The following is a 57,671-nucleotide window of genomic DNA, read 5'->3' as shown; positions in this document are numbered from 1 at the left end:
CGGTGAGGTGGCCGATCTCATACAAGGAGATGCAGGAAGTCGAGGGGCGTACGGCTATTCAAAAGCACGTGGCTATCTGGGATTACTGATTCTTGCATTGTCCTATATCCTGGCTGCATCGACAACGAATTCCGTCGTAACCGGCCTGATCTTTTTCTTGCCACCGCTTGCAACAATAGGGACCTTTTACTTTTTCACGGATTCCTTACCTTTGCTCCTTCATAAGCTTCGCAATCGAAAAAGATTGTATTGGCATCATTTTTGGTTGCTGTCAATATCTGAAGGTGTCGTGCGGCTGCGTGAAAATGCGCGCATGTTTTTCATCGTGACAATCGTATCGACTGTAGCGTTCATGTCAGTTGGCATACTTGCATCGCTTACTTCTTTTGCTTCCCAGTACCATGAAATGCATCCGTTAGGTCTTGTTTACAAAAGTGAATCTAACAATGAACTTGAAAGAAAGCATATTACACAGCTCGTCGACGAACTGAAGGCAGAGCAGATCGATTATTCACTTGTTCGGTTCCAGGTGTTGGAACAGACGTCGACGTTCACCAAGAACCCCGTTGCGATACTGAAGCTATCCAATGTGAATATACTTGCTCAGTCGTTTGGTTATCAAGTTATTGACATGGAAAAGGGCGAAGCCGTTTTCTTACCACCTTCCGCTTCATCGTATGACCAGCTGAAGGATCGAACTGTGACAACGCTACTCAAAGAAAGTGATGTCCACGTTAAGATAGATGGGGCGTACCCTTATCATTTATTTTCTTCGTACTCGATTGCAATGAATGCGATCGTATTGAATGATGCGGATTATGAATTGGTACTCGAAAAGGGATTAACACAGGGGGATAAGTCATTTTCCTACTATGCATTCCATGTTCCCGATTGGCAAAAAACACAGGAAATTGGCTTGTCCATCGATGCCAAGGTTTCGGAATCATTTCTTGCGGGGGGATCCGATAATTTACTATATTCATTTGAAAATCCGGGCTTGAATTATTCGGTCATTCGCACGACATTTTCACTGTTATTGTTCATCGGATTACTTTTGGCGGCCGTATTTTTCCTGGCGGCAGGAAGTTTCATCTACTTCAGACTGTATACATCGCTCGAAAGTGATCGTAAACAGTTCGATGTTTTACGACGTATGGGAATCACGGATCGCGAGTTCAAGAAAATTGTCAATCGGCAATTAATCCCGCAGTTTTTCTTCCCATGGGGAGTTGCATTTGTTCATAGTTCATTTGCATTTCTGTCTTTACAAGTGATTTGGGATGCACTGGCGGAAATTTCAATTGTAAAAGAACTTGTTCTCGTTCTTGTCGGATTTACGCTAATGCAAATCTTTTATTTCTATTTAATCCGCTGGCGCTATCTTGCGCATATTAAAGCATCGGCTTGACAAGTCTGCATGATGCAAATCATACAACGGAGAGGGGTGAACTACATCCCTCTTTATTGGCGTATCCGCTTTTCGATTGTCTGGCTCCAGGCGCCAAAGGGTTCGGAGACTCACAGGATGTGAGTTACGCAACTATTGCCGCAGGACGCGGCGAACTTAGGTTGCGATCCCTAAGAGTCAGCCCAGCTATTCGGCAAAAAACGCCGTATAGCCGGTCTGCCTTATGCCTGTCGCATCTGAGCGGCGCCTTCCGCTTTTCTCGTCTTGATTTATCAGAACTTTTCTTATATAATGATTATAGTGGGAATGAATGATCATTCATTTAATCAAAAGGGGATGAACTTATGAATCTAGTTACGCGAGTACACGAAACTGCAATGACACAGCCTGAAAAAGCGGCTTATCACTTTATGGGGAAAGATACATCATATGCAGAATTCGATCAATCGGTATCCATGTTCGCATCTGCACTGCAAGACCTTGGCGTTGGCAAAGGGGATCACGTCGCATTTCTGCTAGGTAATACACCTCATTTCCTTATATCGCTTTACGCGACAATGCGAATTGGTGCAACAGCAATTCCGGTCAATCCAATTTACACGCCAGACGAAATTTCGTATATCATACATAACAGTGATGCGAAAGCAGTTATCGCGCTTGACCTTCTTTTGCCACTTGTTGAACAGGCTGCGGGCGCATTCCCAACTGTTGAGCATTATGTAATTTGCGAAACGGTTCCGGAAACACCAGAGAAAATCGCCGCACTTCCGGCTGCAGTGAAGTCGAAAGTCCGTTCATTCACACAACTCATTACTACAGGAAGACCTAATCAGGAACCCGTTGTTGTTGATGAAAATGAAACCGCTATCATTCTGTATACATCAGGCACGACGGGACAGCCAAAAGGCGCGATGCTGACACATGGTAACCTGTATTCAAACGCGCGTGATGTGGCGGATTACTTGGATTTCACGGAAGATGACCGTGTTGTAGCGACGCTGCCGGTATTCCATGTCTTCGCGCTTACAGTCGTTGTCAATGCACCACTAGTAAAAGGTGCAACGATTTTATTGCTACCGCGCTTTAGTCCAGCAGAAGTATTTAAAGTCGTGAAAGAACAGCAGGCTACTATTTTCGCGGCTGTGCCAACAATGTACAATTTCTTATACCAGTTCCCAGACGCTGATCCGAGCGATTTCAAATCTGTTCGAACTACAATTTCTGGGGGATCATCATTACCGGTCGCATTGCTGCATAATTTTGAAGAGAAATTCAATGTAAGGGTTTCTGAAGGATACGGCTTGTCTGAAGCATCACCTGTTACATGCTTTAATCCGACTGACCGCGAGCGTATTCCAGGTTCAATCGGAACGAATATCATCAATGTCGAAAATAAAGTCGTTGATGAATTGGGCAATGAAGTACCAGATGGGGAAGTCGGCGAATTAATCGTACGCGGACCGAACGTCATGAAAGGCTATTACAAAATGCCTGAAGAAACGGAGTCCGCTATCCGTAATGGCTGGTTGTACACGGGGGATATGGCGAAACGCGACGAAAATGGCTATTTCTACATCGTTGACCGTAAAAAGGATCTTGTTATCGTCGGAGGCTATAACGTTTATCCACGTGAAGTTGAAGAAGTATTATTCGCTCACCGTGACATCATTGAAGCGGCAGTCATTGGCTTACCTGATCCCGATTTCGGTGAAGAGGTCCATGCATTTGTTGTCTTAAAAGAGGGTGTCAAAGAGGACAAAGAAGCGTTGATCGCATACTGTGCGGCTCGTTTGGCGAAATATAAGGTACCAAAACAAATCGAGTTTTTAGATGAACTGCCGAAAAACACGACTGGTAAAATATTGAGACGGTCATTGAAAGACCAAGTGAAAATCTAACAAGATAGACCTCTCCGGGTTGTTGACGGGGAGGTCTTTTAGTGGTGAGTAAGGTGTGAAATAAAAAAGGGCTAGTCCCAGCAAGCCGCTCAATTGCGACTTACGGGGTAGCCCATAATCCATTTAAAATCCGAAGTTACACCCGCAAGAACGGTGCTTGCGGTGGCAATGTTGATGATTAGAATTCCTACACTGGTCACAACCAGTATCAGGTCTCCAAACACGACTTACTCCGGTATGTCTGAATGTGATTGTACACGTATTTTGCGGTTTACTTTGTGAACAGCATTGTGAATGATTGTGCTGTGGTTTGTGCGAACCACAACCACATCCGCAACCGTTCCCGTGTTTACCGGAATTTTGGTTATTATTCATTGGAAAAGAAGACATACCCTTACCTCCTTTCATCTTTATTAAGAGAAAGAAAGCGGATAACTATTCTTTATATAAGAATCATATCGCTGTTATATATACGAAAAATAAAGAACTACATTGAATTCGCTACGGCTACCCCTCCCCCTTGTAAGGTAACTTCGCTCAGTTTATATAGATATTCACATATACAGTAACTAATCTTTCCCTCACCTTAAATTATGTGGCTGTCCCACAAATGACAGGGACAAACGTTTATAGTGTAAAAATAAATAACGTTGGAATGTAGACGATAACGAAAATCCCTCTCAATAGAAAGGGGTTTTCGTTACACTTCATTTAGTTGCAAGAATTGCTATGAATGCAAGTGCTAAGGTGATTAATTAGTAGCCGCCACAGCAAGGACGCCGCTTTTGGCAAGTCTGCTGTTTTTTACAACAAGGACGTCGCTTTTCGCAAGTCTGCTGTTTTTTGCAGCAAGGACGTTGCTTTTCGCAAGTTTGCCGTTTTTTACAGCAAGTGCGTCGTTTTTCGCAAGTCTGCTGTTTTTTACAGCAAGTGCGTCGTTTTACGCAAGTACGTTTCTTGTCGCAAGTATTGTGTTTCTTCGAGCTAGAACGTTTCTTGTCGCAAGAGCGTCGCTTGTTGCTTGGAAGTATTGGACCAAAGACTGTACGTTTCTTGTCGCAAGTATTATGTTTTTTCCAACAAGAACGGCGCTTACTGCTTGTGCAATGTCTGCTGCTTGTGCGGCGCTTACTGCTTGTGCAATGTCTGCTGCTTGTGCGGCGTTTACTACTTGTGCAATGTCTGCTGCTTGTACGGCGTTTACTGCTTGTGCAATGTCTGCTGCTTGAACAACGTTTACTGCTTGTGCAATGTTTGTTACTTGACGGCTCTTGGAACATAAAGTTGTCTAACCCCAAGCTTACCACCTTATTAATCGCTTTTTGAATGTCATCGTTACTTAAAAATTGAGACACGTTAAACCTCCTTTTTTTTTTTGTAGATAAAGAATGAAGACTTGCTCATATTCCATTTACGGATTGCCTCAAATCCTTACTCTCCACTTAATGTACGTTTACGTACACTAAGTGTCCGAGACAAACGCACACACTTCGAGAAATAATTAGAAGTGGGCGGGAAGTGAGTCAATTCTTAAAAGATAAGAAAGAAAACCTTTTAAACTTAGATGAGCTTCATAAGTCAAACCAGATAAGTGGAAAAATTCATAGTTTCACTGGAACCATGCCCTGCACTATATTTAGTACTTGTTATTTCTCCTTCTATTTGGTCGCTTGCCGGAATCATGTTGATCCTTGTTAGAAATTGTTTGATTTTGAGAAGTGTTTCTATATCTGTTAGCATTGTTCTGTTTATCACGAGGATCCTGAGACATTAAGTTATCTAACCCTAAGCGATCAGTTCTTTTCTTTACTTTTTGTATTTCATTATCAAAAAATAGCGACATGTCCGCCCTCCTTTTTCGCTTATTGGGAGAAAGTACCACGCAATCCTTCCTCTCTCCTTAAAGTACGCGGTTGTACCAAGAGGGTTAGAGACAAATGCTTGCACTTGAAAAATAATTACTATTATGTTGAACAAATGAATACGGCTTATGCGCTTTACAAGGGCTTTTGGGAAGCCACTGAAAAAGTCCCAATACTTGGAATGAAATAGAAATCCTACGAATATCGCTTCGGCGCTTTGTGGATGCCTCCCGCGATAAGCCGGAAAGAAGACCCCTTGGGAGGGATTGAACTGCATCCCTCCTTAGTCTTATCGCTTCGGCTAACACGAAGTCGCGCCTTCGTTGGATGGTCTATTTGAGAAAGTGCATTTCGTTATCGGGGATGAAATCTGCAACCTGGAGTGCTATAAATCGATCGAATGTGATCAACGAATGTCCCGATGCATGAGGAATAAATTAGAACTCCTACGAATATCGCTTCGACGCTTTGTGGACGCCTCCCGCGATAAGCCAGAAAGAAGACCGCTTTCAGTCTTATCGCTCCGGCTACCACGAAGTCGCGCCTTCGCTAGATGGTCTATTTGAGAAAGCGCATTTCGTTATCGGGGATGAGATCTGCAACCTGGAGTGTGTCTTTCTTGACTATAATTAGCATCAAAAAGTAATCACATTATTATCTCGCCATATACATCTCAAAATCACAGTTCTCTCGATAATGAACACCCTAGCGCAGGCGCGGCAAAGGGGTAGCCGAAGCCGTAAGACTGGATGCGAAGCGCTAATCCAGGCTTGCGGTGAGTGGCATCCCCAAAGCGCCAAGTGTTCTACAATCCACATCCCGAATTACAACTCTTTCATTATCGAGAATCACAGCAGATTCAATGGGATTTTTTTAATTCAACATATATGGTTAGAGTAACATCGAGCATTTGAATACATACGTATAGTATAAAAGTGAAGGGATAGAATTCACGTGGATATTGGCATGGAAGTACCTGAGTATCAGCTTTTTATTCACCCTAGTTATGTAAGCGAGCTTCGGAAAGATGTTTGGATGGATGATCCAGTTTCCGCAAAGTTGACGATTAATAAAAAGAAATATGAGATTGATATTGTCTATCGTGGTTCCCATATTCGGGAGTTACGAAAGAAATCATATCAGCTCTCATTTTACAAACCGAGCATATATAGAAAGGCAAAAGAATTTCATTTGAATGCGGAATTTAAAGATCCATCATTGTTGAGAAATAAATTGTCTTTTGATTTTTTTAATGAGATCGGCTGCTTATCACCTAACTCTCGTTTCGTTTTTGTGAAACTGAACGGGAAAAACGAGGGGATATATTTAGAAATAGAATCAGTGGATGAATTTTTTCTGGCGAATCGGCAGCTACCAGAAGGACCGATCTATTATGCGGTCGATGGGGATGCAAACTTTTCATTAATGAGTAATCTTGATAAAGAAGTAAAGAAATCACTCACGTTAGGCTATGAAAAAAAGTGTGTCACTGAGCAAGGTGATAATCAGTTACAAGAAATGATAGTTAACATCAACACCGTTCCAAGAGAAGAATTTGAGCATGAAATCGTAAAGTATGTGAACGTAGATAAGTATCTACGCTGGCTCGCGGGGGTTATTTTTACCCAAAACTTCGATGGATTTGTTCATAACTATGCACTTTATCGTAATGGGGAGACGGGTTTGTTTGAAGTTATCCCATGGGATTACGATGCGACATGGGGAAGAGATGTCAATGGTGAAAGCATGCGAGAAGACTATTTGAGAATCGAAGGATTTAATACATTAACCGCAAGGATTCTTGATGTGAAAACTTTTCGGATGCAATACAAGAACCTATTAGAAGAGATATTAAACAGTAAGTTTAATGTGGAGTATATGAAACCTAAAATACAAGCAATGCATAATTTAATAAGACCCTATGTTCTAAAGGATCCTTATGAAAAAGACAATATGGCCGAATTTGATCAAGAACCGGATTTCATATTGGCCTATATTGAGGCTAGGGGAAACTATATAAGGAGCCAATTGGACACATTGGATTAGGCGGCAATACGAAAAACCCATTAAATAATGGGAAGCTCTTAGATGGCAATGCTGAACAAGTCGTGAAACGTTTTGGGGGAAGAGGCATCAAAATTCGTCGATTCAACTGTGATGGTGAAGAAAGTCCGTTGCGGCGATGAAGAGGTAATTAGTATGGTGTGCTGGGAATCAGAGAGGAATTAGAATCAGTGGAGTAAATTTGATAGCAACATAAAAACAGCGGTGTCTTTTCATATGAAAAGCTGCCGCTGTTTTTGTGTGCGAATTACGAGTAGCGGTGATAACGGGGTTGATGCCGGTGATAATCGAAGCCATGGCGGTGATAACAGGCCCGATGGCGGTGATAAATGATCCCAAGGCGGTGATAACGATTCGTTAGATATACGATACAATAAAGTTGGTTATGAATTGGCATACTGCGTGGAGGAAATGGGGTGAATTGTTCCTCATCATTTTTTGCTTGTACACGTGAAAATTTTTAGGAAGATTATAAAAACTCTATTAAATCTTCACCGAGGACATAACACCAATTGACCGGCTATATAATTAACCCTTTCCAACGCGGAGAGGGGTTGATTATTCATTATCCAAAATAATAATTAGAAATCTGATTGATAAATTCCTCTTCAAGCTCTCCTTTCTTTTTCACCAGTATATATGTTGAAACGGTCGGTAATTCGAATAGGTCAAAATGTGGCTGCATAAGTCTACCTTCAATCAGTTCACGCCGGACGATGGAATGAGGAAGGAATGAGATGCCTAATCCTTCCTGGATGAACCGTTTTGCAATGTGCGCCTGTGTGACTTTCATCGTCCGTATGCCAGGAATGCGTTTATTGAGAGTGAAAAGTAAGTCATCCCAATAGACGGGGTGATGATGCGTAAATAAGTAGTTTTTCTGTAGTTCTTCAGAAACGTCAATAGGTGGGCCGCTTTCCTCATCGTATGGATCCGTTGGTATGATGAATAAAATAGGATCTTTGTAAATCAGGATTGATTCAATGTTTTTGAACGTAGCATCGAGTGCTGAAATACCAAGATGCACATCACCATTGTCGACAAGTTGCTCAATCATTTCCGATTCTTCGATGCGAATAGATAGTTCGACTTCGGGATGATGCTCCATGAATGTCCGTAATAAATAAGGTAAGATCGTTTCGGCCATTAAGGGTGAAATTGCGATGGTCCAATTGCGGCGATAGCCTTGCGAAAACGCATGCATCCGACTCACACTCGCGTCCGCGTCTTTAGTAAGTCGAACAGCTTCAATATAAAAAAACTTCCCGGCATCGGACAAAGTGACGCGGTTGTTTAGTCTATCAAAAAGTTTGCTACCAAGTTGTTCCTCTAAAAGACGAATATGCACGGTTACGCTTGGTTGGGATAGCATCAATTTCTCGGAAGCTTTACGGAAATTTAAGGTCTCAGCGGCGACAATAAATGTTTTGAGCCATTGATAATCCATTAAGTGACCTCCTTTTGATTAATAATACTAATTGATATAATGAAAAACATTCAATTTCCATAATTATAACTTCGCATTATACTAAAGAAAAGAAGGAGGAATAATCATGTTTCAAAAAGGGTTGAAAGATGTTATTGCAGTACACACGAAAATCGCGTCGGTCGATGGAGAAAAAGGGGAATTGCGATATCGGGGTGTTTCTATAGGCGACCTCACAGCGACGCATTCATTTGAAGAAGTAGCATATTTTATGTGGACTGGCGTGTTGCCGGGAGAAAGTGAACTTTGTATATTGAATGAAAAACTGATTGCGGGAAGAGAACTCCCTCTACATGTTGTGAAGATTATTGATGCACTTCCTGCTGATATGCCACTGATGGATGCGATGCGAACGGCGATTTCCGCTTATGGACACCCTGCGTTTAAGGATGAAATAATCGAGGATCAGGCGCTTGTTTTGACAGCGGCACTTCCGGTGATTATTGCGCGTCATTATCGAAATCAACAAGGACAATCAATCGTCGAAGCGGATCCGACTTTATCGCACACAGCGAATTATTTGTGGATGCTAACAGGCGTTATCCCAAATGACGTACAAGTCGAGGCGCTCGAAACGTATTTGAAATTAACGATGGAACACGGATTGAACGCGTCGACTTTTGCAGCACGAGTCACCATTTCGACTGAATCCGATTTGACATCTGCAATCACGTCGGCAATCGGAACGATGAAAGGTCCGTTACATGGAGGCGCGCCATCGGGTGTCATCGATTTGTTGGAGGAGATGGAAACGCTTGGAAATATCCGTCCAGTCATTGAGGCTAAAATGAAACGCGGGGAACGCATCATGGGGTTCGGCCACCGAATTTATAAAACGGAAGATCCTCGGTCAGTTCTTTTGAGAGATAAATGCATCAGTATGTCGGGGGAAGATGACTGGTTGGACTTGGCGACAGCAGCTGAAAAAGAAATTATTTCTTTGCTGGAAGAGTATAAGCCGGGCCGGAAATTGTATACGAACGTCGAATATTATGCCGCAGCTATCATGCGTTCAATCGAAATGCCGCCGGAACTGTTCACACCAACGTTTAGTGCAGCAAGAATCGTCGGCTGGACAGCGCATGCGATTGAACAGTTAAGTGACAACACCATCTTCCGACCACAATCGGTGTTTGTAGGCGAAATGGTAGTTTTGGATGAGAGGTTTCATGTGGAGAGATAATTGTGTCGTGACATTTTGGTGTTGTCCTCACAGTTAGTCGACTTGCCATGACAGTTCCGCGTTGTCCTCACAGTTTCGAAGTTAGCTGTGACAGTTTGACGATTTGCCCTCACAGTTAGTCGACTTGTCATGACAGTTCGGCATTGCCCTCACAGTTTTGAAGTTAGCCGTGACAGTTTGATGACTTGCCCTTACAGTTAGTCGACTTGTCATGACAGTTCCGTGTTGACCTCACAGTTTCGAAGTTAGCCGTGACAGTTAGACGATTTGTCCTCACAGTTAGTCGACTTGCCATGACGGTTCCGTGTTGCCCTTACAGTTCGTTAGCTTGCCATCACAGTCTCACGACCAGCCCCATAGCTCGACACCAGATCTCCTTCGCCATACAAGGAGATCATTTTTTTATCCCCATGAAAAAAGGGAAACTGTTACGAATGTCGAAATAAGTAGATAGAGAAGAAATAAGGGGGAATTAGCAATGGAAAAACGTAAACTGGAAGTAGCTGACCTATTTAAATTACAGTCTGTGACGGATCCGCAATTAGCGCCGAATGGCAAGGAAGCGGTGTTTGTAAAAACGCATATTGACGAGGAAGACAATAAATATATAGCGAATTTATTTCATGTAGATCTGGAATCGAACGAAGTGACGCAGTGGACGCATGGCAAAGGGGCGATTTCATCACCTGAATGGTCTGCCGATGGGAAACAAATCGCCTTTTTATCGGACCGGGAAGAGAAGAACCAGTTGTTCATCCTACAGGCAAGAGGTGGGGAAGCGCAGAAAGTAACCGCATTTGAAAAGGGCGTTTCGGGTTTCCTTTGGTCGCCATGCGGCAAGAAAATTTGGGTGGACGCAGTCGTGAAAGAAGGCAAGACGTTTACAGATAAAGAAGAAAAGGACGAAAAGAAAAAGCCGCAGCCGTACCGTGCCACGAAAATGAAATACCAAATGGACGGGGCAGGCTTGTTGCCACAAGACACGTACAAACAAATCGGCCTAGTCGACATCGAAACGGGAGAAGTAACGCAGTTCACTGAGGGGAATTTCCAGCATGGATTGCAAGCCATATCGCATGATGGCAAGAAATTAATTATCGGCGTCAACCGAAAGGATAATTTGGATTTCGAATTCCGTCAACCGCTAATTATTGTAGACGTTGAAACGAAAGAAGAAACGGTTCTTGTCGATGAAGAGGGCTATTTCGGCGGCGCCCAATTTTCCTTTGATGATCGCTATATCGCATACGTTGGTTCAGACCGGACATTCGAAAACGCGACACATAGCAGTTTGTACGTTTATGACACGGAAGACGGTATGCGCATGAATTTGACGGAAAGCATCGACGCACCGGTTGGGGATGCAGCAGTTGCGGATCATCAGCAAGGGGCGGGTGCACCGTCAGCAGTTTGGACAAAGGACAACTATTTGTATTTCCAACTGTCGTCAATGGGCGATATCCGTCTGTACTTTGCGTCACTCGAAGGCGAGTTATATCCCGCAACACCTGAAAATGAGCATGTATACGGTTATGATATTTCAGCCGACGGCGAGTTTGCTCTCGTTGCAGTCAGCAATGCCATTAATCCGGGAGAGCTATATAAACAGACAATCGCAACAGGCGAACGACAAGCCATCACTTCATTCAACGATACGTATTTGCAGGAAGTTGAACTTGTTGAACCGGAAGCAATCGTCTATAAAGGCGCAACCAATTGGGACGTGCATGGTTGGCTAATGAAACCGGCGGGCTACGTTGAAGGGACTAACTATCCGCTAATCGTCGAAATTCACGGCGGTCCGCACGCAATGTATGCGAATACGTTTTTCCATGAGTTACAGCTATTGGCGGCGCAAGGATACGGGGTCCTCTACGTTAATCCACGCGGAAGCCATGGCTATAGCCAGGAATTCGTAGATGCAGTACGAGGAGATTACGGCGGCGGAGATTATGAAGATATTATGGCTGGACTTGACTACGTTAGTAAAGAAAACAGTTGGATCGATACGAACCGACTTGGCGTAACAGGCGGGAGCTACGGCGGTTTCATGACGAACTGGATCGTTGGCCATTCAGATCGTTTCAAAGCAGCTGTCACGCAACGTTCGATTTCGAACTGGATTAGTTTCTTTGGCGTATCCGATATCGGTTATTACTTCAGCGATTGGCAAATCGGTGCTGACATGACCGACGTTGACAAGCTGTGGGAACATTCACCGCTGAAATATGCGAAACACGTTGAGACTCCGCTGTTAATTTTACACTCGGAAAAAGATTTCCGTTGCCCGATTGAACAAGCAGAGCAGCTATACATCACCTTAAAAAGCATGGGGAAAGAAACGGAATTTGTCCGCTTCCCAGATGCAAATCATAACTTATCGCGCACGGGTACACCGAACCTGCGCATTGCAAGGTTGGACGAGATAACAGGCTGGTTCGCGAAATATCTATAATTGATTCGGAGGAATATGATTGAGTTATACAAATGAGGGCGTAACAATACGTCCGATCCAAGAACAAGATTTACACCGCATGTGGGAACTCAGTTTCAAAGATGAAAATCCTGATTGGAAAAAATGGGATGCACCTTATTATGAACATCAGCCAATGACGTACGAAGCGTTTCTGGAAAGGCGCGATAAAATCGTTGCACAGGACGATTATTGGGGCATCGAAGTGGATGGCGAATTGATCGGCATGGTTAGTTATTACTGGGAACATAAGCCGTCCCTTTGGCTGGAGATGGGGATTGTCATTTATGAACCACAGTATTGGAGCGGCGGCTACGGAACGAAAGCATTCACGATGTGGATTGATCATTTATTCAATGAAATGCCGTTGGTTCGTGTCGGCTATACGACGTGGTCAGGTAATGAGCGTATGATTAAAGTCGGCGGAAAACTGGGCATGACGATGGAAGCGCGGTTGCGGAAAGTGCGTTATTGGAACGGGACTTACTATGATTCGATTCGGATGGGTATTCTCCGCGAAGAATGGGAATCCCGACTTTCATGAGGTGGTCGAAGCTGAAACAGATGGCGGAGGGTTTGTTGTGTGAGTCACTGAAAGGTCGGGTACATTATCAGGCAATCATTCATCGAAAAAGTCATGACCAGACAAGCAGTTTTCGTGTGACATTAGATGGAAAAGAGATTGGCTGGGCATCGGATATTCCATACACGATGGAACTGAATCGACGCAGTGACGATTTACGGGACGAGCGACAATTAAATCCGTTTCCTTGGCACCTCCATTGGCGGGAATTAGAACAATCTGAAGACTATAAAGCCTATCATCGTGCATATGAGGATACTGAAAAGGAAATGATTGCAGACGAAGTTTTCCCAGCATGGGATGTGAAAGAACTATTATTCGATTACGTTCATATGCCGTTTGAAGAAGCAGTTGTGCATGAGCATCCGTTTGTCAGAGCGATTAGCTTATTCGATAGGCGGTTTGGAAAGAGAAGGCTCGCAGAAATCGACTCTGAAAAGGAAAGCGGATTGGTCAAGGCATTTTACGAAATTCGTATAGAAGCAGATTCAAAAGAATAACTAGATAAGTTGAAATAAAGAAATCCATTGAACCGCTGAGGCCCCTTATTAAGACGCCTTCGCTTAATCTATACACCGGATTCAATACTTCAATTTATACAGGTAGCCATTCCGGAAACTCGGAATGGCTGTTTGTATGTCAGGATTTAGCTAGGGATTTGGGTGTAATGTGAGGGACTTATGATCGTTTATCGAGCTATATGATTGGTTGGGGAGGGGATATGATCGTTTATCGAGCTATATGATTGGTTGGGGAGAGGTTATGATCGTTTACTGGGTTATATGTTTGGTCGGGGAGCGAGAGGGAATTATGATCGGTTACCGAGTTATATGATTGGTTGGGGAGGAGATATGATCGGTTACCGAGTTATATGATTGGTCGGGGAAGGGGATGATCGTTTATCGAGTTATATGATTGGTCGAGGAAGGATATGATCGTTAACCGAGTTATATGATCGGTCCCCAAGTCATACAATCATTCAACACAATAATGAGTGCTTACTCACTTTACAAACGCAAATCCCTCGCATACAATAAAAGTGAGTACTCACTCATTATCGCGGAAGGGGTGTTAAGGATGGAACAACCAAAGACGTGTGTATCGATTCGCCACGTATCCAAAAGCTATAAGAAACACCATGTGCTAGAGGATATTAACTTGGATATTCTCGAAGGGGAAATTTTTGGTCTGCTCGGTCCATCTGGCGCGGGGAAAACGACGTTAGTTAAACAATTAACAGGCTTGGATACACCAACTTCAGGGGAAAGTTATTTATTTCAAACGAAAATGCCTTCATTAAAATTAATTACCAGCATTGGTTACATGGCGCAATCGGATGCGCTGTATGAAGATCTTTCAGCAAAAGAAAACTTGCAATTTTTCTCGTCCTTATATGGGCTGAAAGGTGAAAAACAAACACGTAGAATAACAGAAGTGATGGAGCTTGTTCAACTTTCAGGCGACCTGAAAAAGCTAGTTTCCAACTTCTCCGGTGGCATGAAACGCCGGCTTTCATTAGCAATCGCATTACTTCATGAACCAAAAATATTAATCCTCGATGAGCCGACTGTCGGCATTGATCCCGTTCTACGAAAAAGCATTTGGGAAGCCTTTTACAAATTAAAACAAAATGGAACGACAATCATTGTGACGACGCACGTAATGGATGAGGCCGATAAATGTGATCGACTTGGATTGATTCGCGGTGGCAGTCTAATTGCAGTTGGAACGCCTGATGAATTGAAAGAAATGACGAATTCAACAACGATTGAGGAAGCTTTCCTTTTTTACGGAGGTGCAAAAGAATGAGAGTTTTCGCATTGACACAACGAATTTTACGGCAAATAGTACGTGACAAACGGACAATGGGATTGCTTATTGTTGCGCCAATTCTAGTGTTGACGATGCTCCACCTGGTATTCAACGGAGGAGACTACACACCGAAAATAGGCTTCGTTGATGTCCCTGATGCAGTTATGGAACAGATGGATTTAGACGGAGCAGATGTCACCACATACAGCGATGAAAAAAGCGCAAAAGCTGATTTAGCCGAGCAAACGATTGATGGCTACTTAACACTTAAAAACAACGAGCCCACCGTCGTTCTTGAGGGAAGCGACCCGAGTGTTGCTGGTGCCACGATGAAATGGCTTCAACAAGCAATGCCGACTGGACAGGAAAACGCTAATAATCCCCAGTTGGAAATCGACTACTTACACGGTTCTAGAGACATGGGGACGTTTGATTATTTTGGGCCCGTTCTTCTCGGATTTTTCGTCTTCTTCTTTGTCTTTTTGATTGCAGGTGTATCGTTTTTACGAGAACGGACAACGGGGACGCTCGAACGGTTACTTGCAAGTCCATTACGAAAATGGGAAATCGTAATGGGTTATGTATTTGGCTTCGGTATATTCACGATGATTCAATCGACCATTATTGCTGCTTATGCGATTTATGTACTCGGAATGATGATGGAAGGCGCATTCGGCTATGTATTACTGATTACTTTGCTGCTCGCTTTAACAGCGCTCACGCTCGGTATTTTACTATCTTCATTCGCCAAAAATGAACTCCAAATGATACAGTTCATCCCAATCATCGTTATCCCACAAATCTTCTTTTCTGGATTATTTAATTTGGATACCATCTCGAAGTGGCTGAGCTGGGTTGGCCCATTCACGCCTTTGTATTACGCGGCGGATGCATTACGCGATATAATGGTCAGAGGATATGGATGGGGCGCTATTTACATGGATATTTTAGCGTTAGCAGGATTCTCTTTACTGTTTATCATAGTAAACATCCTGGCTCTGCGAAAATACCGTAAAATCTAACAGAAATGATTGACGAAAAGGGAGTTCAGCATGACAAAAGAGGATCAAATGATCGAGGAAATGTTCAATCAAAAAGGTGATTTAACAGAGCGGCAAAAGAAAATAGTAGCCGCAGCGATTGAATCATTCGCTGAAAAAGGCTATTCCGCCACGTCAACAAAGGAAATTGCTCAAAAAGCTGGAGTAGCTGAGGGAACGATTTTCAGACATTATAAAACAAAAAAAGAGTTACTCATGTCCATTGTCACACCGATGATGATCAAATTGATGGCGCCGATTATTATAAAGGATATCAATAAAGTACTGAATCATGACCATGAAAGCTTTGAAGACTTTGTAAGAGCGATGATTGATAATCGTAGAAAGTTCTTGAAAAGTAATCTTAAAATCATCAAAATCTTCATTCAGGAAATCCCCTTTCATCCAGAATTAAAAGAACAATTCATAGAGCATGTCGGCAGCAAAGTCTTTACGCGGCTTAGGCAAATTATTGAACATTACCAGGATAAAGGGCAAATTATCAAACTGCCCATCGATACCGTCCTTCGCTTAACAGGTTCGACAATCATCGGCTACTTTGTGACTCGATATGCTATATTACCTAATGCCGATTGGGATGACGAAGCGGAGGTCGACTTCACTATTCAGTTTTTGATGAAAGGATTGGCACCGGAGGAATGACATGGTGAGTGCATAATAAACTGCGCCATTGTCAACTATGCACGTGGGCATAGCCAGACTTAAGTAGAGGTAAACAAATAAGGAATTCATTAGGTCATTTAGCTGAGGATAATCCATTACAGAAATGATATGATAAATGGGAAATGGTGGATGCGTTTGTGAAACATATCTATCAACAACTGGAGCGTGAGAAAATGGCACTTTACAATGTCATGGAAGAAATCGTTCGCGATGTATTGTTGCAATATAAAGACCAACTGCAACTAGCTTGTCAATGTGAGCGATGCTTTAACGATATAATGGCAATCGCGCTTAATGAATTACCTCCGCGCTATATTGCGAACGAGGAATATGGACCATACGTCAGGGCGGCACATGTAGCGGATCGGCAAGGTGCTACGAATATTATATTGATCGTTACGAAAGCGGCCACCTTTGTTTCAAATAATCCACGCTGCCCGGTGATGAATCCTGTTACTTCTAAAACAACTGTATAATACCCAAAAGCCTGTCGTACCTCTGGGGGGGACGACAGGCTTTTGATCGTTATACAAAAAATAAGAAAGGCTTCATATCGCACAAACACTCAGTACTTCCTTATTTCCCCTTAAAAACAGGCTTGCGCTTCTCCGAAAATGCATTCAATGCTTCAATGCGGTCTTCAGTCGGAATCGTAAGTTCATACGCTTTCCGTTCAATCGCAAGTCCGGTCTGCAAGTCCACATTCATGCCGTGTTTAATCGCGAATTTCGCCTGCTGTAAGGCAATTGGGCCATTCGCAAGGATTGAATCTGCAAAGTCAGCTGTCTCCTGAACAAGATTTTCCGGCGTTGTAATTTTCGTGAGGACACCATAGCTATGTGCTTCGGCCGCTGACATTCTGCGTGCTGTCAAAATAAGTTCAAGCGCTTTCGCTTCGCCAATTAAACGCGGAAGACGCTGCGTTCCACCCGCTCCTGGAATAATTGCAAGTCCCGTTTCCGTTAACCCCATGAGTGCAGTGTCAGCCGCAATCCGGAAATCGCAAGCCAGCGCAAGTTCCATGCCACCCCCGAAAGCAAAGCCGTTCATCATTGCAATCGTAGGTTGTGGCAAGTTCTCAATTGAAGAGAACACTTCTCCAATTTTATAAAGATTCCGCTTCACTTGCAGGTCTGTAAGTGTTTTTCTTTCTTTTAGATCAGCCCCAACGCTGAAGGCACGATCACCAGAACCCGTAAAAATAATGGCGCGGATATCTGGATTAATGCGAATCGACTCTGTGATTTGCCCCAGTTCAACCAACATATCGTAGTTAAATGCATTCATTGCTCCCGGACGATTGAGCGTCACGAAAGCGAGATTCCCCTTTTGTTCATAATGGATTGCTTCCATATAAAACCCCTCCTTGAATAAAACCTATTGATAATTAGAACATACCATTATTCATGGTGTGTTGCTATTTTAATTGATATATAAGCTGAACTATAAAATGAGTGAGGGCACCCCCTAGCGCCGTAGCGAATTAAATAGCATTCTTTAATTCGACATATATAGTGTTTTTTTATCATTATAATGGTAAAAGAACGATTTTTTGCTATACTACAAGAAATGGGGTGCTTAGTATGAATGATATAAATACATTCGTTGGCAGACAGCCAATATTGGACCAACATGGCGACATCTATGGCTACGAATTGCTCTATAGAAATAGTTATAAGAACTTTTTTCCAAATGTGAACCCTGAACAAGCGACAATTGGCTTACTCGTTAATACATTCCTGACAATAGGAATCGAGAAAGTGGCAGGGAACAGATTGTCATTCATCAATTTTACAGGAGAATTACTTGCTCAAGATATTTTTTCAAGCCTTGACCCTGAACAAGTCGTCATTGAAGTTTTGGAAAACGTTGAGATTACCCCCTCGCTCCTAACTAAAATGCGGTTGTTGAAAGAGACAGGCTTTAAAATAGCATTAGATGATTTTATCCTGCAGGAACAATATAGTATACATAGTGAATTGTTCGAAATTGTCGATTTCATAAAAGTAGATTACTTAAATACGACACCATTCGAGCGATTAGAAATCGAGAAATTCATTAAACAGTATCCCGCTATCGTACTGCTTGCCGAAAAAATCGAAACAGAAGAACAATTCAAGGTGGCGAAAGCATCAGGTTACAAATTGTTTCAAGGGTATTTCTTCTCCAAACCGGAAATTGTCACGGGAATCGAAATCCCATCGAATGTCAGTCTTCATTTTCAAATAATTGAGCGTCTTCATACAGAGCCACCAAATATCGATGAAATCACGGAGCTTATCATGCACGATATTTCACTGTCCTATAAATTGCTAAGGCTGATTAACACCCTTGCATTCGGGGTGCCGAAACGGATTAGTTCCATTAAACAAGCCATCGTTCTTATCGGATTGCGTGAAACGAAAAGGTGGGTACAAGTCCTTGCTTTACGCGAACTCGGGGAAGGATCAGGGAATGGTCGCACACAAGCGCTTGCTGATTACTCGCTGACACGGGCAAAAATATGCGAACTACTCGCGAAACATGATGGCAAGAAAAATCCCGAAGAATATTTCTTTGCGGGCATGTTTTCACTAATTGACGTCATCATGAAGCGCGACTGGGATGCAATCTTACAACTCATTCCATTGTCTGACAAAGTAGCGCTTACAGTAAAAGGGGAGCGGACAGAAATCACGCCGTATCTTCAAATTGCTGAAGCCGTTGAGCGCTTTGACTGGCTACGTATCGAGCAACTGATCACGGAAATGGGAATCACACAAGCGGAATTGAGCAAATGTACGTTAGAAGCACACCGTTGGACACAGCGTTTGCAGTATTCGAATACAACTCCCTGATTTAAGTGTACGAAAGGTGGGGGGATTTACTTTACTGCTGTCACAACGTTTTTTAAAAAAAGTTAACGTTGCGGGCACTTAGTACGATAAATTGTATGACTATGCTGCAACACACACCATAAAAGATATTTATCTAAAAGAGTAACCACCTACAATCCTGGCATGGAGAAGGCGGTTACTTTTTTTGTTGGTCGCGATTGCTTTGGCTAGGAATAGACCAAATTGAAAACGTATATTCATTTATTAACAAAGCGAAAGCGCCTTTCAAGGGGTAGCCAACCGAACAACGAAGAGTTCGGTTTGTATAATTTCTGCGTTCTTTGCAGAAATTATACAGTTAATGCCAAGAGGCTATTCCATATAGGTTAAAGGATACCTCATCTGGCTTAGGGCGGGCACTGAAAAAGTACGATTTCCTTCAATATCGTTGATTTCCGTTCCGAGCGGACGCTTTCCGCGGGCACGGCTTCAGCCTCCTCGTCACTGCGTTCCTGCGGGGTCTTCAGCTCGCGCTGTTCCCGCCGGAGTCGCCGCTCTTCACTACAATCAACTAGTACGTACTATAAAAAAGAACTTTTTCAGTGGCTTCGGCTTAGGGCGGGAGGCATCCCCGAGCGCCGAAGCGCATTCAATGGGATTACATTATCTAAGCATTATACTTTCACTTCATTCCCACCACATACACTTTCACATTCCCATTTCACCTCAATTTAGGTAGAATAGAGGTAGGAGCTGATTTAACATTGAAAACAGCAATTGTTACGGATAGCACGGCATATTTACCAGCAGCTTTAATGGAAGAATTGGATATTCATATGATTCCACTAGCAGTTACACTTAATGGCATTATTTATGATGAAGAAATTGATATTCGTTCAACCGATTTTTACGATAAAGTACGTGGGGATGGACCGCTACCAAAGACCTCACAGCCGCCAATCGGCAAATTCATTGAACTGTTCGATTCGTTAAAAGACACATATGACGCGGTCATTTCCATCCATCTGTCGAGTGGTATTAGTGGCACATATGCAGGTGCTCAACAAGCCGGTAAGATGGTGGAAGGCATCGAAGTAGTCCCATTTGACTCCGAAATTTCATGTTATTTACAAGGATTTTACGTACTCCGCGCGGCAGAACTTGCCAAAGAAGGAGCGACACCAGAAGTAATCATGGCTGAGCTAGATGACATGAAAAAGACGATGCGCGCTTATTTCATGGTGGATGACCTCACACATCTGCAACGGGGCGGTAGACTTTCCGCTGCACAAGCACTGATTGGCGGACTTCTTCAAGTGAAGCCAATCCTCCACTTCCAGGATAAAGTAATCGTCCCGTATGAAAAAATACGCACACGCAAAAAAGCGATGAAACGGATTGTGGACATGTTGGCAGAGGATGCAGCGAAAATGCCACTTGAGGCGGCAATTATTCATGCCAACCGACCAGAAGATGCCGAAGTATGGCACGCGGCACTATCAGCACAGTTGCCAGACGTCAAATTCACCATCAGCCACTTTGGCCCCGTCATCGGCACACATCTCGGCGAAGCATCAATGGGACTTGGATGGGTGAAACGAAGAGTCTAAGCGTCCGCTTAAACTAGACAAAAACGAAAAGTTTAAGCGGCCGCATAGATGCGACAGGCACAAGGCGCTTTACGAGGAGGCGTACTTCAGCCCCACAGTAAAGTGACTTGTGACCCCGAGCATCTGGCCGCTTAGACTAGACAAACAAAGAACACCATAAAAAGGAACGCATTGGAGGTGTTGCAAATGACCATTACATTCGATCCGTCAGTTAGGGACTTCCTGGCTGGCCGTATTTGGCTTCGCTCGCACACCCCTTTTCCAACTGAAACAATCGACGCACACATCGCTTCAGAGCATATCAAAACCATTCATGGCATCCAATCAACCAAGGCATTTGCCAATCAACCACAGCACTTCTGCAACCGATGTGAAAACGACACACAAACTCGCTTCACAACATTCGACTGCGCAAAATGCGAAGGACCTTGCACCTATTGTAGGCATTGCCTAAAAATGGGGCGTGTGTCAACCTGCACTGAACTCATCGTCTGGAACGCAGAGCCACCGACCTATCCGACAGACCACAACATCGCTTGGCAAGGTATACTGACACCACGCCAGCAACAAGCATCAGACGAACTAACACTCAGTAACACAAAACGCATCCCGCATCTCATTCACGCCGTCTGTGGTTCTGGAAAAACTGAAATCCTGTTCGAACCAATCCATAAACTGCTACTAGCAGGTAACCGCGTTTGCATCGCAGCACCCCGCGTCGATGTCATTCTTGAACTCGAGCCACGCCTTCGCGCAGCATTTCCGAAAACTGTAATCGAAGCATTATACGGCGGCTCAAAATCAACAACAGAATCCTCACCCCAACTCATTCTCGCAACAACCCATCAGTTATACCGATTCCGTCACGCTTTCGATGCCATTTTTGTCGATGAAGCAGATGCTTTCCCCTATACAGCTGAGGAAACATTGAGACGAGCGGTTCGAAAGGCAGCGAAATCTGGAGCACCCGTCCATTTCGTCACGGCCACACCATCGGACAAACTCCTTGCAGACATCAAACGAACAGGACAAGTTTCAACCATTGACCGCCGATACCACGGACATCCATTACCAGTTCCGCGGTACGAGACATTATGGAATTACACGAAACAGATTCAAAAAGGTAAACTACCAAAAAAACTCGCCAACTGGACAGCGCAGCGACTAAAGCGGCAAGAACCGTTCCTCATCTTTTTCCATCACATAGGACTCATGGAACAAGCGGAACCGTTATTCCAACAGCTAGACGCACGTATTCAAGCGGTCCATGCCTCGCACCCAGACCGAAAAGAGCACGTCCAAGCGCTGCGTGATAAAGAAGTGCCTGGTCTTCTTACAACAACAATTCTAGAACGCGGAATAACAATCCCAAATGTCCAAGTCGCCGTTGTCGGAGCCGAACAGCTCATATTCAACAAAGGGGCGTTGATCCAAATCGGTGGCCGTGTCGGGCGTTCTGCGCAACATCCATCAGGTGATTTCGTCCTCTTTCATCACGGCATCACCTATGCAATGGACGAAGCTAAAAACGAAATCATTCAGTTGAATAAAGGAAGTGTCCGCACATGAACAGTTGCCTGCTGTGTGAAACGCCGATTGCAGAAAAACCGTCCTGGAAAGCGCTGCTCGCACTCGAAAAACAAATAGAAATTTGCCAAGACTGTTTAAAAAAGTTCCAACGTGCCGACATAAAAGAAGAAGAACCATTTTTGGATCAAATCACTTCACTTTACACTTATAACGATGCAATGCGAGAATACCTGCACCAATACAAATTCCTTCAAGACGTTGCATTAGCAAGCGTCTTCGCGAATGAACTGCGTGCCCTCTTAAAAGGAAACGCAACAATCATTCCAATACCAATGCATCCAGAAAGAAGAATTCAACGGACATTCGCTCATGTTGATGAACTATTGAAAAGTGCACGTATTCCTTTTACGCATCTACTTGAAAAAACAGGATTTGAAGCAATGGGCGAGAAATCGAAGGCTCAACGTCTTGCGATGGAGCCTTTATTCAAATTGAAACAGGGAACGGCAATTCAACCAAGCACGTACATACTAGTAGATGATATCTATACAACCGGTACTACGCTCCGTCATGCGGCTACTGTCTTAAAAGAGGCAGGTGCGACACGTATCGAAGCGGTTACACTGATTCGAGCTAAGCAATGAATTAATAGGAGATGAATAAGATGGCTGAACTACGAGACTGCCCGAAATGTGGCGATTTTTTTAACTATACGGGTCTACGTGACGTTTGCGCGAAGTGCGCTGTGAGCGAAGAAAAAATGTATGAAGAAGTTTACCGCTTCTTAAGAAGGCGTGAAAACAGGGCGGCAACAATTGAACGGATTGTTGAAGCGACAGGCGTAACGGAAACCCTACTTCACCAATGGGTGCGGAAAGGCCGACTTCAGCCTGCATTATTTCCAAACCTTGGTTACCCATGTGACAATTGCGGCAAGCTGACGAACACAGGGAAACTGTGCGTTAGTTGTACAGCGGACATTAAAAATGAGCTTAGAACGTTTGAGGCGGCGAAGGAATTCAGAGAAGCGGTCGACGCAAATGACAAAGCAACTTACCATGCAGATCGTAAATTAAAATAAAAATGAACCGGTAGTTTTCGGACTAACCGGTTTTTTCGTTCGAAAGGCCCTAAACGTTCACGAATTTATGCCGAAATAAAGAATAGAGCATAACTTAGTGCATAAGCTACTAACGAAAGGAGCGAGAACAAATGAAAATCCATAAATTTAATGTACCTGCCGTCAACCCGTACAAAACAAACCAGTTAAAAGCGGAACAGACAGAACAGAAAGCGAAAATGAAAACCGATAAACTCGAAATTTCATCCGAAGCAAAAAAACTTTCGGAAACGTCCACATTTACAGTGGGGCGCAATGAGCGTGTCCAAGAACTAAAAGCGCAAGTCCAAGCGGGAACATACGAAGTCAATCCTGAACAGCTCGCCTCCAACTTGGTTAAGTACTTCAAACCGTAAATACTGATTGAATGAAAGTAGGAGGAAAACATGTCTATCACAACCATCCTGACGTCACTAAACAACCTGGAAAAACTTCATAGAAGCTTGCTCCGGATCGCGTACGACAAGACGGCAGTTATCAAAAACGGGGACATGGAAGGACTCGATCAATTGTTGAAAGACGAGCAATCCCATTTGGCAGCTATCATCCAAATGGATGGCCTCAGACAACGGGATGTGGCGCAGTATTTGGCTGATCAAGGACGATCAGCATCACTCAATCCTACCGTCACCGACCTGCTCGACGTCGTACCGGAAGCGGACAACAAAAGCCTTGAGGAGGCGAGGGACCGTCTCCTGCATGCGATTCACGACTTGAAATGGCAAAATGATCTGAACCAGAAGCTGACCTACCAGTCTCTTCAGTTCGTGAATCTGTCGCTGGACATCGTTCGACCACGTTCGGAATCAGTTAACTACTCAAAAACAGAAATCAGCGGACAAAAAATATCAAAAGAACAACCATCTTTTGATTCAAATGCCTGAGGGGGAAAATAATGTCTACATTTATGGGACTTGAAACAAGCAAACGCGGCTTGTTCACACAGCAATCCGCTCTGTATACAACAGGACACAACATCAGTAACGCCAACACACTCGGCTACTCACGCCAGCGTGTCAATATGGAAGCAACAGCAGGATTTCCAGGCGTCGGTCTAAATGCCGGCACAATGCCCGGATTCCTCGGAACAGGTGTCCAAGCAGGCTCTATCCAGCGCGTTCGCGACGGCTTCGTAGACCAGCAGTACAGACAGGAATCGAACAAACTTGGTTACTGGGATTCTCAAACAAAAGCGATTTCTCAAATGGAAGATGTCTTGAATGAACCTTCCGCATACGGGCTTCAGAAATCACTCAGCGAGTTTTGGCAGTCGCTGCAAGACCTTGCCGTCAACCCTGAAAATGGTGGTGCACGCGCGGTAGTCGTACAGCGTGGTCAAACAGTTGCCGATTCATTCAACCACATGCACAAGTCATTGACAGAAATCCAGACAAACCTTGGAACAGAAATTGATATATCTGCAGGTCAAGTCAACTCCATCCTTAAACAGATTTCAGAGCTGAACGACCAAATACAAAAAGTCGAACCAAACGGCTATTTACCGAATGACTTGTACGATGCTCGAGATGCACTTGTGGATGAACTATCCGGCTACTTCCCGATTGAAACGAGCTATGAAAAATCGGGTGGACGAGCATCGGCGGTTGCTGAAGGTTCAGTGACAGTGACATTGAAAATGAAAGACGGAACGAAAGTAGAACTTGTCAATGGCACTAAGCATGCGAAGTTGGAGACGAATCCATCTTCCCTTCACGACGTTTCAACGAATGAAAATAACTCGATTTCAGGTTTGAAAATAACTCAACCCAATGGAACGACAGTAGATGCGAAACATTCAAATCTCCTTGATGTAGGAAAATTGAAGTCACTGATGAATTCATACGGAACTGTAGATACAGATACAAATGGAGATACAATCCAAAATACAACTAAAGGTCTTTACCCTAAAATGATCGCTGAGTTAAACAAGATGGCTGCAGCTTTCGGAGATCAGATGAATATCGTTCATACAAGCGGAACAGATATCAATGGAGTCAAAGGCGGTAATTTCTTTGATACAAAAGGTGCTGGTCCATTTACAGCCGGGAATATTTTTGTGTCCGAAGCCCTAGCGAAAGATGCGAATTTGCTGGCGGCATCGGATTCTGCAGGAGCTGAAGAGGGTAATGGTAAGAATGCGAAAAACCTTGCGAACGTTCAATTTACCGCTTTAAAAACACTAGGTGGATCAACCCTCCAAACCTATTTCCAAGGTGTAATAGGCCAACTTGGTGTCGATGGACAACAAGCCGAACGCATGACATTCAATTCGGCAACACTACTTGGTGCCGTCGAACACCGACGTGCTTCGATCAGTTCTGTTTCACTAGATGAAGAAATGACAGACATGATCAGATTCCAACAAGCATACAACGCATCCGCTCGTATGATTACCGTCGTCGACGAAACCCTCGACAAAATTATCAACGGCATGGGCCGAGTAGGAATGTAAGAAAGGAGCAATCATCTCAATGCGCGTAACACAATCGATGCTATCCAATAATATGCTCCGGAACCTTTCCACGAGCTACAATAAAATGGGCAAGCTGCAAGACCAGCTCAATACAGGTAAAAAAGTAAATCGCCCATCAGACGATCCCGTCGTTGCCATGAAAGGTATGGCCTACCGAACACAAGTGGATAAAGTCGCCCAATACCAACGTAACCTAGGTGAAGTCAATAATTACCTTGATAGCTCAGACGATGCACTTGATAAAGTCGGACAAGCCATGCACCGTGCGAAAGAACTTGTTACAAGTGCAGCGAATGGGACAATGACACCAGAAGATAAAGAAAAGGTGCAAAGTGAGCTCAACCAATTGCGTGAGCAGATTCGAGACATGGCAAATACAAAAGTCGGAGATAAGTATATTTTCAGTGGTACGAAAACCGGTACTCCTCTTTATGATAAACAAGCAGGTGGATATCCGGCTGTAGACCCAAATAATCCATCAGCATTCGAAAAAAGTGTCGATATTGAAGTTTTTGACGGCGTTACATTGAATGTAAATGCAAATGTGTTAAATCTATTTAAAGAAATCGATGACATGTTTGGTGAATTCGCTAATCCCGATACAGACTTCAGCACTGCAATTGCTAAAGTCGACGCCAATATGGACAAGGTCCTAACAACACGTGCAGACATCGGTGCTCGCCAAAACCGAGTTGAAATGATGGGGAACCGCCTGGATTCTCAAGAAGCCTCTGCCAAAAAACAAATGAGCGAAAATGAAGACATCGATTACGAAAAAGTAATCACTGATATGCTCACACAAGAATCAATCCATCGTGCAGCACTTTCTGTAGGCTCACGTATTATCCAGCCATCACTTGTAGATTTCTTACGATAAGCCCTTTGCAACACCCAATACAAAACTCTGAAAGCGTTTGGACAACCTCCAAACGCTTTCTTTAGAAGGTGACAATGTGAACATCCCACAACTTCAAGTAACAACAACAAAAGCGCAATTAGGTTTGACTACCCGAAGACCTGTCCAAGAAATTGAGCAACCAAGTGCAACGCTAGATATCCAACAACCACAAGCACAAATGACAATCAATACAACAAAGTCGAGGCTATCCATTGATACAACAGAAGCCCGAGCAGATATGGACTTAAAAAGTGCTGCTCGCCGTACTGAAGAAGTTGCTCAGTATGCCCGTTCTGAAGTGTCTAATGGAATCGCCCGCCGTGCACAAGACGGTGTTGAACTTATGATGATTGAAAACGGGGGGAATCCAATTCAGTCATTTGCCGAAAGAGCACTTAGACAACCATATAGCAGTCTAAGCATCAAGTTCATCCCGTCCTATGGCAGTGTCAAAGTTTCATTTGAACCCGGAAGTGTGGATATTCGAGTAGAGCCTCAAAAAGTGATTAACAACAGTAATGCGAACAAGCCGATGCATACATACACACCAGGAAAAGTAACGGCAGAGTTGCTTCAAAAACCATCGATCGAAATTGACTGGAAAGTCTAACTAACATACTCGGTGCCAACATATCCAGGTGCCAAGAAGACACCGGGTGCCAGACACTGACATCCATGCGCATTCCTTAGCGGACTGTGGCAGTGCCTGGCACCCCATAAAGGAGAAAAAACCTATGAAAATCCAATCCGCAATCCTAGGAGAAGTAGAAGCACTAGAATCCGAAATCCTTACATTTGACAACGGATTACCAGGCTTCGAAAATGAAAAGAACTTTATACTACTCTCTATCGAAGGAAACGAAGTCTATCAGATTCTCCAGTCAATAAATTCAAAAGAAGTAGGTTTTGTAACAGCAAATCCCTACTTATTCATCAGTGACTATACGTTCGACTTAGACGAATCAACCGTAGAAGCCCTCAACATAGAATTCGAAGAAGATATAATTGTCTTAACAATCGTTACAGTCAAAGAACCTTTCAATGCCTCCACTGTAAACTTAAAAGCACCCGTCATCATCAATACAAAATCCAAAATAGCAAAACAATGCATACTGGAAAACGCGGACTATCCAATTAGATATTCCATTGACGTACAGATGCAGAAAGACAAGGGGTGACGGAATGCTCGTATTATCTCGAAAAAAAGGCGAATCCATTTGGCTTGGAGATGAAATCGAAATTACCATCAGTGAAGTAAAAGGCGATCAAGTCCGGATTGCCATCAATGCACCTAAAAACGTCACCATTCTACGCGGAGAACTAATAAAAGAAGTATCAGAATCCAACACCGAAGCGGTTAAAATAGACGGTTTCATGGACTTTCTCAAAAACGAAAAGAAATAAACCACAAGCCCGGGTGCCAGTTACCGACACAATTTACGATTTTTGAATTGTGACGGCAGCTGGCACCCGATTTTAAAAAATATATCTTTTCTATTAAACATTCTAAAAGTGAATCCGATAATAGTATTGTAGCGAGGAAAACGGGGTCCGGCCGGCCCGGTCTCCTCGGTATAAAAAATGTGCTCACAAGGACGTGAGCAACATACATTCAAGGAGGAAATTATAATGAGAATTAATCACAACATTGCAGCACTTAACACACACCGTCAGTTGAACAGTGCAACTACACAACAGTCAAAATCAATGGAGAAATTAGCTTCTGGTATGCGTATTAATAAAGCTGGGGACGACGCAGCTGGTCTTGCAATTTCTGAGAAAATGCGTGGACAAATTCGCGGGTTAGACCAAGCTTCTAAAAACTCACAAGATGGTATTTCAATGATTGCTACTGCTGAGGGTGCTTTAAATGAAACACATGATATTCTTCAACGTATGCGTGAATTAGCAACTCAATCATCTAATGATACTAATACTACAAGTGACCGTGGTGAAATCCAAAAAGAAATTAACTCTTTAACTTCTGAAATAAACCGAATTGGTAATACTACTGAATTTAATACACAGAAATTATTAAATGGTGGTGAAAAGTCAGCAGCCTTAACTGCAACCGCAACTGGTACAGGTGGAGTTACTCCTACAGCGGCAAAAGAAGCGGTTCAGGGTGTTTATTCGTTTGACCTTAATACAGCATTTGCTGCTGATAATACAGGTATTACGATTGGCTCTGAAACGTTTACAATCGGTGCTGCTGGAGCCAATGATATTGATACAACAGCAGGTTCAGGACTAGATAGTCTTCCAACGCAAGGTGCCAAACTTGCAGACTTAGTCAATAACGGAGCCGATAAAGATAAATATTTAGCAACGTGGGATAACAGTACCAATACATTGACTATACAACAAAAGGCAGGTCAGGAATCTAGTACTGCGCCAGCACTTACAATAGTCGGAACTGCAGGAACAATTTCCGCGTTAAGTCCTGATACTGCGGGAGTTGCTAAATCTGATGCGACGCTTAAAGTAGATACACCATTTGCTGCTGGGGATACACTAAAAGTTGGGGATAAAACTCTTACATTCGGTGACTCAGATGACTATGATGTTAACGTAACCAAAAATACTTCTGCAGCTGACCAAGCAAGTGCAATTGCTAAGGTTTTGGCTAAGGAACCAGGAATCACTTCTGCAGCTGCTGGCGGTACAGATACAATTAATATTAAACAGGCAGGCGGAGATGGTTTTAAAGCAAGTTTCCAAGTTGGTGCTAACGAAGGACAAAGTATGTCTATTCAAGTTGACGATATGAGAGCGAATGCACTTGGATTAACTGGCGGTGCTGGTACATTAGGATTTACTAAAGCCTTTAGTGTAACTAATGGTACAAATAATGATTCTGTTGAATCAGCCCTTGATGTTTCTTCGCACGAAAATGCTGCAAAGGCAATTACTGTTATTAATGATGCTATCGAAAAAGTATCAGCACAACGTTCTAACCTTGGTGCATCACAAAACCGTTTAGAGCACACAATCAACAACTTAAACACATCTTCTGAAAACCTAACTGCTGCGGAATCTCGTATCCGTGACGTTGATATGGCGAAAGAAATGATGGAACAAACTAAGAATTCTATTCTTGCACAAGCTTCACAGGCAATGCTTGCACAAGCAAACCAGTTGCCGCAAGGAGTTCTACAACTTCTTCGTTAATATTAGAATACTTGGAAGAGACTCTGGCTATGCTAGAGTCTCTTTTACATATAGCGGTAATGAATTAGAACGAAAGCATATATTATATACTAGAACATGCATTCATCTGATGTTCACAAATACTGGGCTTCTCTCTTCGGAGGGAAGCCCTTTTTCAATTGATTAGGAGGAAATAAAATGAAGGTACTGGACGAATGTAGTGATTTAAATCAGCTAAGTGGAAAGAGAATTCCGCATGAAGTGAAACGGTACATTGTAGAAGAATGGATGCAATTTTACAATGCCTTTCCGTTAGACGAGCATCTAGAGGGTTTTGACATGAGCAAGCACTGCCGAATGGTTCTTCTAGAAACATCAGAGGATGATATCGAGTTGATTGGATTGCATAGCAGCTTGCTTGATTGCACTGTGGAGTACGTGGAGTTAGTGACCATTGAAGAAAGCATTTTGATATACCGAACCTTCATCCTAAATGACAATGAAAGTGGAATCATGTTGTACTCTATTGTTGGAACATTAGGTGATGAAACAGAAAGCTTTTTAGCTGAACAAGCAGAACATGTAGAATAGCGCCTCAATCTCAGAAATGGGATTGGGGTATTTTTATTTTGACAATCTATCAAGCGAATAACAGTAAATAATCAGAGTTACTAGTAGGAGGAGAAAAGATGATGTATATGGACTGGTTTGTAGGAACAATGAAAAAGACGTTTAATATCGAAGTCAATAGAGAGGATGTAAGCTTTGAAGCCTATGATTTCTATCATGAGGAACTGGATGACTTGTTAATTCCAGCGAAACATCTTGTAAAGCTACCTAATCCGCTGCTCTTGGAAACACTGATGTATGTGGATGATAAAGGTAATGAGTGGGTAGCAGCATTCGCAACGGAGGAAGGAACGAGAAGAAAATTGTATGAAGTGTGGATAAAGAATGGGGAATCAATAGCGTATGAAATATATGTCGACTAAAAAAATCAATTGGACTATTTTGATTGCTGATTGAATCCTCCAAGCAGAATTCACGACATTTCTTTCTGTTATCTCCCGTCAAAACTTAAAGCACATATATCACATTTTACAGAATGGATGAGTGGCATAGAAATGGAATGATTTCCGTATGAAAAAACTCCTGTCATTATTATATAACTGTTGTGAGCAAGATGGATGGAAAGGGAAAATGAATATAAAGCAAACATAATGGGCTATTGGTGTATAACTAGATACATTAATAGCCTTTTTCGTTATTGGAGGCGAATCAATCTTGGATATAGAGGAATTTGCAAATTGGCTATTTACAGAGGGCAAAGCAGCCAAAACAATCGAGTCTTATGTGAATGATGTGAAAGGATTTCAATCATATTTGCAAGAAAAGTTGAAGGATGTTCCAGTCCTATCCCGTTTCTCTTTTGTTAGGTACAAGGAACATCTGATGAAGAAGGACTATGCTGTTTCAACCATCAACAAAAAAATTAATAGTCTAAAGGTTTACAATGATTTTCTAAGAACCAAAGGAGTCTTAAACGAAACAATCATTCAATTGAAGCGGGATAGAATCAAAATCGCTGCTGGAAGTGAGGATACTGTGGATGCTCTTTCAGAGGAACAGGTTGAAACGCTGCTATTTTATATTTACAACAGAAATAAAGTTAGCAATAGAAACAAGCTGATTGTGTATTTGTTGTTGTACACAGGTTTAAGGGTTAGTGAACTAGTTGGAATTAAGATTGATGACATTGATTTTCTAGCAAGCCAATTGATGGTGATTGGAAAAGGCGGAAAGAGACGAGAAATCGGGCTTAGACAGGATGTGCTTCATTTAGTAAGGGACTATATGATGGAAGAGCGTTCTGAGTCTAATTTCCGCCATAGCGATTATTTGTTAGTAAGCCAGAGGGTAGAAAAAATGCATCGTGACGCAGTTAGGGATTGGCTAGTAAAAATATCAAGAGAATAAGAGTTCAAATTACATCCTCATTTGTTTCGTCATACGTTCTGTACAGGGTTACTGAAAATGGGTGTAGACCTTACAACCGTAAGTAAGCTGGCAGGACATTCCATGTAAATATGACAGAAATGATGGGGGCCAGTGCACCACACACTATTACGGAGTGACCTTCGCTCTTCCAACCAGCACGTTTTCCATGACGTTAGCTACAAAGGTCTCAAACAATAGTGGGTTTTCCGCTTTAGGAAGGATACCAGTCTTTTTCCTCTTACGCTTTTCTTGTATGTCTTCCTCTCTAAAACGGTGATAAATGCCTAAAGATAATGTCTCGTATACCTTTGCTTCGCTGCTCATATCTTCTAAGCCCCTTTGACACTCATTTGCATTATTCTTTCCATCTGCAAAGGTATTCAATCCACTTTCTTTCTTGGATTATAATGATTTTGGCATTGTGACAGGAAGAGACAGCAAAGGAAAGTGATTGGTTAGATTCTCACACGAATATCTGATTCTACCTTTATCATGCAATTGATGCGAGTTTGCTGAATAGCTCCTTGCACAGATATACGAAATTTTATTGTGAAATTCACAGGTACGGTTCACTACACACTTTTTTCAATCTGCGCATAACACGTCATCCGTTACGCCTCCCCATTGCTAAAGTCTAATTCGTGTGGCTTTGGCGGACTGCTTTCTGGCAAGTCACTGACCCTCGATTCTTTCCAATAGTTTTCAAAATTCGTCGTATTGAATAACGTGGAAGGGCGTAAATACTTCTACCAATGTGGATCATCCAGCTAATTCTTAGCCTTAGTGTCAATGACTTTTTTACACTTCCTCTTGGGATGATTTTGCCGCCATCGATGGCGCATGTTGCACCGCCTGATATTCCAGATTTGTATGAACTTTTAATTATTTTTTGGAGTGCAGACACCCACCCACCCACCCAATAATTTCAACGATAGTAAAACCCTTCAACGGCTACATCATAATCCATAAAAGCCTCGCTGAATAAAGCCTTGCCGATGAGTTCGCGCAAAACACCTGAATAATAGCCGGGCAGATTCCGGACTTTTTTCTGTTTCGTTGTTTGAACCGCAATACGAAGGGCATGCATGGCTAATTGCTCGAACAGTTCTCCTTTGTCTTCGTGAATACTAAATTTCAGCATTTGCAGGGACTGTTTCCGGTAGACGCCGTAAAAATTACGTGCTAATTTACTTTCTCCGATTGTTGAAGAAAGAAGAGATTTCATTTTACCGAAAAGTGTAGTAGGCACAATTTCCGTAGGAGACGTTCTTTTAAGGTCTTTAGTCTTTATCGCTTTAGAAAGAAAAGCTTCGGTTTGTAGATTAGTGGGTTCAACCCTACTGCTAGAAGGCTTTTCGTCATTCTCTGGGGTGTTCAATTTCGACTGGTCATTAGTAGGTTTAATGACGTAAATGTTTGCGCCTAGACCGCTCATGACAGGGCGAATATAGTGAATGCGTTCGATGATTTCGAGCTTTTCTAATTTGCGGATGGCACGTCGTACAGTTGCGTTGGATTTCTTAATGGCCTTTTCAATTGTTTCGTGTTTCAAGTGTGCAGCGCCATATTTAACAGAGTAGCGACGGATAATATCAAGAACAGCCCGCTCTGTTTGATTCATGTCGTTCCAGTTCGTGAGTACATGTTGCCTAGTCGCCGCGTCTAAATCGTGTTTGTTTGTGAAGTGTGCGTATTCGGATAGGTAAGTTGTCATAAAGAATATCCCCTTTATTCTTTATATAGAAGGGAATTGAGTTTTAGGGGACAACGATATGAAAAAAATTTTCGTTCGACAATTCGGGGAAATGGCAATTGCTTAGAAAAGAAGGCAACCTTGTCAAACTAGTTTTCATTTTAGTTATTTATGCAATCAATTTAGTGATGGTTGCCTGTGCACCACACAATCAATCCATCCATCACTTTCCGATAGGCTGGGGGAGATAGAGGTATGAAGTTTTTCAAGTGATCATAGCAGTATTCTGTCCATCCAACGTCCACTATCCGATGCATAAACTGATAGCGGGGTTTCCTTCCTGCTTAATACAGCCCTCCCAACCACTTGCGACAGGTGTAATTATGAAACCTCCCAGATTCAACCATCTATTTCGCCCCCTCCTTGGTTGCAAACGCTTATTACTATTGTAACAACTACCAATCCACAACTGTATTGGGTTTTACAGGGGAATCTGAAAAAAATTATGTCCTAATCCCTCAACTTATCTGAATAATTGTATCAAGCCAAAACAGTCAAATTAACATGTGACTGTTTTTTATTTTGTGCTAATCCACTTAGTTGAATAACCTCTATCATTACGTATCTTTAAAATAATACTCTCTAAGTATATATAGTTATCAAAATATACATAACATTCAGTATTGACAACATATTATATAACAACATATAATATGTTGTATTAAGCCGAAAGAATAAGGGAGGCTAAAAATGAATGAGCGATAAGCTTTTTTCAGTCTATTAAATTTGATTGGGAGTAATCGAATGAACTAACTGAACTATTAAACGAATGGAGGAATTACTGATGAAGCTAGGTTTAATCCCGAAACTATTGATAGGATTATTGCTTGGAATCGTTGTCGGGATTTATGCTCCTCAATGGTTGACGAGTATTACAGAAACGGGAAGAGTGATTTTGGGCAACTTGATTAAGTTCTTTATTCCGCTAATCATCTTTAGTTTCATAGCTGCTAGTATTGCGCAATTAAAAGAAAGTGCAGGGAAATTACTTTCAGTGACGGTTGGATTATCTTATATAGATACTGTCATCGCTTGTACCATAGCGGCTGTTACTTCATATATTGTCATTCCTGGATTTGTTAATGGGAGATCATTTTCGGAGACTACAGCTAAAGTAATTGGAGAGCCAATTGTAGAAATTGCTTTTCCACCGCTTATGGATATCATGTCAGCTTTAGTTTTAGCGATAGTGATTGGACTGGCAGCAAGTTGGGGCAAATCGAGAATTATTGCAGACGTAGTTGATGAGTTAAAAGGAATTATTGATGTGGTAATTAGGAGATTCATGATTCCAATTATCCCGATTTTTATTTTTTGTATCTTTGTAGGGATCTCGGCAAAAGGGGAGCTTTCAGGTGCTATAGCAGTTTTTGGAAAGATGTTATTGTTAATTATCATCTTACAACTTATCTGGTTGGTAATTGAATATACAGTTGCTGGTATTATTTCGAAATCCAATCCATTAACCGCGCTCAAGTGCATGTTGCCGGCTTATATTACCGCAATGGGTACGATGTCGAGTGCTGCTACTATGCCAATCTCTTTAAGACAAGCAAAGACTATTCCAGGGATGGATAAAAAAATAGCAGACTTCGTAATGCCATTATGTGCAAATATTCATTCTGCCGGTGCGGCACTTACACTAACGATTAGTGCAATTACAGTTTCCGTTTTAACGCAAGGAGCGTTGCCACCGGTTAGTTTAATCATTGTATTTATCATCGTTTTGGGTATTGTTTTAACGGGGGCTGCAGGTGTCCCAGGTGGTTCGGTTTTAGCAACGCTTGGAATATTACAGTCTATCTTAGGTTTCGATGAAGTAGGACTTGGATTAATGTTAGCACTATTTATGGTACAAGATACATTTGGTACAGCTACAAACATCACTGGAGACGGAGCGTTGGCGTTAATTGTAAACAGATTCTTCGGAAAAAAAGAGAATGAGGTAGAAGTTTTGGAGGGGGATTTACATGTCACTAGCGAGAGTAATTGATTTAAGAAGCGACACGGTTACTTTACCAAAGGCAGAAATGATTGAAGCAATCCGGAATGCGCCTTTAGGAGATTCTATTATGGGAGAAGATCCTACCGTCAACCAATTGGAAAAAAAGGCGGCTGAACTGTTAGGAATGGAAGCAGCATTATTGGTTACCTCGGGAACAATGGCTAACCAAATCACGTTGATGAGTCTCTGTAATCGGGGAGAAGAAGTGATTATGGGAGAAGATTCGCATATCTATACTCTAGAAGGTGCAGCCGCAGCTGTAGTAGCTCAAGTACAAATTCGTACGATTGAAGTTCCAGATGGAATTTACGATGCAAGCAAAATAGAGAGTCGTATTCAAACTGGAGATATTCAAAGACCGAAAACTAGTTTAATTTGTCTAGAGAATACGTATAATCTGAACAAGGGTCAAATTGTATCTCTTGAAAACATGAAAGAGATAAGAGCGGTTGCTAATAAACATTCCATTCCAGTCTATTTAGATGGCGCACGTCTTTTCAACGCAGCGATTGAGTTGGGAGTTACCCCGGATGTAATATGCCGGGAAGTGGATGCTGTGCAATTTTGTTTAACGAAAGGGCTTGGGTGTCCAATCGGCTCGATTTTGGCGGGAACAAAAGAGTTTATCGAAACAGCAACAATTAACCGTCAAAGACTTGGTGGAGGAATGCGTCAAGCTGGAATAATTGCAGCACCTGCCATTTATGCATTAGATCATATGATCGATCGACTTTCAGAAGATCATAAAAAAGCAAAGCTATTAGCTGCAAGTCTTTCAACAGTAGATGGGATTAAAATTCAAGCAGAAGACGTACAAACTAACATCGTTTCACCTGTAATTTCACACGAGGACTGGGATTCAAAACTGTTGATTGAATTTTTATCTACTAAAGGAATTAAAGTGAAGAATATTGGAGAAAAACAGGTACGGATGGTTGTACATTATCAAATTACGGATGAAGATATTCAATTCGTTGTAAGCGCTTTCAAAGAATTTTCTTCAAGCGTTCAAATAAAAACTACAGTTCACTGAATGAATAATAAAATATGCCCTTTTCAAGTAAATTGTGAAAAGGGCTATTTGAATATAAAATGAGGGAAAGGGAAAATATACGATATACTAATATGGCAATAGAAAAAATCAGATTTATCCTGTTGGTTTTTTCTATTAGAAAATTTGTTGGGGTTGGTACTATTGACTGTATCTAGAGATAATCCAATTGCCATGTATCTTCAGATAGCAAACGTGTTAAAACAGGAAATCTTGAGTGGGATAATAAAGCCTGGCGAGAAAATTGGATCTGAGCGTGAGTTGGAAGAACGATTTCAAGTTAGTAAAATAACGATTCGCAAGGCTGTTGAGATTTTGGGAAAAGAAGGCCTTGTACTTACGAGTCAAGGGAAAGGTACATTTGTAAAACCAAAAAAGGTAGAACAAACGTTAGATCAGTTGCAAAGCCTTTCAGATATTATCAAGAATAGTGGTTACCATCCTCAAGTAAAAATAACAAAACTTGAAATGGTATCTACACTAAATATTTTTTTGCAAGAAAAAGATAGTGAAATCGATTCCCATTGTCTTTATATCGAGCGGCTCCATACCGTAGAGGAATTACCAATAGCTTTTGCGCAAGTATACATACCCTACAATCTGGGAGAAAAATTAACCAAGAATGAATTGGAAAACAACACAATCTATGAATTACTCGAAAACAAGCTAGGTATCACTCTGGGAGAAGCTATTCAATCGATTGAAGCATGCCCAGCGAGTGAGGCGTTAGGGAAAGCGTTGGATGTACCTGAAGGGTCGCCTCTTTTAAAAGCTGAGAGACTAACTTATAGCACTCAGAATAAGCTCATCGAAAAAATCACTTTCTATTATCGATTTGATGAATATGCATTTAAAATCAAATTGAACCGTGCCAATCTAATCCCGATGTGGCCGCCAATCCTTGATAAATGAGGTGATGGGTGCACCACACAATTCTGAGTTGATCCTTCCATGAAAGTTTCATGTTTGCTGAAATAAACATGAAACTTTCGTGCATAGGCACCACACACACAATTACATATTTATAAGGCGTGGATTAGGTATTTACTTTAATATCTAATCTTCTTTGTATTTTCACGCAATTGGGTGAATTGTCTGTTATTGTTTGTTAATAGGTACCGTTTAATTTGCCCAGCTATATTAAGGCTTATCTGCCAATTTTGGTATGCGAAAGTTGAGATAGTAACATATAGCAACTTTGTTTAACATGCTGTATTATCAACTTAAAAGGAGGGATTGTTTTGGTATCATCGAAAGACGTCGCAAAACATGCAGGCGTTTCCCAAACGACTGTTTCACGTGTATTAAACACTCCGGCATCTGTAAAAAAAAACACCCTCGATAAAGTTATGAAAGCGATCAACGATTTACATTACGTACCAAATGGACATGCACGTTCACTTGTTCAAAATAGAACCGGTACGATTGCTCTTATATCAGGGCCACTACATAACCCTTTTTTTGTTGATACAACATCAGCCATTGTCAACTATGCTACTAAAATGGGTTATCGTATGAACGTACAATTCGTAAATGACCAAAAATTACCTGAAGCCTATGCAACTGCTATCGAACATAAAGTAGACGGCGTAATTTTATCTTGTATATTAATCGACGATCCGATATTTGAAAAGCTTAAACGAATGGATATTCCTTTCATTACATATAATCGAAAGCACAAAAACAATGAGTGTTTTGTAGAAATTGATAATTTCGAAGCAGGCTATTTATCGGCAAAACATATGATTGAAAAAGGTCATACAGCCATCGCATGGGTTGGCGGAACATTAAATGTTAGCACATTCAACAACCGTTATCTGGGATTCCTTCAAGCGATGAAAGATTATAAATTATCGTTACCTACACAATATATTTTCAATACAGACACTTCCAAACAAGATATTACTCGTGCTTTTCATGAATTAATGCAGTTGGAACAACGCCCTACTGCCATTTGTGCAGGTGCAGATTCGCTTGCGCTATATTTAATCGACGATGCGATTCGAGAAAAATTATCTGTACCAGAGGACATAAGCATTATTGGAATTGACAATGTAGATTTGAGCAGTTACGGGTTAATCCAGCTAACTACTGTCGGAAGCATTTCTGAGCAAAATCTTGGTTTTTTGGCGATTCAGAAGTTAATTGAAATGATCGAAAATAAAAAAAAGAGTTGCATACAGATTACGGAATCTGTTAAAGTGTTTGATAGAACTACAACTCAGAAAATTTAAAACAAACTTTTATAGGGTTTGTTTTAAATTTTTACCCAAAATGAATACGTAACCATTTCTGTGATATATTCTATAATTTAAAATGGTTACGTATTCATGTATCAAGTTTTTTAGTTTTGTAAGGGGTGTATTTATTAGCAGGGGGGAGAAATAAGTTTATGAAATGGAAAGACCGGAAATATGGGGAAGAATCGCCGTACATACCAGCAGGACCTTTTAAAATTCGCTTACCTTTTATCCATTATCGTTTTGAGTGGCCAGACTATATTCAAGGACTACTTATGTGTGCAGTCGATTTGTCAGCAATACCACTATTAGTATCTTTACTTGGAATGCCGTTTGAAGTAGCTTTAGCAATTGTAATTTTAAACGGGCTTTTCTATTTGACTCACCATTTACTAGGTGACCCAGTTGTGCCAGGCTGGATTACACCAGCTATTCCGTTAATTATACTGTACTGTCAGCAGTTCCCTGAAGGACCCGAACGAGTTCACTCGTTAATCGCTTTCCAGATGACACTTGGATTACTCTCGATATTCCTTGGTGCAACAGGCTTAGCAACAAAAGTAGTTCAATTAATCCCTTCTGCCATGAAAGCAGGTATTATCCTAGGTGCAGGTTTAGCAGCCGTTATTTCTGTATTTCAAATCGGAGGTAAATTCGACGAGTTTCCATGGACAATTACAATTGCAATAGGAATCGGTTTCTACCTTTTATTTTCTAAACATTTTGCTACATTCCAAAAACGTAATCCATTTTTGGGCATAATAGCTAAATTAGGTATCTTCCCAGTTATAATTATCGCAGTTGTAATTGCACCATTATTTGGTGAAGCACCATGGCCAACTATTCAATGGGGCTTCTCATCTCCGGACTTCATTACCCTATGGAGTGAATACACAATATTTGGTTTAGGTTTACCCCCACTAATGATGTTCGTTACTGGATTGCCAACGGTTTTGGCAGCTTACATCGTGCTATTCGGTGATGTATTACAAAGTAAAGCATTAATTGCCGATGGTGCAGCAGCGCGTCCTGATGAAAAAGTTGAGTATCTGCCAAGTCGAGCACACTTAATTTTCGGTTTGCGTAACAGTTTCATGAGTATTTTAGGTCCAGACGTTACAATGTCTGGTCCGAACTGGACGGCAATGCAAGTAGTAATGATTGAGCGTTATAAAAAAGGACGTAAAGCAATGGATTCGTTCTTCGGAGGAATCGGATCATTCCGTTGGGGTACGAATACAGGTTTAGCCTTACTACCAATCGTTAGCTTAGTACAACCAATTTTAGGTGTTGCTTTAGCGTTAACTATGTTAATTCAAGGTTACGTAAGTGTGAAAGTTGGTGTACTTGAAGCGCGCAGCCAAACTGATTTAGGTATTGCAGGCATTATCGCTGCTGTTCTTTGCATCAAGGGTGCTACATGGGCATTTGCTGTGGGTATTTTGCTTTGCTTATTAATTTACGGTAAAAATTTCTTCAAAGGAGAAGTTGACAATACATTTTCCAAAGATCAACAATCAGATACAGAAAAAACATAAAAAGAAAGGATGATTCGATGAACAAGCAATATTACGTAAATGGTGAATGGAAGTCTTCAGAAAAAAATGCGGAACTAAATTCGCCACACACAAAAGAAGTCATTGCATACATTCCACAAGCGACTCGTGAAGAGGTAGAACAAGTGATCAAGGTGGCTGACGCTGCAAAAAAACAAATGGCAGAACTCACTGCCTATGAGCGTGCGGCCATTTTGGAGCATATCGCTCAATTACTTGCCGACAATCGTCAAAAAGCAGCTGAATTAATTTCGTTAGAAGCTGCAAAACCCATTAAGTATGCATTAGGTGAAATTGACCGCACAATTGAAACATATAAATTTGCAGCAGAAGAAGCAAAACGATTGACTGGCGAAATGATTCCGATGGACGCCGCGAAAAACGGAGCAAATCGCTTTGGATACACAATTGAACAGCCGATAGGAGTAATCGGGGCCATTACACCTTTCAACTTCCCACAAAATTTAGTTGCACATAAAGTAGGTCCTGCAATTGCAGCTGGTAACACAATTGTTTTGAAGCCAGCATCACAAACTCCCCTTTCAGCACTGTTTTTAGCTGAATTGGTTGACCAAACAGCTTTACCTAAAGGTGCCTTCAATGTCATTACAGGTAGTGGTAAAACGGTTGGTGATGCTTTAGTTGAAAGCGACAAAGTGAAAATGATTACGTTCACTGGTAGTCCTGTTGTTGGCATCGGAATTCGCAATAAGGCAGGTTTGAAAAAAGTTGCACTTGAGTTAGGGTCAAACGCTGGGTTAATTATCGACAAAGGTGTTGATTTATCTCAAATTGTACCTAAATGTGTCATGGGTGCCTTCTCAAACCAAGGTCAAGTTTGTATTTCCCTGCAGCGTACGTATGTAATGGATGAATTATTTGAGGAATTTATCAAACAATTTACTGAAACAACAAAGCAACTTGTTATTGGAAGCCCATTCGATGAATCGACGGATATTTCTGCAATGATTAATCCTAGTGAGCAAGAGCGTGCTATGAATTGGGTGGAAGAAGCAGTTCAAAACGGGGCTGAAATTGTAACAGGAGGCATAACTGAAAATGGAGTTTTCATGCCAACGATTCTGACGAATGTATCATCCACTTCTAAAGTTTCTTGCCAGGAAGTATTTGCACCAATCGTCGTAGTTAACCGTATTTCATCCGTTGAAGAAGGTATCGCAGCGATTAATGATTCAAACTACGGTCTTCAAGCAGGTATATTTACGAACGATATCCAAACAGCTTTCCGTGCTTCTAAACAACTAGAAGTTGGCGGTGTCATGATTAATGATATTCCAACATACCGCGTGGACCAAATGCCATACGGTGGAGTGAAAGAAAGTGGTACAGGTAAAGAAGGCTTAAAATACGCAATTTGTGAAATGACAGAAACAAAATTAGTAGTTTGGAATCACAATTAAGGAGTGAACAGCATGTCTGAAAAAATTACATTCACACCAATTAGTTATACCGGCTGGGATTCACTATCTCACCTAATAGAAGAAGTAAATCGCTTTAACGTGAAAAAAATTCTTGTAATTACAGATCCATTTTTAAAAGATATCGGATTAACTAATAAAGTCGTAGAACCTCTAGAAACCGCTGGCTACTCAACTGAAGTTTATACAGACGTCGTACCCGAACCACCGTTAGCAATTGGTGAAAAGTTAGTTGCATATACGCGTGATAACGAATTTGATATGGTTATCGGTATTGGTGGCGGTAGTGCATTAGATTTAACAAAGCTCGCAGGTGTATTAGCATCGCATGAAGGTAACGTGGCTGATTATTTAAATTTAACTGGAACAAAACAAATTACAAAAAAAGGGCTTCCTACAATCTTAATCCCGACTACTTCAGGTACAGGCTCAGAAGTAACGAATATTTCTGTATTATCACTGGAGACAACAAAAGACGTTGTAACACACGATTACTTATTAGCAGATGTGGCAATCGTAGATCCTGCTTTAACCATCTCTTTACCACCCAAAGTAACCGCTGCTACGGGTGTCGATGCACTAACTCATGCAGTGGAAGCTTATATCTCGAAAAATGCGAGCCCTATTTCTGATGCACTTGCTTTACAAGCAGTTCGCTTAATCAGTAATGCTATCCGTACTGCAGTATCGAACGGTGAAGACAAACAAGCTCGCACGGATATGAGCTACGGAAGCTATCTTGCTGGTCTTGCATTCTTCAATGCAGGAGTTGCCGGCGTTCATGCATTAGCTTATCCGATTGGTGGTCAATTCCACATCGCACATGGAGACTCAAACGCCGTATTACTTCCGTATGTAATGGGTTATATTCGCCAAAGCTGTGAAAAACGTATGAAAGATATTTACGATGCTATGGGCTTTAGCTCTGCCAATATTTCACAAGAAGAAGCTTCTTATAAATGTGTTGCAGAATTAAAACGTTTAGTAGAAGACGTGAACATTCCATCCACATTAAAAGGCTTTAATGTTACAGAAGAAGCACTAGAGAGCCTAACAAATGACGCGATTGAGCAAAAACGTATTTTAGCGCGTAGCCCAATGCCTTTAGGAAAAGACGATATTTACACAATTTATAAAGCAGCTTTTGACGGGATTATTGTTGAAAAAAAATAACTTTATAAAAAGGAATAACTCATCTGAGCGGTCAACGCGAGGATGGGTTATTTTTTATGCTGAAATGAAAGCCTCGATTGTTCCAAATAGTTCTCGTGAAAGGGCGAAAATACTTCAGCCAATGTGGAGCATCCAGCTAATTCTTAGCCTTCCTGTCAATGACTTTTTTTCAATCCGCTACTGTGTACCCTTCACTAAAATACCCTTTCACCAATTGTGCAGTCGTCTCCGAAAACGCTTTAAATTGCTTGCAAGCTAAGGCATTCAAATAATCAATGACAGACACAACGTCGAGATCGTTCTCGACAAGTTCTTTTTTAATACTTTTATTCTTTTAGGTTATTGCACTTCCTCTTGAGATGATTTTGCCGCCGTCGATGGCGCATGTTGCACCACCTGATATTTCAGCTTTGTATGAACTTTTAATTGTTTTCTGGAGTGCAGGCAGCACCCCCACAATAATTTCAACGATAGTAAAACCCTTCAACGGCTATATCATAATCCATGAAAGCCTCGCTGAATAATGCCTTACCGATGAGTTCCCGCAAAACACCTGAATAATAGCCGGGCAGATTCCGGACTTTTTTCTGTTTCGTTGTTTGAACCGCAATACGAAGGGCTTGCATGGCTAATTGCTCGAACAGTTCTCCTTTGTCTTCGTGAATACTAAATTTCAGCATTTGCAGGGACTGTTTCCGGTAGACGCCGTAAAAGTTGCGTGCTAAATTATTTTCTCCGATTGTTGAAGAAAGAAGAGATTTCATCTTACCAAAAAGTGTAGTAGGCACAATTTCCGGAGGAGACGTTCTTTTAAGGTCTTTAGGTTTTATCGCTTTAGAAAAAAAAGCTTCGGTTTGCGGTTTAGCGAGTTCCACCTTACTGCCAAGAGGCTTTTCAGTACTCTCTGGGGTGTTCAATTTCGACTGGTCATTAGTAGGTTTAATGACGTAAATATTAGCGCCTAGACCGCTCATGACTGGGCGGATATAGTGAATACGTTCGATAATTTCAAGCTTTTCTAATTTGCGAATGGCGCGGCGTACAGTTGCATTGGATTTCTTAATGGCCTTTTCGATTGTTTCGTGTTTCAAGTGTGCAGCGCCGTATTTAACGGAGTAGCGGCGGATCATATCAAGAACAGCCCGCTCGGTTTGATTCATGTCGTTCCAGTTCGTGAGTACGTGTTGCCTTGTTGCTTCGTCTAAATCGTGTTTGTTTGTGAAGTGTGCGTACTCCGTTAGGTAAGTTGTCATAAAGAATATCCCCTTTATTCTTTATATAGAAGGGAATTGAGGTTTAGGGGACAACAATGTGAAAAAAGTTTTTGGTTCGACAATTTTGGGAAACGGAAATTGCTTAGAAAAGAAGGTAATCTTTTGAAACTAGCGAACTGTACCCTGAATCACGGACACTTTGAAAAAAAATTCCCGATTCGGGATTTTTGTATGGTAAGCGTCAAATATTCGTCATTGTGTATGACACAACGCTAGTGTTGTTGCACAGATACTGATTTTTAATATACAGAAAGCTTTTCTTGCTTTTATTATTTACCTGATATATACTTAAATTAACGGTTTGGTAATTGTTAATTGAGTAGAAGGTTTTTGATTTTTAAGCAAAGGAGATGAAATCAGATGTCCAAATTTAAAACTGAAGAAGATGCACTACAAAATTATGATTCGAGTCAGTACAGAACGCCGGATGGCTATACAAGTGATATTGCGATATTTACGTTAATCCCAAATGAGGAATTGACTGTTGGAAGTGAATCAACCTCTCATCACTCATTAGCTTTGATGTTGATTAAGCGGGCAGCGTTCGATGCAGAAGGTGAACCTAACATCGAAGGCGGAAAATGGGCTTTACCAGGAGGGTTTATCCATCCAGAAGAAACAGCTTACGAAGCGGCTAAGCGGGAACTAAAAGAAGAAACAGGTGTAGACGGCATTCACATCGAACATTATGGTGTGTATGACAAATTAGGTAGAGATAAACGCGGATGGATACTATCTAATGCTCATTACGCAATTGTTCCTGAAGAAAACATTAAAAGTAGGGAAGCTGCTGATGATGCAGACGATGTTCAATTATTCACGATCGATAAAGTCTTTACGTTAGATTTGGCTTTTGACCATTACCAAGTGATTAAAGATGCTTTGGAAGCCGTTCGAAAAGATGTGTTTCAAACAACTGTGGTTAAAAACTTTTTAACAGAAGAATTCAAGTTGGAAGATTTGCGCCAGGTGTTGCTTGCGATTATTAATGACCCTGTTGTGAATAGTAAGCCTGCGTTCTTTAGGAAAGCACCAAATCTGCCTTTTATCGTAGAAGCGTTAGACAACAATCAAGTTCCTAAAACAGCAGAACCGACAAGCACTACGAAACGACCATCAAAATTATACCGATTTGTAGATGTAGATATTATCCCTTCGATTTGGCGCTAAATTTGAGAGTCAATGAAACATGGATGCCTTCTGTTGCAGGCAGTAAGGTGTCCCAAATCTATCGTAAATCAAAGAAACGATAGTAATTTTTATTTTTCTGTATAACAATTAACAAATCAGGAATTGTTAATTTAATTCAAACCTAAAGGAGTGTGTTGAAAATGATGAAAACTAAATTTGAGGAAATCGTTGATGTTTCAAGGGTAGGAAGTGAGAATACGAAGGGATTCAATGAATTAATGGTTCTTGCGAATGCGGAGAAAATTACACCTTCAAGAGAAGATGTTGAAAAAGTGTTGTTTATGGGGATTGATTTTCAAAATGACTTTATGGAAAACGGAGAATTAGGTGTCCCAAATTCCCATAAGGATGTTGAACGGGTAACTAAGTTCCTTTATCAAAACCTAGATAAGGTGACGACGATTGCCTTGTCGTTAGATACACATGAATTGCATCAACTATTCCATCCGAGTTGGTGGGTAGATGGAGAAGGAAATCATCCTGTTCCATTTACAGTCATCACAAGAGAAGATGTTGAACAAGGAAAATGGATGGCTGTAGAACAACAACAAGAAAGCTTGGCATACATTATTCAGTTGGAGCGTTTAGGGAAAAAACAATTGGTGATATGGCCTTATCATTGCATTGAAGGGACATATGGCGCAGCCTTAGAAGGACAGTTTTCGAATATGGTTCACTATCATTCCGTGATACGGCAGTCTACCATACAAAAGATTGTGAAAGGGCAAGACCCATTAAGCGAAATGTACGGAATCATTAAACCGGAGTATGCTAAAACAGACGGAACAAATTATGCGTTTCTTCACTCCTTACTCGCTTACGATAAAATTGTTATCGCTGGGGAAGCAAAATCTCACTGTGTATTGGAATCCGTTCGGCAGATCGTCGAGTACTACGGTGACAAGCATGAATTGCCAGCAAAGATTTATTTGTTGGATGACTGCATGAGTCCCATCCCTGGATTTGAAGAAGCAACAGAACATGCATTGCAAGAACTTCAAAGGATTTATGGCATTCATATTGTGACATCAACCGAATTGATGTTGTGAAAACGAACAAAATACGGCTGTTTGTACAATAAAACAGGCGGCACTATTAAAGAGGAGGAAAAGTAAATGACTAAAAAATATCAAGATGATGGGCTGGCACTACACACGGATTTGTACCAAATTAACATGGCGGAAACGTATTGGGAAGATAATATGCATAACAAACGAGCAGTGTTTGAACTCTATTTCCGCAAGTTGCCTTTTGAAACAGGTTACGGTATTTTTGCAGGCTTGGAACGAATCATTGAATTTATTCAAGAGTACCGTTTTACGAATAGTGACATTGCTTATTTACGTGAAGAATTGGGTTATGAAGAAGACTTTCTAGCCTATTTGCAAACGGTGCGCTTTAATGGAACGATTCGAGCAATGAAAGAGGGGGAATTGGTTTTCGCGAATGAACCGATTCTACAAGTCGAAGCAAGTTTGGCAGAGGCTCAGTTGATAGAGACAGCTCTCTTGAATATTGTCAATTACCAAACACTCATTGCGACGAAAGCAGCACGTATCAAACAAGTGGCAGGCGAACAAACGGTAATGGAATTTGGAACGCGACGTGCACATGAGTTTGATGCGGCAGTTTGGGGAACAAGGGCGGCGTATATTGCTGGATTTTCCGCAACGAGTAATGTGAGAGCCGGTAAGATGTTTGGAATCCCTGTGGCTGGAACGCACGCACATTCTATGGTTCAAGCGTATAAAGATGAATACAAAGCATTTCATAAGTATGCTCGCCGTCATAAAGAATGTACGTTTTTAGTAGATACCTATGATACGTTGCGGTCAGGTGTTCCGATCGCAATTCAAGTAGCGCAAGAACTGGGAGAAAGCATTAATTTCAACGCGATTCGTTTAGACAGTGGAGACTTGGCTTATTTATCAAAAGAAGCTCGAAAAATGTTGGATAAAGCAGGATTTAGAAAAACGAAAATCGTTGCTTCAAACGACTTAGATGAAAAAACCATTATGAACTTGAAGGCACAAGGAGCAAAAATTGATGAGTGGGGTGTCGGAACAAAAGTGATTACCGCATTTGACCAACCAGCTCTGGGTGCTGTTTATAAATTGGTGGCGATTGAGGATGATAACGGGAATATGGTTGACACCATTAAAATATCTGGAAATCCAGAGAAAGTAACAACGCCTGGATTGAAAAGAGTGTATCGTATTGTGAATAAGGTGAATAATCGTGCTGAAGGTGATTATATTGCTATGATGGATGAGAATCCGCAAGCGGAAGAAAAATTAAAAATGTTTCACCCGACTCATACGTTTATCTCGAAGTTTGTGACGAACTTTGAAGCAATCGAATTACATCAGGACATTTTTGTAGAGGGAGAGCTTGTGTATGTGTCCCCAACTATACAGGAAATTCAAGCGTTTGCTAAAAATAATTTAAACCTCCTGTGGGATGAATATAAGCGTACCTTGAATCCAGAACAGTATCCTGTGGATTTAAGTCAGAAATGTTGGGATAATAAAATGAGAAATATTCGTGAGGAACAAGAAAAAGTACAGAAGCTAAATAGCTAATGAAGAAATACAAAACTTACACGTTGGAGGAATGACTTATGATGCAAAAGAGAGAAAAACTAAAAGCACATCTTCAAGAGCTAAATCCTGGGAAAGACATCAAGAAAATGTTTGAAAAAGGCATGAAAATAGGTATTTACGGTTCATCTTTCGACCCTGTGACCAACGTTCATTTGTGGACAGCCTCAACAGTCGCACATCGTAAAAAATTGGACTATGTTATATTTCTCCCTTCATCGAACAAACGGTTAGATAAACAAGTGCAAACGCAAAACAAGCATCGAGTGGAAATGCTAAAGTTAGCAATTGACAATAATCCTAAATTCATCTTGGATGATTACGAACTAGAAGTATTACCAGGTGATCACTATACGTATTACACAATGGAGTATTTCAAAGAAACGTTCCCAGATGCAGATTTTTATTTCATCATGGGTGCTGATTTGCTGGTGGATATCGGCAAAGGAGAATGGCGATTGGCGGAAGAGTTAATTAGTCGAAATAAATTTATCGTGATGGCTAGAAATGGGATTGACATTCTGAGCACGATTTCGAAATCACCTATTCTACGTAATCATGATGATGGTAGATTCCAATTGTTAGATAAAGGATTAACGATGGAAATAAGTTCGACATATATTCGACAGGAATTTGCAATGGGGGGAGAACCGCAGTATTTATTGCCAGGCTCGTGCTATGAATACATTAAAAATAATGGTCTTTATCAAAAAGTCGTCCGCTGAAAAGTTGAGGAGGATGGGGGCAAGACCTAATATTTTTTGCACTTTTACGCAAATGGTTGAATCATTCGTCATGTTAAATCGCAGAGGTACGGGTAACTCGAATAGACATCGTATTCATACCACGGCCATGTTAAACTAAGAACAGCAGTTGCATAAAGCAGATGGGTGGTTGACACTCCCTTTTTAAAAATGAAAGGCAGACTAAGATCGCCGCGTCCTGCGGCAACGTCTGCATGACCCACGTCGTGTGGGCCCGTGTTATAGATGATGGTAACTTTTGAAGCTATGAATATGCTGTTTCAATTCGGTATATTCCTTGCTGCAGCATTAACAGCCGTTGTAGCGATAGTAGTGGCTATAGTTATCACAAATCAAAAAAAGTAACCGCCCATTACCTTTCCAGAGGATAATCGTGGGGGTTACTTCTTTTTTACACACTCTTATTTGTTACCTTTGGTCAACCGCTCTCAAGCGGTGTGTGACTGTGATTAGCTGGACGTTTCTCAGACGTTCAGCTTTTCTTATTATAGGGCGATTATATCATATTCATACGTGAAACATCTACAAAAGTCTATCATTTCATTTATTAAAGAAGGATTAACCCCATTAAATCTAATTCACCTTTTTACGGTTATTTGAAGCGGTGTGTAATTTCAAAACTTACTTGTTTCTGTCTCTATACGATTTTCGTCTGAATGAGTATATCAGCTGCTGGTGCAACTGGAAGAGGAGAAGATATTGATATAAACCAGTGTTTTATCGCAAGTAGTAAAAAAAGAATAAGGTTATCTAGAGAATCAAGGAAACAAATAATTCGCCAATTAAATTTCCGAAAGAAGCGGGTAATAACTATTGAAGTGAAAGCACAACTTGTTTTTTTGTAGTAGCCTCGAACGCGATACTGATAAATCAGCTGTGCAAATGAAATTTGTAAAACCACCCACTGTCAACATACATCTAGCCCTATAAGGATACTAAGAAGTCGTTAACTAGGAGGAAACAACATGGATCAAGACCAACAAGAACAGAAGCAACACCTTGAACAACAGCTTCAATGGACCAAGGAACGGGTTTGTATTTTGGATGAGATGAATGTAAAGCTTCATGAAATGAAAAGGATAGCAGAGTACGCTGTAGAACATACACTTTCAGTAATTGAAATTGAGAGGTTGAATGGTGAACTGGATACATTGAAGAATGAATTCAGTTCTCTGGAAAAACAGCTATACCCTATACTTCACTAGGAGATCAACTCATTTCTGTGGAAGTATAAAAATGAGTACGCTGTGCACCGCACAAGTGCGAGTTTCCAAGTTCAAACGTAATTCGGATAACTAATATGTGATGATAAAATCCGTCAGACGTGCCAATCCTCAAACAGATCATGCTCAGGTGAAGATGTAGTTTATTCTTTAAATGAAAGATATAGCGGCAAAACCAACCAACAATCACGAGGCATACTTCATCTTCTACGCTAATCAGGATAGCAAAACACGGCCCGGAAATGCCAGACCGTGTTTTGATTAAAGATGCCTGAAAAAATGCAGTGCATCACTTATTAATTCACTGTGCACTCAAAACCAACGCTTTACTTTCTTTCTCAAATATACCTGTCAAATGTTCAAGGACCGTTAAATAAACGAGTCCGTTTCCTTCAAGCTTTGGCGACAACCCTAGTGGAACGGTCCTTTTAATTAGCTGGGCGTAGAGCTCTGGTTCTGAAAGTTCTCGGCCGAAACTGTTGTTGACGAATCCTTTGATGAGGGCAAGCGCTCCGGAAACATGGGGGGCAGCCATTGACGTTCCACTTAATGTTGCAAATTTCCCGTTTAAATAAGTAGAGAGGATCTTTTCACCTGGAGCAACTAAATCGATTTCATTGTGAGAGTTGGTGAAATCAGAAGGGCGACGCTCAAGATTTATGGCACCTACACTAATGACTTCGTTATAATAGCCTGGGAAGGCGAATTCGTCTGTTGAATCGTCACCGTCACCTTCGTTTCCAGCTGCACAAACTACGAGTATATTATTAGTTACGGCTTTTTGAATCGCTTCATGAAGTTCAGGCAAATCAGTTGGTCCGCCTAGCGACATAGAGATAATATCCACTTTTTGTTCAATAGCATAATTAATACCGTTGATAATCCAGCCATATTGCCCTGAGCCTTTTCTATTCAATACCTTTACGATCAGCAAACTCGCTTCAGGAGCTACTCCAACTACGCCTATATCGTTCTGTTGTGCAGCAATCGTTCCGGCAACGTGAGTACCATGACCATTGTAATCGAGGTAAATATCAGGATTGCTTCCATCATCGTCCGTAAAGTTCCGTCCGCCTATAATCTGTTCTTGTAAATCGGGGTGTGTACGATCGCATCCTGTATCCAGGATCGCTACCGTGATTCCTTTTCCTTTTGTTTCCTTCCAAATTGCGGGTGCTTGAATTAATGCCACACCCGGTGGAACTTCATTGGCCTCATTCACTTGGAAAACCACTTCATATGGGATTACATGTGCAAAATTCTCCACTATATACCTCCTCGTATGATTAGAAATCTAGTTTAAAAGAGATTTCACCAGCATTTAGTCACAGTTGCAGTGAAGATAGTAAACTATTTGTTTCTATTAGTAGTGCTTGCTACATACTATAATTAAATGGAACGTACTTATTGAATTGTAGTAGGTCCTATATGTGTAACCGTAATCTAGGATTATAACTAAGTACGAAGAAATCTAGACTTGGCTATGAGTCTAGCAGAAAAGTATTGCACTTCCGACGGCAATTCATCATAATATAGAAAATGAGACATAGAATAAAAAAGGACTGGGCGTTTTAGCACTCAGTCCTACACTAGTAAACTGTAAGACAAAATCATGGTCGACGTTGCGCATCGTACGATGGTGTAATGGGTTGGGCAGAAAAAATATTTTGCCGAGAAGAAAGAAGTAATTGTCCACACGTCTGCCGATGGGGGGCGATTACTCCTTTCTTGATAAGAAAAAGATAACTGACAACGACACCGACATAAAAGCAATCCATCCACCAGATAGTGTCATGAGTAAACTTAGTATTTCGTATGTTGTCATTGGTTTTCACCTCCTTTCAATTGGAAGTGCTCAACAATCGGTTATGCATTTTCCGTAAATGAACTGAAATCTAGATGCAATTTCTGTAGGGATAAAAAGTTATATGATTAGCCCTACTATTATGTATATGTACAGTCAGTATGTATATGCTTAATTTTTACAAGAAATGACGGAAAGTTTCTGGGGACTAGCCTTCATACTTTGTGAAGGGAAGATTTACCGCGTTTTTTGATAGCTACCAAAATTTCAGTTATATCATTTGAGCGACATAAAGAAAATCACCGCTTTATATGTAATACCTTTACACTAAGTAAACTTGCTTCCGTAAATGAGTATTAAATATCCATTAAAAACCAAGGATAATTTTAGGTTACCCTCTTGTGCATTATATCACGGACTGATTATTCAGTCTAATCAATAATGAATAGATTAAATAATCGATTCGGAAGCCTTATAAAAGAGGAATTCTCTTTAGCGCATAATCACTAGTGCGGCTGAGATAATAAGAGGGATTTTTCCGTTAGTAGTACATGTTACATATCATGAGTGAATGTTTCTTAACTATTGAGTTGTAGCAAGTCCTAAATACGCATGCTACTGAAAAATAATTGTGTTAAGTTTAATCACTAATCAATGTCTACATATGAAGGTATTTAGGTCAACAAATGCATGTAGGACTGAGTTATTGCGCTCCATCTGGTAATCTATTATATATTTACCAGATATACAAAGAAAGAAGTGTTTGAACATTCAGTCCTATAATGGTAGAATAGGAGATGTACTAATGGTCGATATTGCATATCGTTCGACTGTGTAAATAGTTGGATAGAAAATGCCATTTGACCGAGAAGAAAGAGTAATTGTCCACACGTCTGCCGATGGGGGGGCAGTTACTTCTTTCTTGTTAAGAACACAAATTATGAAATGAAGATCCAGCTCATATAGGATAGAAAAATGAAAAACGTATTGGACAGAAAAATGTCCAATACGTTTTTTTGAATTACTTAAACCTTAAATCGATTAATCCCCTTTATCACTCTTAAGAACCGGATAAAAGCAATGAAAACAGGTTCCGAATGGCTAAAGTAATATAGTGGATTATTATTGGTTTAAAAATTTCTTGAAAACCACTGATAAAGTAACTTTTAAAAAAATGCACTTAGTGTTAGAATAATCACAACTATTAGAATGTGTTCATTTGAACTTGTGAATACATGTATAAATTTAGCGTAGGCGCCTTACCAGGGAGAGTCGAATCAGATTCAAAATAAATCTTCACTTCAATTTGTATAGCTTGATTTACTAATTTAGGGAGGGTAAACATGTCTATTAAACGACTGGATAAGTTTCAAAGTCTCCATGTGGATCTTGTAGATTTGCACCAACAACAAGCATTAAAGCGTTACATCGCTCGTTCTAGTGAACGTGAACGAATTGCTAGTGAACTGCAAACTAAAAATCCTTTTGAAGTAGATACGCCTGAGCGAGTCGCAACTCGTAAAGCGATTATTGATCCACGTGATGGACTTGCTATAGAACGTATTATTGGGCGAGATGATTTATTTCCTGTTTCTTATCTTGAAGCAGGACAACAAGCAGCCACTCCTGTTTGTAGAATCGAGATTCGTGATCGTTTAGGCAGAGTTCTCGGACATGCTACAGGATTTCTTGTCTCACCTTCCTTATTGCTTACAAATAATCATGTTTTGGAGAATTACAATTCGGCTCAGTTCAGTGTCGCACAATTTAACTATGAAGTTGATCTTGACTTAAATGAAAGGCCGATGAAAAGCTTCCGTTTTACACCTGAACGTTTCCTTATAACGGATAAGAAGCTTGATTTTACATTAGTGGCGATAGAGGAAGTGTCAGCTGATGGTACAAAAGTAAGTGATTTTGGGTTCTTGCCACTCATCTCGCAAACGGGAAAAGGGTTGGTTGGCGAATGTGTATCAATTATTCAACATCCTTCGGGCGCCCCCAAAGCTGTAGCAATCAGAGAAAATCAGATTATGGATGTATTTGAGGATTATATTCACTACTCAACTGATACCATGCCCGGATCATCCGGTTCACCAGTCTATAATGACGAATGGATCGTAATCTCTCTCCACCATGCAGGCGTTCCAGATCCAAAGAACCGAACCGAATTTATCGCCAATGAAGGGATTCGTATAAGCAGTATTGTCCAGTTTGTCGCGGAGCAAGGCAGCAGCTTGAGTAATGATCAAAAGTTGTTATTGTATGACATCGTGAAGGGGTGGGATGTTCCCGATTATACCCCTGAAGAGATGGAAGTCGAGAAGTTAAGCGATTCATGGTATGAATCATCGAGGGGGTATGACACTCAATTTCTTGGTGTTGATTATGAAGTCCCACATCCGATATTCCCGTCTGATCTTGAACAGGATATTGCCCAGTTAAAAGACGGGAGTAATGTGCTCCATTATACGCATTTTTCAATTGTTATGAGCAAGTCACGCCGTTTAGCCTATTATACGGTGGTGAATATTGACGGCAATCAATTGATGAAGATTGGTCGTAAGGACAAATGGTATCTAGATTCCCGCATTAAAACAGAATACCAGTGCGGCCCTGAATTATATAAAAATAATTCGCTTGATCGGGGGCATCTTGTCCGCCGGCTAGATCCTGTTTGGGGAGATTCAGCAAAAAAGGCAAATGAGGATACGTTCCATTTTACAAATTGTGCTCCTCAGGAGAGTAAGCTGAATCAAAAAAGCTGGCTGGATCTGGAGAATTATATTTTGCACAATGCCGAAAACTTAAATCTTAAAGTGACAGTGTTTACTGGGCCGGTTTTTCGGATGGATGACATTATTTACAGGGGAGTTCAGATACCAGCAGAGTTTTGGAAAATAGCTGTCATTGTAAAGAAAGATGGAAATCTATCTGCAACCGCTTATTTGCAAACTCAAAAAAATCTGATTGAGGATTTGGAATTTGTTTACGGTGAATATAAAACATATCAAGTACCCATTTCAAAAATTGAAGTGATTACGGGTCTTGATTTTAAAGAATTACGTAATTTTGATCCGCTCAACCAATTAGAATCGACAATAGGATATGTCATTGATGCAGCCGAGGATATAAAACTCTGAGCTTATTTATAAAAGTCCGCTGGGAAATTAGTGAAAATGAAAACCACTTAGGAAAAAGTATCCTAAGTGGTTTTCCAATACTTACACCTTAAACCGATTAACCGCCAAACTCAATTCCTCACTCAACTCCGTCAGCGTTTCTGCTGCATCTGTTACAGATTGAATCGCGCTGAGTTGTTCGTCCGTCGAAGCACTTACTTCTTCACAGGCGGCAGCTGTTTCTTGTGACGTTGCTGCCATTGTTTGGATTGTTTTAGCAACGTCGTCTTTGTGTATTGCGACTTTCTGAATTTCTTCATACACTGCATCGATTGAGTCTTGCATATCAGACATCAATGTTGAAATTTCTCCGAAAGTGATTTCCGTGTCGTTTACAACTGTGCCTTGGCGATGGAAGTTCTCGCGTGTTTCGTTCATTTGCTCCGAGACGAGTCTGGATTCTGTTTGAAGTTCCTGGACTGTCACTTTTACTTCTTCTGTGGAGCGGGCAGATTGCTCTGCAAGTTTTCGTACTTCATCCGCGACAACTGCGAATCCTTTCCCATGTTCGCCTGCCCGTGCTGCCTCGATGCTTGCATTTAATGCAAGTAGATTCGTTTGTGCTGAAATTTGGGTGATTGTTTCCATGACCCCGCCGATTGCATTCACTTTACCTTCAAGTGTACCGATAACTTCGGACATCGCCTGCAAATTGGTTTCCCAGTCATTGAAGGACAGTTTCAGTTCTTGCATTTGACCTTGACCACTTGTATTCATTTCACCGGCTTTTGTTGCAATGTCAGACATGACGCCGGCTTTCGTTGTGATTTCGTTAATTTGTTGGCCAAGTAGATACGCTTTTTCCGTCACGATTTCTGCATCTTCCGCAGATTTTGAAGCGCCATATGCAATCTCAGTTACAGCGTTTGCAACTTCTTCGCCCGATGCATTCGTCTCCTCTGCAACTGCACTCAAACTATCGGAGCTTGCTTTGACATTCGATGCGGAGCCGTTAACGACAGTAATAATAGCATTCATGTTTTCAATCATAGTATTGAAGTTAGCACCTAGTTCGCCGATTTCGTCTTTTGTCTTAATGTCAGAACGGACGGTCAAGTCACCTTTTGAAACGGAATCCATCAAAGATTTCAAAATTCCAAGGGGCTTGATTGTACGGCTGATCATGAAGTAGAGGACGACGAAGAATAATAGCAGTGTCGCAATTGCTACAACCATCATCGAGTTTCTGAGATTGATTGCGATTTCGTTAATATCTTTTTTGAGATAAATCGCTGAGATTTTCCAATCGAAATCGGGAATGGATGAGAATACATTCACTCTATCGCTGCCTTCGTGTGTGTAATGGATGGCCCCTTCATCTAAACCTCCTATGAACATTTCTTCTATATAAGGGAGGTTCATCAGATTTTCACCGCTTAACGATGGATGAACCATTGCAGTTCCAGTGGCATCAAATAGAACCGGATAGCCATTGTAGCCAATATCACTTTCGGAAATAGATTCGGCCAACGAAGCCAATTGAATATCCAGTCCAAGAACACCGATAAGTTTTCCGTTTTTCAGAACAGCCTTCATGGCACTGATGACATACTCGCCTGTCGCACGATCGATATGCGGTTCCGTCCAGTAGACGGTATCAGGATTTTTTGCCGCTTCTTGATACCACTCAAAGCTGGTTGGGTCATAATCGTTTCCAAGGTCAGCATGCGGAACGAGGGTCATGTGTTTTGATGGAAGTGCTAAGTAGATTTGCGAAGCTTCATCGTATAAATTTTGAAACTCCTTAAATTCTGTCTGTAATGTAGCACTGCTTTTTTCAATGTCATCGCCGACATTGGTATAATCCGTTAAGGCTTTGGAATATGACATTTGGATTAAGCCTTTTTTATATTGCTCTAAAAAGTTCGTAATCGAAGCACCCATCTCGTCGACGAGTACAACACTCTGATCGATGAGGTTTTTCTCTGTTTTATATTGTACTTGCAAACTGGAAATTGCGGTCATTGCCGTCACGCCAATGAGGAAAAGAACCATCACTGTTACTATAATTTTTGTTTTTATTGATTTGAACATAGCGCACCTTCGCTTTCTCTATCTGTCTAGTTGAATTGACTCACAAAGTAATCTTCGGTCTAATTACTTATTTGTTTAGAGATAGATAAATTAAACAATAAGTGATAATAATCATTCTATATTTATCGTTTTAAAATCAATATAAAGAGCGCTTAGGATCATTAATAGATCCTAAGCGCTCTTGAAGTTTTATCAACTATTAATATGGAAACGTTGTCTAAAGTGGTGCTTCAATTCTTAACCTTAATCTGATTAACTACCTGACTCAATTCCTTACTTAACTTTGTCAGCATT

Annotated in this window: 50 protein-coding genes and 1 pseudogene (2 of these 51 cut by a window edge); 42 read left to right on the top strand and 9 right to left on the bottom strand. The window is 41.2% G+C overall.

What is annotated here, in order from left to right:
* From MKY15_RS02680 to MKY15_RS02670, 3 genes are all read left to right on the top strand, one after another.
* A protein-coding gene (locus MKY15_RS02680) for an ABC transporter permease (RefSeq protein ID WP_340740572.1) crosses the window boundary here: on the top strand, positions 1-1,408 show its 3' portion. 527 nt of this gene lie to the left of the window's left edge; the window shows 1,408 of its 1,935 coding nt (coding positions 528-1,935); the start codon falls outside the window, past its left edge; the stop codon is at positions 1,406-1,408.
* Between the two features lie 344 nt (positions 1,409-1,752).
* On the top strand, positions 1,753-3,306 hold the full coding sequence (locus tag MKY15_RS02675) for a fatty acid--CoA ligase family protein (RefSeq protein WP_067212073.1): 1,554 nt from the start codon (positions 1,753-1,755) through the stop codon (positions 3,304-3,306).
* Positions 3,307-4,091: 785 nt separating this feature from the next.
* Positions 4,092-4,535 carry a hypothetical protein gene (locus tag MKY15_RS02670; RefSeq protein WP_342538901.1) on the top strand — a complete coding sequence of 148 codons (444 nt, stop codon included), beginning with the start codon at positions 4,092-4,094 and terminating at the stop codon, positions 4,533-4,535.
* Between the two features lie 407 nt (positions 4,536-4,942).
* Here the strand turns inward: MKY15_RS02670 and MKY15_RS02665 are convergent, their stop codons facing one another.
* Positions 4,943-5,149 (bottom strand): hypothetical protein, encoded by a 207-nt coding sequence (locus MKY15_RS02665; protein ID WP_067212067.1) that lies wholly within the window; start codon positions 5,147-5,149, stop codon positions 4,943-4,945.
* A gap of 985 nt (positions 5,150-6,134) precedes the next feature.
* Here MKY15_RS02665 and MKY15_RS02660 point away from each other — a divergent pair.
* Positions 6,135-7,214: a CotH kinase family protein gene (locus MKY15_RS02660; protein ID WP_067214041.1), complete on the top strand. Its 1,080-nt coding sequence runs from the start codon at positions 6,135-6,137 to the stop codon at positions 7,212-7,214.
* A gap of 583 nt (positions 7,215-7,797) precedes the next feature.
* Here the strand turns inward: MKY15_RS02660 and MKY15_RS02655 are convergent.
* Positions 7,798-8,679, bottom strand: a complete 882-nt coding sequence (locus tag MKY15_RS02655; protein WP_342538900.1) for a LysR family transcriptional regulator — start codon at positions 8,677-8,679, stop codon at positions 7,798-7,800.
* Between the two features lie 106 nt (positions 8,680-8,785).
* Between MKY15_RS02655 and MKY15_RS02650 the strand changes: the two genes are divergently transcribed.
* From MKY15_RS02650 to MKY15_RS02615, 8 genes are all read left to right on the top strand, one after another.
* Positions 8,786-9,901, top strand: a complete 1,116-nt coding sequence (locus MKY15_RS02650) for a citrate synthase/methylcitrate synthase (protein WP_342538899.1) — start codon at positions 8,786-8,788, stop codon at positions 9,899-9,901.
* Positions 9,902-10,379: 478 nt separating this feature from the next.
* On the top strand, positions 10,380-12,356 hold the full coding sequence (locus MKY15_RS02645; protein ID WP_342538898.1) for a S9 family peptidase: 1,977 nt from the start codon (positions 10,380-10,382) through the stop codon (positions 12,354-12,356).
* Between the two features lie 79 nt (positions 12,357-12,435).
* A complete protein-coding gene (locus tag MKY15_RS02640; protein ID WP_342539696.1) occupies positions 12,436-12,918 on the top strand; it encodes a GNAT family protein in 483 nt (160 codons plus the stop codon).
* Positions 12,915-13,457, top strand: coding sequence for a hypothetical protein (locus MKY15_RS02635; RefSeq protein ID WP_342538897.1), 543 nt, complete (start codon positions 12,915-12,917; stop codon positions 13,455-13,457). Before MKY15_RS02640 ends, MKY15_RS02635 begins: the two co-directional genes overlap by 4 nt.
* Before the next feature lie 577 nt (positions 13,458-14,034).
* Complete coding sequence (locus MKY15_RS02630; protein WP_342538896.1) at positions 14,035-14,766, top strand: ABC transporter ATP-binding protein; 732 nt, start codon at positions 14,035-14,037, stop codon at positions 14,764-14,766.
* Positions 14,763-15,791, top strand: a complete 1,029-nt coding sequence (locus MKY15_RS02625; protein ID WP_342538895.1) for an ABC transporter permease — start codon at positions 14,763-14,765, stop codon at positions 15,789-15,791. Before MKY15_RS02630 ends, MKY15_RS02625 begins: the two co-directional genes overlap by 4 nt.
* Positions 15,792-15,821: 30 nt before the next feature.
* The gene (locus MKY15_RS02620; protein WP_342538894.1) at positions 15,822-16,472 is read left to right on the top strand and encodes a TetR/AcrR family transcriptional regulator; all 651 of its coding nucleotides are present in this window, start codon (positions 15,822-15,824) and stop codon (positions 16,470-16,472) included.
* Between the two features lie 158 nt (positions 16,473-16,630).
* Positions 16,631-16,969 carry a late competence development ComFB family protein gene (locus MKY15_RS02615; RefSeq protein ID WP_342538893.1) on the top strand — a complete coding sequence of 113 codons (339 nt, stop codon included), beginning with the start codon at positions 16,631-16,633 and terminating at the stop codon, positions 16,967-16,969.
* A 100-nt stretch (positions 16,970-17,069) separates the two neighbouring features.
* On the opposite strand, the gene MKY15_RS02610 is transcribed toward MKY15_RS02615, so the two are convergent.
* Entirely contained in the window at positions 17,070-17,846 is a 777-nt protein-coding gene (locus MKY15_RS02610) for an enoyl-CoA hydratase-related protein (RefSeq protein WP_342538892.1), read from the bottom strand.
* Between the two features lie 230 nt (positions 17,847-18,076).
* On the opposite strand from MKY15_RS02610, the gene MKY15_RS02605 reads away from it, so the two are divergent.
* The 16 genes and pseudogenes from MKY15_RS02605 to MKY15_RS02530 all read left to right on the top strand — a co-directional run bounded on the left by MKY15_RS02605 (position 18,077) and on the right by MKY15_RS02530 (position 32,175).
* Positions 18,077-19,330 carry an HDOD domain-containing protein gene (locus MKY15_RS02605; protein WP_342538891.1) on the top strand — a complete coding sequence of 418 codons (1,254 nt, stop codon included), beginning with the start codon at positions 18,077-18,079 and terminating at the stop codon, positions 19,328-19,330.
* Positions 19,331-20,073: 743 nt separating this feature from the next.
* Positions 20,074-20,919: a DegV family protein gene (locus tag MKY15_RS02600; protein WP_342538890.1), complete on the top strand. Its 846-nt coding sequence runs from the start codon at positions 20,074-20,076 to the stop codon at positions 20,917-20,919.
* 186 nt (positions 20,920-21,105) lie between these two features.
* Complete coding sequence (locus MKY15_RS02595; protein ID WP_342538889.1) at positions 21,106-22,488, top strand: DEAD/DEAH box helicase family protein; 1,383 nt, start codon at positions 21,106-21,108, stop codon at positions 22,486-22,488.
* Positions 22,485-23,093 carry a ComF family protein gene (locus MKY15_RS02590; RefSeq protein WP_342538888.1) on the top strand — a complete coding sequence of 203 codons (609 nt, stop codon included), beginning with the start codon at positions 22,485-22,487 and terminating at the stop codon, positions 23,091-23,093. The genes MKY15_RS02595 and MKY15_RS02590 overlap by 4 nt, the downstream gene beginning before the upstream one ends.
* 20 nt (positions 23,094-23,113) lie before the next feature.
* The gene (locus MKY15_RS02585; RefSeq protein WP_342538887.1) at positions 23,114-23,530 is read left to right on the top strand and encodes a TIGR03826 family flagellar region protein; all 417 of its coding nucleotides are present in this window, start codon (positions 23,114-23,116) and stop codon (positions 23,528-23,530) included.
* 131 nt (positions 23,531-23,661) lie between these two features.
* On the top strand, positions 23,662-23,925 hold the full coding sequence (gene flgM, locus MKY15_RS02580; protein ID WP_342538886.1) for a flagellar biosynthesis anti-sigma factor FlgM: 264 nt from the start codon (positions 23,662-23,664) through the stop codon (positions 23,923-23,925).
* 30 nt (positions 23,926-23,955) lie between these two features.
* Entirely contained in the window at positions 23,956-24,453 is a 498-nt protein-coding gene (locus tag MKY15_RS02575; RefSeq protein WP_338655510.1) for a flagellar protein FlgN, read from the top strand.
* Positions 24,454-24,464: 11 nt separating this feature from the next.
* Positions 24,465-26,021: a flagellar hook-associated protein FlgK gene (flgK, locus tag MKY15_RS02570; RefSeq protein ID WP_342538885.1), complete on the top strand. Its 1,557-nt coding sequence runs from the start codon at positions 24,465-24,467 to the stop codon at positions 26,019-26,021.
* Positions 26,022-26,040: 19 nt separating this feature from the next.
* Positions 26,041-26,919 carry a flagellar hook-associated protein FlgL gene (gene flgL, locus MKY15_RS02565; protein WP_342538884.1) on the top strand — a complete coding sequence of 293 codons (879 nt, stop codon included), beginning with the start codon at positions 26,041-26,043 and terminating at the stop codon, positions 26,917-26,919.
* A gap of 76 nt (positions 26,920-26,995) precedes the next feature.
* A complete protein-coding gene (locus tag MKY15_RS02560) occupies positions 26,996-27,550 on the top strand; it encodes a DUF6470 family protein (protein WP_342538883.1) in 555 nt (184 codons plus the stop codon).
* 124 nt (positions 27,551-27,674) lie between these two features.
* Positions 27,675-28,118: a flagellar assembly protein FliW gene (gene fliW / locus MKY15_RS02555; RefSeq protein ID WP_342538882.1), complete on the top strand. Its 444-nt coding sequence runs from the start codon at positions 27,675-27,677 to the stop codon at positions 28,116-28,118.
* 4 nt (positions 28,119-28,122) lie between these two features.
* On the top strand, positions 28,123-28,344 hold the full coding sequence (gene csrA, locus MKY15_RS02550; RefSeq protein WP_342538881.1) for a carbon storage regulator CsrA: 222 nt from the start codon (positions 28,123-28,125) through the stop codon (positions 28,342-28,344).
* A gap of 225 nt (positions 28,345-28,569) precedes the next feature.
* The gene (locus MKY15_RS02545; RefSeq protein ID WP_342538880.1) at positions 28,570-30,111 is read left to right on the top strand and encodes a flagellin; all 1,542 of its coding nucleotides are present in this window, start codon (positions 28,570-28,572) and stop codon (positions 30,109-30,111) included.
* A 177-nt stretch (positions 30,112-30,288) separates the two neighbouring features.
* Complete coding sequence (locus MKY15_RS02540; protein ID WP_342538879.1) at positions 30,289-30,681, top strand: hypothetical protein; 393 nt, start codon at positions 30,289-30,291, stop codon at positions 30,679-30,681.
* A 98-nt stretch (positions 30,682-30,779) separates the two neighbouring features.
* Positions 30,780-31,082, top strand: coding sequence for a hypothetical protein (locus MKY15_RS02535; protein ID WP_342538878.1), 303 nt, complete (start codon positions 30,780-30,782; stop codon positions 31,080-31,082).
* A 292-nt stretch (positions 31,083-31,374) separates the two neighbouring features.
* A pseudogene (locus MKY15_RS02530) lies at positions 31,375-32,175 on the top strand (tyrosine-type recombinase/integrase).
* A 39-nt stretch (positions 32,176-32,214) separates the two neighbouring features.
* Here MKY15_RS02530 and MKY15_RS02525 read toward each other — a convergent pair.
* The gene (locus MKY15_RS02525) at positions 32,215-32,472 is read right to left on the bottom strand and encodes a hypothetical protein (protein ID WP_342538877.1); all 258 of its coding nucleotides are present in this window, start codon (positions 32,470-32,472) and stop codon (positions 32,215-32,217) included.
* Positions 32,473-33,013: 541 nt separating this feature from the next.
* Positions 33,014-33,802, bottom strand: a complete 789-nt coding sequence (locus MKY15_RS02520; protein ID WP_342538876.1) for a helix-turn-helix domain-containing protein — start codon at positions 33,800-33,802, stop codon at positions 33,014-33,016.
* A gap of 823 nt (positions 33,803-34,625) precedes the next feature.
* On the opposite strand from MKY15_RS02520, the gene MKY15_RS02515 reads away from it, so the two are divergent.
* The 7 genes from MKY15_RS02515 (at position 34,626) to MKY15_RS02485 (ending at position 43,305) form a co-directional block, all read left to right on the top strand.
* Positions 34,626-35,834, top strand: coding sequence for a cation:dicarboxylase symporter family transporter (locus MKY15_RS02515; RefSeq protein ID WP_342538875.1), 1,209 nt, complete (start codon positions 34,626-34,628; stop codon positions 35,832-35,834).
* Positions 35,812-36,879 (top strand): GntG family PLP-dependent aldolase, encoded by a 1,068-nt coding sequence (locus tag MKY15_RS02510; protein WP_342538874.1) that lies wholly within the window; start codon positions 35,812-35,814, stop codon positions 36,877-36,879. Before MKY15_RS02515 ends, MKY15_RS02510 begins: the two co-directional genes overlap by 23 nt.
* Before the next feature lie 162 nt (positions 36,880-37,041).
* Positions 37,042-37,809 carry a GntR family transcriptional regulator gene (locus MKY15_RS02505; protein ID WP_342538873.1) on the top strand — a complete coding sequence of 256 codons (768 nt, stop codon included), beginning with the start codon at positions 37,042-37,044 and terminating at the stop codon, positions 37,807-37,809.
* A gap of 329 nt (positions 37,810-38,138) precedes the next feature.
* Positions 38,139-39,131 carry a LacI family DNA-binding transcriptional regulator gene (locus MKY15_RS02500; RefSeq protein ID WP_342538872.1) on the top strand — a complete coding sequence of 331 codons (993 nt, stop codon included), beginning with the start codon at positions 38,139-38,141 and terminating at the stop codon, positions 39,129-39,131.
* 158 nt (positions 39,132-39,289) lie between these two features.
* Positions 39,290-40,675: a hypothetical protein gene (locus tag MKY15_RS02495; RefSeq protein WP_342538871.1), complete on the top strand. Its 1,386-nt coding sequence runs from the start codon at positions 39,290-39,292 to the stop codon at positions 40,673-40,675.
* 17 nt (positions 40,676-40,692) lie between these two features.
* Complete coding sequence (locus MKY15_RS02490) at positions 40,693-42,114, top strand: aldehyde dehydrogenase family protein (protein WP_342538870.1); 1,422 nt, start codon at positions 40,693-40,695, stop codon at positions 42,112-42,114.
* 12 nt (positions 42,115-42,126) lie between these two features.
* Positions 42,127-43,305, top strand: a complete 1,179-nt coding sequence (locus tag MKY15_RS02485; RefSeq protein ID WP_342538869.1) for an iron-containing alcohol dehydrogenase — start codon at positions 42,127-42,129, stop codon at positions 43,303-43,305.
* Positions 43,306-43,769: 464 nt separating this feature from the next.
* Here the strand turns inward: MKY15_RS02485 and MKY15_RS02480 are convergent, their stop codons facing one another.
* On the bottom strand, positions 43,770-44,558 hold the full coding sequence (locus MKY15_RS02480) for a helix-turn-helix domain-containing protein (protein WP_342538868.1): 789 nt from the start codon (positions 44,556-44,558) through the stop codon (positions 43,770-43,772).
* A 381-nt stretch (positions 44,559-44,939) separates the two neighbouring features.
* Between MKY15_RS02480 and MKY15_RS02475 the strand changes: the two genes are divergently transcribed.
* The 6 genes from MKY15_RS02475 (at position 44,940) to MKY15_RS02450 (ending at position 50,339) form a co-directional block, all read left to right on the top strand.
* Entirely contained in the window at positions 44,940-45,749 is an 810-nt protein-coding gene (locus MKY15_RS02475) for an NUDIX domain-containing protein (RefSeq protein WP_342538867.1), read from the top strand.
* Positions 45,750-45,910: 161 nt separating this feature from the next.
* Entirely contained in the window at positions 45,911-46,819 is a 909-nt protein-coding gene (locus MKY15_RS02470; RefSeq protein WP_342538866.1) for a hypothetical protein, read from the top strand.
* Positions 46,820-46,885: 66 nt separating this feature from the next.
* Positions 46,886-48,352: a nicotinate phosphoribosyltransferase gene (locus tag MKY15_RS02465; protein ID WP_342538865.1), complete on the top strand. Its 1,467-nt coding sequence runs from the start codon at positions 46,886-46,888 to the stop codon at positions 48,350-48,352.
* A 107-nt stretch (positions 48,353-48,459) separates the two neighbouring features.
* On the top strand, positions 48,460-49,095 hold the full coding sequence (gene nadD, locus MKY15_RS02460) for a nicotinate (nicotinamide) nucleotide adenylyltransferase (protein ID WP_342539695.1): 636 nt from the start codon (positions 48,460-48,462) through the stop codon (positions 49,093-49,095).
* A gap of 264 nt (positions 49,096-49,359) precedes the next feature.
* Entirely contained in the window at positions 49,360-49,479 is a 120-nt protein-coding gene (locus tag MKY15_RS02455; RefSeq protein ID WP_342538864.1) for a putative holin-like toxin, read from the top strand.
* Between the two features lie 620 nt (positions 49,480-50,099).
* Positions 50,100-50,339 carry a hypothetical protein gene (locus MKY15_RS02450; RefSeq protein WP_067212000.1) on the top strand — a complete coding sequence of 80 codons (240 nt, stop codon included), beginning with the start codon at positions 50,100-50,102 and terminating at the stop codon, positions 50,337-50,339.
* Positions 50,340-50,658: 319 nt separating this feature from the next.
* Here the strand turns inward: MKY15_RS02450 and MKY15_RS02445 are convergent, their stop codons facing one another.
* The gene (locus MKY15_RS02445; RefSeq protein ID WP_342538863.1) at positions 50,659-51,624 is read right to left on the bottom strand and encodes a S8 family peptidase; all 966 of its coding nucleotides are present in this window, start codon (positions 51,622-51,624) and stop codon (positions 50,659-50,661) included.
* A gap of 1,880 nt (positions 51,625-53,504) precedes the next feature.
* Between MKY15_RS02445 and MKY15_RS02440 the strand changes: the two genes are divergently transcribed.
* Entirely contained in the window at positions 53,505-55,304 is a 1,800-nt protein-coding gene (locus MKY15_RS02440; RefSeq protein WP_342538862.1) for a DNA/RNA non-specific endonuclease, read from the top strand.
* 81 nt (positions 55,305-55,385) lie between these two features.
* Here MKY15_RS02440 and MKY15_RS02435 read toward each other — a convergent pair whose 3' ends face one another.
* Together MKY15_RS02435 and MKY15_RS02430 are read right to left on the bottom strand one after the other, a co-directional pair.
* Positions 55,386-57,377 carry a methyl-accepting chemotaxis protein gene (locus MKY15_RS02435; RefSeq protein WP_342538861.1) on the bottom strand — a complete coding sequence of 664 codons (1,992 nt, stop codon included), beginning with the start codon at positions 57,375-57,377 and terminating at the stop codon, positions 55,386-55,388.
* A 230-nt stretch (positions 57,378-57,607) separates the two neighbouring features.
* Positions 57,608-57,671 carry the final stretch of a hypothetical protein gene (locus MKY15_RS02430; protein WP_156476081.1) on the bottom strand. 98 nt of this gene lie beyond the right edge of the window, so 64 of the gene's 162 nt are visible here — the last part of the coding sequence; its start codon lies beyond the right edge, outside the window — the gene reads right to left on this strand; the stop codon is at positions 57,608-57,610.

The sequence above is a fragment of the Sporosarcina sp. FSL K6-1540 genome, assembly GCF_038620285.1.
In the GTDB taxonomy this organism is placed as follows: Bacteria; Bacillota; Bacilli; order Bacillales_A; family Planococcaceae; genus Sporosarcina; species Sporosarcina psychrophila.
Note: the sequence above shows the minus strand (reverse complement) of the source record. Positions and strands in the feature narration are given on the sequence as shown.

Coding starts and splice junctions, on each gene's coding strand:
- MKY15_RS02605 (WP_342538891.1), top strand. CDS start 18,077: ATGAATGATATAAATACATTCGTTGGCAGACAGCCAATATTGGACCAA.
- MKY15_RS02455 (WP_342538864.1), top strand. CDS start 49,360: ATGATGGTAACTTTTGAAGCTATGAATATGCTGTTTCAATTCGGTATA.
- MKY15_RS02515 (WP_342538875.1), top strand. CDS start 34,626: ATGAAGCTAGGTTTAATCCCGAAACTATTGATAGGATTATTGCTTGGA.
- fliW (WP_342538882.1), top strand. CDS start 27,675: ATGAAAATCCAATCCGCAATCCTAGGAGAAGTAGAAGCACTAGAATCC.
- csrA (WP_342538881.1), top strand. CDS start 28,123: ATGCTCGTATTATCTCGAAAAAAAGGCGAATCCATTTGGCTTGGAGAT.
- MKY15_RS02470 (WP_342538866.1), top strand. CDS start 45,911: ATGATGAAAACTAAATTTGAGGAAATCGTTGATGTTTCAAGGGTAGGA.
- MKY15_RS02630 (WP_342538896.1), top strand. CDS start 14,035: ATGGAACAACCAAAGACGTGTGTATCGATTCGCCACGTATCCAAAAGC.
- MKY15_RS02480 (WP_342538868.1), bottom strand. CDS start 44,558: ATGACAACTTACCTAACGGAGTACGCACACTTCACAAACAAACACGAT.
- flgM (WP_342538886.1), top strand. CDS start 23,662: ATGAAAATCCATAAATTTAATGTACCTGCCGTCAACCCGTACAAAACA.
- nadD (WP_342539695.1), top strand. CDS start 48,460: ATGTTTGAAAAAGGCATGAAAATAGGTATTTACGGTTCATCTTTCGAC.
- MKY15_RS02450 (WP_067212000.1), top strand. CDS start 50,100: ATGGATCAAGACCAACAAGAACAGAAGCAACACCTTGAACAACAGCTT.
- MKY15_RS02575 (WP_338655510.1), top strand. CDS start 23,956: ATGTCTATCACAACCATCCTGACGTCACTAAACAACCTGGAAAAACTT.
- MKY15_RS02495 (WP_342538871.1), top strand. CDS start 39,290: ATGAAATGGAAAGACCGGAAATATGGGGAAGAATCGCCGTACATACCA.
- MKY15_RS02660 (WP_067214041.1), top strand. CDS start 6,135: ATGGAAGTACCTGAGTATCAGCTTTTTATTCACCCTAGTTATGTAAGC.
- MKY15_RS02665 (WP_067212067.1), bottom strand. CDS start 5,149: ATGTCGCTATTTTTTGATAATGAAATACAAAAAGTAAAGAAAAGAACT.
- MKY15_RS02485 (WP_342538869.1), top strand. CDS start 42,127: ATGTCTGAAAAAATTACATTCACACCAATTAGTTATACCGGCTGGGAT.
- MKY15_RS02510 (WP_342538874.1), top strand. CDS start 35,812: ATGTCACTAGCGAGAGTAATTGATTTAAGAAGCGACACGGTTACTTTA.
- MKY15_RS02675 (WP_067212073.1), top strand. CDS start 1,753: ATGAATCTAGTTACGCGAGTACACGAAACTGCAATGACACAGCCTGAA.
- MKY15_RS02625 (WP_342538895.1), top strand. CDS start 14,763: ATGAGAGTTTTCGCATTGACACAACGAATTTTACGGCAAATAGTACGT.
- MKY15_RS02540 (WP_342538879.1), top strand. CDS start 30,289: ATGAAGGTACTGGACGAATGTAGTGATTTAAATCAGCTAAGTGGAAAG.
- MKY15_RS02640 (WP_342539696.1), top strand. CDS start 12,436: ATGTGGGAACTCAGTTTCAAAGATGAAAATCCTGATTGGAAAAAATGG.
- MKY15_RS02545 (WP_342538880.1), top strand. CDS start 28,570: ATGAGAATTAATCACAACATTGCAGCACTTAACACACACCGTCAGTTG.
- MKY15_RS02590 (WP_342538888.1), top strand. CDS start 22,485: ATGAACAGTTGCCTGCTGTGTGAAACGCCGATTGCAGAAAAACCGTCC.
- MKY15_RS02585 (WP_342538887.1), top strand. CDS start 23,114: ATGGCTGAACTACGAGACTGCCCGAAATGTGGCGATTTTTTTAACTAT.
- flgK (WP_342538885.1), top strand. CDS start 24,465: ATGTCTACATTTATGGGACTTGAAACAAGCAAACGCGGCTTGTTCACA.
- MKY15_RS02475 (WP_342538867.1), top strand. CDS start 44,940: ATGTCCAAATTTAAAACTGAAGAAGATGCACTACAAAATTATGATTCG.
- MKY15_RS02440 (WP_342538862.1), top strand. CDS start 53,505: ATGTCTATTAAACGACTGGATAAGTTTCAAAGTCTCCATGTGGATCTT.
- MKY15_RS02595 (WP_342538889.1), top strand. CDS start 21,106: ATGACCATTACATTCGATCCGTCAGTTAGGGACTTCCTGGCTGGCCGT.
- MKY15_RS02535 (WP_342538878.1), top strand. CDS start 30,780: ATGATGTATATGGACTGGTTTGTAGGAACAATGAAAAAGACGTTTAAT.
- MKY15_RS02650 (WP_342538899.1), top strand. CDS start 8,786: ATGTTTCAAAAAGGGTTGAAAGATGTTATTGCAGTACACACGAAAATC.
- MKY15_RS02655 (WP_342538900.1), bottom strand. CDS start 8,679: ATGGATTATCAATGGCTCAAAACATTTATTGTCGCCGCTGAGACCTTA.
- MKY15_RS02620 (WP_342538894.1), top strand. CDS start 15,822: ATGACAAAAGAGGATCAAATGATCGAGGAAATGTTCAATCAAAAAGGT.
- MKY15_RS02610 (WP_342538892.1), bottom strand. CDS start 17,846: ATGGAAGCAATCCATTATGAACAAAAGGGGAATCTCGCTTTCGTGACG.
- MKY15_RS02465 (WP_342538865.1), top strand. CDS start 46,886: ATGACTAAAAAATATCAAGATGATGGGCTGGCACTACACACGGATTTG.
- MKY15_RS02490 (WP_342538870.1), top strand. CDS start 40,693: ATGAACAAGCAATATTACGTAAATGGTGAATGGAAGTCTTCAGAAAAA.
- MKY15_RS02645 (WP_342538898.1), top strand. CDS start 10,380: ATGGAAAAACGTAAACTGGAAGTAGCTGACCTATTTAAATTACAGTCT.
- MKY15_RS02520 (WP_342538876.1), bottom strand. CDS start 33,802: ATGACAACTTACCTATCCGAATACGCACACTTCACAAACAAACACGAT.
- MKY15_RS02435 (WP_342538861.1), bottom strand. CDS start 57,377: ATGTTCAAATCAATAAAAACAAAAATTATAGTAACAGTGATGGTTCTT.
- MKY15_RS02635 (WP_342538897.1), top strand. CDS start 12,915: ATGAGGTGGTCGAAGCTGAAACAGATGGCGGAGGGTTTGTTGTGTGAG.
- flgL (WP_342538884.1), top strand. CDS start 26,041: ATGCGCGTAACACAATCGATGCTATCCAATAATATGCTCCGGAACCTT.